A 57,671-nucleotide genomic window follows, 5' to 3' on the forward strand; every position below is an offset into this window, starting at 1 on the left:
GATGAGACATTCGCCACCGGCGTCCAAAGAACTGATAAAAAGGGGCGGGGTTTCTCCGCCTCTTCTGAAGCTTGTTTTTGTTTTACAATTCCTCCCCGTTCGTGCGAATGACGCGTTGGAACCAGTAAAAGCTTTTTTTCTTATAGCGCTTTAAATCACGCAAGTTTTGGTCATCGCGATTGACGAAAATGACGCCGTACCGTTTGCGCATCTCTCCTTGCGAGCTCAACAAATCGGTTGCCCCCCACATTAAATAGCCGATCACCTCGACTCCTTCTTCCATCGCCATCTTCATTTGCTCGATATGGCGGCGCAAGTAGTCGATTCGCTCGTCATCTTCAACCGTGCCGTTCTCATTCAGCTCCTCTTCCAACCCGATCCCGTTTTCGGTGATGAAAATCGGCATCTGGTAGCGAGCGTACACATCTTTCAACGCAAGGCGCAAGCCGATCGGATCGATCGACCATCCCCATTTCGTCTTCGGCAAGTGAGGGTTCGGCTCAAGCCCTCTGATGATTCGCTCGTCATATTCTTGATGGCGGACGATTTGGCTTTGGTAATAGCTGAACGACAAAAAGTCAACTGTCTGCGTGCGCAGCAGTTCCTCATCGTCCGCTTCGAGCGGCAAGCGAATCCCCTTTTTCTCGAGCCGGTTGGTCACATAGCGCGGATAGGCACCACGGGCGAACATATCAAAAAAGAAATCGCTGAGCAGCTCTTTTGCCTGTACATTGGCCAAGGCATCTTCCGGCTGGCATGTAGCCGGATATGTCGTCAAATACGTCACCATCCCACCAATTTTTGCCTCTGGTGCGATCTCGCGCAGCGCCTTCACCGCCTTGGCGTGGGCGATAAAAACATGATGGCAGACGCGGTAGGCAAACGCTTCCGGGTCTTCATCATCTGGACAGATCGCCCCCCATAAATGCGGGTTTTCCAGCACTAGGTTTTGTTCATTGAACGTCAGCCAATAGTTCACTTTCCCGCGGTAACGCTCGAATACGGTGCGTGCGTATCGTTCAAACAAATCGACGACCTTCCGTGAGGCAAAGCCGTTATACTTTTTCGCCAACGCCAGCGGCAAATCAAAATGGTACAGCGTAATGACCGGTTCGATGCCGTTTGCTCTCAATTCGTCAAACACGGCGTCATAAAACGCCAAGCCCGCTTCATTCGGCTCCCCTTCCCCGTCCGGAAAAATGCGCGTCCAAGCAATGCTCGTTCGATAGGCGGTGAAGCCCAACTCTTTAAACAAGGCAATATCTTCTTTATAGCGATGGTAAAAGTCGACTGCCACTTTCCAATCGGAATGGCCTTCTGGAATTGGGCGCGCATCGACGATCGATAGCCCTTTTCCATCTTCATTCCATGCCCCTTCCGTTTGGAACGACGTCACTGCCCCGCCCCATAAAAAGTTGTCGGGGATGATCGATTGGCGTTGTGATGGCACTTAATCTCCCTCCTGCTATGTAAGTTTTCATGCTTGCTTCCCAACTCATAACCATTCGCCTGACCGCCCACCCACTATGATTTCATCTAAAAATTCTGTTATTTTTCTCCTAAACAGTGCTGTGGGTACTGATACTATTAACAAAAATATATCCCATAGTTGATGACGCAGCAAGGCTTCATCACTATGGGAAGAAAAAAGAATGCATTCACCTTTTAGTTGCACAATTTGAAGCAAACGACTTTTGGTTCCGTCATTTCTTGGATCGCAAATTTAATTCCTTCACGCCCTAGCCCCGATTTTTTGACTCCCCCAAATGGCATCGCGTCAATTCGGTAATCACTGCTATCATTAATCATGATACCACCGACATCCATTTTCTCAATCGCCTTATACGCTTTTTGCAAATTGTTTGTGAAAATGCCGGCTTGTAATCCATAGTTGACAGCATTGGATTTCTCTATGGCTGTATCCAGATCTTTCACCGGATAAAGAAGAACAATAGGGCCAAATACTTCCTCTTTTGCGATTCGACACTCCTCGGGGACGTTTGTTAATACCGTGGGCCAATAGAAAGCTCCGCTGCGTTTTCCGCCAGTTAGCAGTATGGCTCCGGCTTCAACGGCTTCATTGACTAGATGTTCAACACGAATCGCCTCTTTTTCTGTGATCAGCGGTCCCATGTCCGTGAGTTCTGACTGTTTATCCCCAACACAATACTGATTGGTACGTTCCACAAATTTCTTTTGGAACGCATCCATAATACTCTCTTGAACATAGACACGCTGAACACCGATGCAATTTTGCCCAGCCGCCCAAAAAGCCCCTGAAACCGTCGATTCTACAGCCTCATCTAAATCAGCGTCCTCTAATACAATCACTGGAGAGTTCGAGCCGAGCTCCATGCTGATTTTTTTCAACCCGGCTTTCCGGATAATTTCCTCACCTGCTTCAACCCCGCCTGTAAACGAAATCATTCGAATATCAGGATGCGTAACGAGAACATCGCCAATCTCGCTTCCGTAACCAGTGACAACAGACAATATTTTAGGCGGAAGACCGGCTTCATCAAATGCTTCTGCAAGCAAAAGCGCGCTTAACGGAGTCAGTGTTGATGGTTTTACAATAATGGCATTCCCAGCAGCGATTGCTGGTCCTACCTTATGAGCAACAAGATTTAACGGATCGTTAAACGGGGTAATAGCCCCTACAATCCCTATAGGAAAGCGGTAATAATACCCAACTCGATTTTCGCTGCCTTCCATCTGATCGAAAGGGATGGTTTCTCCATTAATTCTTCTTGCTTCCTCCGCACTAATACGAAGGGTTTGAATGCATCTTTTTACTTCTTTTCTTGCTTCACGGATCGTCTTACTTCCTTCACGAGCGATCGTTCTCGCGAATTTCTCATCATTTGCTTCAATATAATCAGCTGCTTTATGAATGATTTCCATACGTTTATAAACAGGCATCGAAGCAGCAACCCGTGCCCCTTCTTTTGCCTCCTCAATGCATTGAATCATATCTTCTACAGAAGCAGCGGGGACAGTATCAATCAGACTATTATCTTGAGGATCGCGCACCTCTATAATCCGATCTCTTTTTACCCACTTTCCTGCCAAATACATTTTTCGACCAATCACTTGAGTTGTCATCAACATACCACCTTTCCCCAATTAAATTTTCACTAACTTTTGCTGATGAGCGGCGCGTTGGATATTGATGAGATCGATAAGAAGCGAAAAACCCGTTTCCATTTTTCCTGCTCCCGCGCCTACTAATGTGACTGGGCCGAGAAGATCACATTCGTACGTAACGGCATTCGTGGTACCGCTAATTGATGCGAGGGGATCTGTTAAATCCACTTTTTCCGGAGCGACAGAGGCGATTACTTTATCCTGCTCTTTACGAACTTTCGCTATCAGTTTCCATCTTTTTCCTTGCTGTTTTGCTTCCTCAATATCGTCTAAGGTAATATCTGTAATTCCTTTGCATATGACTTCCTCTGCTGACAAAGGGACATTCATCACATAATTAGCTAGAATAACAATTTTAAATTTTGCATCATACCCTTCGACGTCACTAGTAGGGTCAGCTTCAGCGTAACCAAGCCTTTGCGCTTCTCTTAACGCTTCTTCATATGTCCATCCTTCTTCTTCCATTTTGGTAAGGATATAATTGGTAGTTCCATTTAAAATTCCTTTGATCTCTGTAATATCATTGCCTGCCAGAGATGTAATCGGCATTCTTAACGCTGGGGTTCCGCTCATTACCGTTCCCTCAAATCCCCAGTACACTCCATACTTCTTAGCCATTTGCGACAATTCTTTATACGCTAATGCGACCGGTCCTTTGTTTGTCATAATGACATTTTTCCCGCTTTCAAAAGCAGCCTTGCAATGATCGATGGCGGGCTGTCCTGTTTTCACATCGGTATAGGAAACTTCCACAATCGTATCAGCGTTCGTTTCACGAATGGTTTTAAAGCTGTCCCACCCTTTTATAATCCCTGGCACATCAGGATAGTTCTCAATATTCCCTGTTTCCTTTAGCACTTTCAAGACTGTCTCAAGATGTAAACCATCTGGATGATAAATCGATCCTTTCATTAAATCCGAAATGGCTACAACAACCGCTTCAAAGCCTTCTTCTTTTTGTAATTTTTCTTGTTTATTTAATAAAATTTCCACTAACCCTTGACCGACAACGCCAAATCCAATGAGTGCTAGTTTATGAACCATATGATTATACCTCCAACATCTCATTTGCTGACAAGGAAACTTTACCATTCAAAAAATGAACAACTGTTTGTGCTAAAATCGCTGTACCGATTGGCAAACACGCTTCGTCAATATCAAAAATGGGGGTGTGTAACTCTCTTTTCACTCCATCTTGAATGGCACATCCTAAAAAGAATAACGAAGAAGGAATTTTTTGACTCACATAACCAAAGTCTTCTCCACCCAGCCCGAATGGCTTTTTAACAATTTGAAAGTCAGGGTATATCTCTGAAACGGTTTTTGTAATCCAGCGATTGACGACAGAATGATTATTCAAAGCGGGCTCTCCGCGCTCAACATGCAGTGAATAACTCCCACCCAAATTTCCCACTATAGAAAACGCTTTCTTTAGTTCCAACTCCAATAAATCGCGCACCTCAGGAGTATAGCTCCGCATCGTGCCTTCGATAAATATTTCAGTCGGGATAATATTGCTAGCGGATCCGGCTTGTATTCTACCTATACTGATCACAGCAGCGTCCAATGAAGAGACTTTGCGTGAAGTGATTCCATACAAAGCTTGCATCACTGGCCCAAGCATCCAAATCGGATCTGTTCCAAGCTCAGGGTAAGCTCCATGGCCGCCTGTACCATAAATTTTCCCTCGAAACACATCCACATTTGCCATACTGTAGCCATCATTGATTTGAACAGCTCCGACCGGAAGCCATGGGCACATATGCAAGGCGATGGCGGCATCTACATGGTCATATACGCCTGCCCGAATCATATATGGTGATCCTGACAATCCATATTCATCAGTGCTTTCTTCCGCAGGTTGAAAAACAAACTTTACCCGTGGTGCTAGATAAAATGAGATAAGTATAAAAATAGCCCTTGCATGAAGGATCTCCTTTAAAATGAAAGTGCGAACAAACATTCAAAAGGAGAGTTCACATGCAAGAGCACTTTCATTTTACAACAGACGAAGCGAAAATTCAAAAACAATATGCAGCGATTTTATTCTTTGTATCTGGACAATTGTCTTTAATTCAGATGTATTTACAACGTCGAAATCGCCATTTGTTGAAGCAAGAAGATGAGGTCATCATCGCCGTCCATGTTCTTGGAAAGTTGTTAGGTTTTACATCCGAACGAGCTTGGCACCGATTTGTGATCGGAAACTTATTTTCGAAAGATTTATTTCCTGAACGCTCTCGATATAACCGTCGTTGTCGAAATCTTGGCTTTGCCGTCAAATGGATCCGATATCAACTAGCCAAACGTGGGCAACATCATGCTTATGCGGTAGTGGATAGCTTACCCATTGAACTCTGCCACCACGCACGAATATATCGCGTCAAACGGTTTCAAGGAATCGCAGATATTGGGTATTGTGCATCCAAAAAGATGGCTTACTATGGATTGAAGCTTCATCTCCAGATCACTGACCAAGCGCTTCCGATGGGATATGTCGTCACCGAAGCATCCTGTCACGACCGGACAGCTGCGGAAACCGTGATGGTCCAACTTCCTCATCCGTATACACTTGGTGACAAAGGATATGTGAGCCAAGACTTGCAAAAGAAGCTGTATGATGAATACAAGATCACTTTTTGGACGCCCGTTCGGAAAAACCAGAAAATCCATCAATCGAAAGCATGGAAACGATGGATGAAACGAAAGCGCAAAGTCATTGAAACCGTGTTTTCCGTTCTCATTGATCAGTACCGGATCACAGAGATTCGATCCAACTCTGTTTCTGGATTTGAATCATCTTTGGATGGCATTTTACTCGCTTATTCACTCGTCATTCTTGGGCTAGTTGAGCGTTAAAGTTCAACTAGCACCACGGGTATACTTTCTATTTAATGAATAATTCCCTTGGAAATTTTGTGATTGTTTCACAACCGTTTTCAGTCACTCTTATGGTTTCGGTTATTGCGACTCCATAACCGTCAAGCCACATTCCGGGCATGATATGAAAAGTCATGTTCGGTTTTAGTACCGTCTTCTCTCCGGGTTTAAAATACGCTGTGTTTTCTGTCCATACAGGCGGATAGCTTAGACCAACTGTATATCCCATTCTAGACTCTTTTTCCAGCCCATATTGATTGATCGTTGTTTGCCATGCTTGCTCGACTTCTTCACATGTCACTCCTGGTTTTATCGTGGATAATGCCACATTTAGGCCTTCTATTACTATTTTTGCCGTTTCGCGTACTTTCTCAGGCGGTTTCCCAATAAAGACCGTTCTTGTTAAAGGAGCGTGGTAGCGCTTATAGCTTCCCGACAATTCCATATATACTAACTGATCTTTTTGATATTTGCCTTCTGTTGTCCATGAAAAATGCGCCCCTGCGGTTCTTTCTCCTGCAGGCATTATCGGTGAAAGTGATGGATATTCGCCGCCATATACCCCTGTCCCATTCAATAAGTCACTATAAATTCCTGCCGCAACGCGGCATTCCCTTACGCCAACATCGATGTTTTCTATGGCGTTGTACATTGCTTTTTCTACAATTCTTGCAGCTATTTGCATGTATTCTAATTCTTTTGTTGATTTTTGCCCCCTTATCCAGTTTACAAGTGATGTCGCATCTACCAATTCTGCATCTGGCAAACTTTTTTCTAGTCTGTGATACCAATGAGCATTAAAGTAATAACTATCGAGCTCGACCCCGATTCTTTTATTATGGAGTCCCTTTTCCCTCAACACATCTCCTACAAAATCCATGACATGAAGCACTTTCGGTTCCCACAAATATTTATCAGGATACGGTATGATGCTTTCTTTTGACATCCAAGTGGTGTGGAGCGCACAGTATACATCTTGCTGCCGTATGATGCATATAGGTTCTTTCAAATAAGATGAGACGATTACCCCTTGAGGCACATAATAAGACAGAGCATCGTATCCTGTTATATAGTTCATATTCGCTGGATCTGTAACGAATAATACTTCGATTCCTTGCGCTTCCATGCTCTTTTTTATCCTTTTTTCACGATGTTGATACTCCGTTTTCTCAAACGGTAACATGATTCAACCACCTCGCTATTTTTACTGAGTCCGTTAGGCAGCTCAGCCATCCTAGACGTTGAAAAGCTAGGAAAGAGCAGGGACTGTTTATAAAAATCATACGATACGAAAACAAAACGATCATTCTACATGCTGTTAGATTTTTATCTGAACTTTTTGTACATTTTAGACATATTTAAAAACGAAACAAACATTCGATGACCTCAACCTTTTCGATCGCCTCGGCTAGAAAGCACTTCAAGAGGGCTTTTTTATGAATGGCCAGAAAACAAAAAAACAACCCCAACCAGTTTACCCGGTTGGGGCTGCCATGGATCTTGCTTATTTCGCAAGCCATTCCGTATGGAAAATGCCTTCCTTGTCAACGCGTTCATATGTGTGAGCGCCGAAGTAATCGCGCTGTGCTTGGATTAAGTTGGCCGGCAATACTTCGTTGCGGTAGCTGTCATAGTACGCGAGAGCACTTGCGAACGCCGGCACTGGGATGCCGCGCATTGCGGCAGTAGCGACGATTTCACGGAGCGAATCTTGGTAGCTTTCGACGATGTTTTTGAAGTATGGATCCAACAACAAGTTCGGAAGCGCTGGATCGCGGTCGTACGCCTCTTTAATTTTTTGCAAAAATTGCGCGCGGATGATGCAGCCGCCTCGGAAAATCATGGCGATATCGCCGTAACGCAAGTTCCAATTATACTCATCGGATGCAGCTTTCATTTGCGCGAATCCTTGGGCGTACGAGCAAATTTTGCTCATGTACAAAGCGCGGCGCACCGCTTCAATGAAGTGATCTCGATCGCCTTCAAACGGCTTCACCGCCGGGCCAGACAACAGTTTGCTAGCTTTGACGCGCTCGTCTTTCATCGCCGAGATGAAGCGGGCGAATACCGACTCGGTGATAATTGGCAGCGGCACACCTAAATCAAGGGCGTTTTGGCTTGTCCATTTGCCCGTCCCTTTTTGTCCGGCTTTATCCAAAATGACGTCGACCAACGGCTTGCCGGTTTCATCGTCGATTTTCGTGAAAATATCGGCCGTAATTTCGATTAAGTAGCTGTTCAGTTCCCCTTTGTTCCAGTCGGCAAACACTTCGTGCAGCTCAGCGGCATCCATGCCAAGCACATGTTTCAGCAAGAAATACGCTTCAGCAATCAATTGCATGTCGCCGTATTCAATGCCGTTATGCACCATTTTCACATAATGACCGGCACCGTCTGGACCGATATATGTCGTACATGGCTCGCCGTCGACTTTGGCAGCGATCGCTTCGAAAATCGGACGCACCAGTTCATGCGCTTCTTTTTGGCCCCCTGGCATGATCGATGGACCTTTCAGCGCCCCTTCCTCACCGCCGGAGACGCCAGTGCCGATAAAGTGGATGCCGAGTTTCGCCAGCTCTTCGTTGCGGCGCTGAGTATCTTTAAAATACGTGTTGCCGCCATCGATCAAAATATCGCCTTTTTCCAAATACGGCTTCAGCTGTTCAATCGTTGCATCCGTCGGCGCGCCCGCTTTCACCATCAACAAAATTTTCCGCGGTTTTTCTAAGGCGTTGACGAATTCTTCGATGCTGTATGTACCGACAATGTTTTTTCCTTTCGCTTCTTCCAAAAATTCATCCGTTTTTTCGCGTGAACGGTTGTACACCGCCACCGAATAGCCTCTGCTTTCAATGTTCAGCGCCAAATTTTTCCCCATGACCGCCAGTCCGATGACACCAATTTGCTGTTTCGCCATTGCCAACGTTCCTTTCTGTTTTTGTTCATTCACCAAACAACATATCATAATTTGACGCTTGCCTGCAAGTTTTTCTAAACCGATTTATGAACGCCTTATAAACAGTCCTTACGGTATGCAAAAGGAGGGGAATGACGCCCCTCCTCCGTGCTTAATAACCTCCGTGATGCGGGAAACCGTAAGGTGAAAATGGATAATGGCCGTAATGCATGCCATACGGGAAGTGATGGTAACCGCCATATCCTCCGTACCCATAAGGATAATGGTGGTAGCCATAGCCGCCGAAGTACGGCGGGTAATAGCCGCCCATATACGGGCCGAACGGTCGAACCATGGAGCACCCTCCTTTTTTGTGTATCAACTTGCTTCCATGGTTAGGATATGCGCGGAAAACAAAACGGTATAGGCAAACACCTATACCGGTTCATCGGATTGAACAGCAGCCACTTGCTCTCTAATCTCTTCCGCTTCCTCCAAATGGTTGAACAAAACGCGTGGATCGAGCACGGTCAACAGTCGGTCTGGCAACGTTGCCATCCCAACTAAATACGGCGTCCGCTCCGCAGACATCAGCTGGAGCGGCTGAATGGCGTCCTGTCCAATATCAGCGATCTCCTTCGCCTCATCAACGATAAAGGCGACTGACAAATCGTCCACCGCGGCGACGATGAGGCGTGTTTGATCCGTTTCCTCGATGGCGCGGCCATACAGCAGCTTCCGCATGTCCAATACTGGAACGAGCTCGCCGCGAATGCGCACGACACCGGCCATGTAATCCGGCATGTGCGGAACGGCAGTTGGCGCGGTCATTTTTTCAATCGAGACGACATAAGCAATCGAAATGACGTAGTGTTCCCGCTCGACGCGAAAAACAACATATTTGTCCATTCCCCCGCCACCTCTCCTGTGATTCACAAATCTTGCCTACTTTTTTTATCGGCCGATGTTCGCCGAATTTTCAGCGTCCGAAGAAAAAAGAGCATCCGTTTGCAGGATGCTCGTTAACCTTTGGCCACTTCTTCGATAATGGCGACAACCATTTCCGTCAGTTTCACCAACTCTTCAATTGGCATCCGTTCATTTGTTGTATGAATTTCTTCATAGCCGACAGCGAGATTGACAGTCGGGATGCCGAACCCGGCGATGATGTTAGCATCGCTGCCGCCACCGCTTTGCTGCAGCTCGCACGGCCGGCCGATGCTCGCCGCTGCTCGTTTGGCGACCTCAACGACATGATCGCCGTCGCTGAATTTGAAACCTGGGTACATCACTTCGACCTCAACTTCAGCGCGGCCGCCCATTTCCGCAGCAACCGTTTCAAACGCCTCTTTCATCTTCGCCACTTGCGCTTCCATTTTTTCCGGGACGAGCGAACGGGCTTCGGCCAAAATATCGACGCGGTCGCAGACGATGTTCGTTTGCATACCGCCTTCAAAGCGGCCGATGTTCGCCGTCGTCTCCTCATCAATACGGCCGAGCGGCATTTTTGCGATCGCTTTGGCGGCCAGCGTAATCGCCGAAACCCCTTTTTCCGGAGCGACACCGGCATGGGCCGTTTTGCCGTGCACAACGATTTTCAGCTTCGCCTGCGTTGGTGCGGCGACGACAATGTTACCGACTTTGCCGTCACTGTCTAACGCATAGCCGTATTTCGCTTGAATGAGCGACGGATCGAGCGCCTTCGCTCCAACGAGCCCCGATTCTTCCCCGACGGTGATGATAAACTGAATCGTACCATGGGCGATGTTTTGTTCTTTCAACACCCGAATCGCTTCCAACATTGCCGCCAAGCCGGCTTTGTCGTCCGCACCTAAAATCGTCGTCCCATCGGTGACGACATAGCCATCACGGATCGATGGCTTCACCCCTTTACCAGGCACGACCGTATCCATGTGAGAAGTAAAGTAAATCGGATCCACCCCGTCTTTTGTCGCTGCGAGCGTGCAAATTAAGTTGCCGGCCCCGTGCCCTGTTTTTGCGGCGGCATCGTCTTCGATGACCTCAAGGCCGAGCGCCTCAAACTTTTGTTTCAGCACCTTGGCGATGTCGCCTTCATGCTTCGTTTCCGAATCGATTTGTACGAGCTCTAAAAACTCGTCAACGAGACGCTTTTCATTGACCATCTGTTTCTTCCTCCTATGTATGGATTCCAATTTAAGTATACCGGAAGTTTCCACTCAACGCCAAACTAGACGCTGAAACAGTGTGAGTAAACGATTGGTGGCTGTCGATTGAGCAAATATCTTCCAAATAAAAACGTTTAACATAGCTTTGACCAAACGTTACTTGTCTGTTTATTCAACTGTCAGAGACAAAACCTCGGTTTGTCCACGTTCTCACACCTTGGCGTGATGAAAGGCCGAGCAACACGACTCCCGTCTCAATGATTATTTGCTGCGAAAAAGGCGCCCATTGCTTGTTAGGCGCCTTCTATCGCTTACAACGGAATGTTGCCATGTTTTTTCTTCGGCCGCTCTTCGTGTTTACAGCGGAGCATTTCGAGCGCTTGAATAAGTTTTATTCGAGTGTCACGCGGGTCGATGACGTCATCGATCATGCCGTATTTGGCAGCGACGTACGGGTTGGCGAATTTTTCACGATATTCTTCAATTTTTTGCGCCCGCGTTTCTTCCGGATTTGGGCTGTTTGCAATTTCGCTTGCAAAAATGATGTTCGCCGCCCCTTGCGGCCCCATGACCGCCACTTCAGCGTTCGGCCATGCATAAACGACATCGGCTCCAATCGACTTGCTGTTTAAGGCGACGTACGCACCACCGTAAGCTTTACGCAAAATGACAGTAATTTTGGGCACTGTCGCCTCCGAGTAGGCGTACAAAATTTTCGCCCCATGGCGGATGATGCCGCCGTGCTCTTGCTTGACGCCCGGGAAAAATCCGGTGACGTCCTCAAATGTAATGATCGGGATGTTGAACGAATCGCAAAAGCGAATAAAGCGCGCGGCTTTATCTGACGAATCGATGTCAAGTCCACCCGCCATAAATTTCGGTTGGTTGCACACAAGCCCAACGACTTCCCCTTTAATGCGGGCAAAGCCGATGACAATGTTTTTAGCGAAATCTTTTTGCACTTCCATAAACGATCCGTCATCGACGACTTGAGCAATGACGTGGCGCACATCGTACGGACGGACGGCGTCAATCGGCACGACGTCAGCCAAATCAGGACGGTAGTCATCCCCGTCGGGAACAGGGCCAAGCGGCGGTTTTTCGTTATTATTTGACGGCAAATAACTCAGCAACAGCCGCACGTTAGCGAGCGCTTCTTCTTCACTCGCCGCCGCAAAATGAGCGTTGCCGCTAATCGTATTATGAACGCGTGCACCCCCTAAATCTTCAGCGCTGATTTTCTCCCCGGTCACTGCCTCAATCACCTTCGGCCCGGTGATGAACATTTGGCTCGTTTTTTCGACCATGAACACAAAATCGGTGATGGCCGGCGAATAGACAGCCCCCCCTGCGCACGGCCCCATAATAACGGAGATTTGCGGGATCACCCCAGAATAGATGGCGTTGCGATAAAAAATATGCCCGTATCCATCAAGCGACAACACCCCTTCTTGAATGCGGGCGCCGCCCGAATCGTTCAAGCCGATGACCGGGGCTCCGGTTTTCGCCGCCAAATCCATAATGTTCGTAATTTTTTTCGCGTGCATTTCTCCGAGTGCGCCGCCAAAGACCGTGAAATCTTGTGAGAATACAAAGACGGTGCGTCCGTTGATCTTCCCGTAGCCGGTAACGACCCCATCCCCCGGCCCCTTTTTTTCGCCAAGACCAAAATCAGTGCAACGATGCTCGATGAACGGATTGAGTTCGACAAACGTCTCCTCGTCTAAAAGCAAGTCAATCCGCTCACGCGCCGTCAGCTTCCCTTTCGCGTGCTGCTGTTCAATTTTCTTATCGCCGCCGCCCAGCTCGATTTCACGGCGGCGGTCGTACAACTCATTAATTTTGTCATACATGTCGCTCATTGTTGTCCCTCCATGTTCGACCGTTCGCAAAGTTCGTATAAAACGCCGCCAGTCGACTTCGGATGCATAAACGCCACCCATGCCCCGCCGGCGCCGCGTTTTGGCATTTCTTGAATCATACGGATGCCATGCTCCTTCAGCTCACGGATGCGCTCAGTGATGTCATCGACACCAAGCGCCACGTGATGGATGCCTTCTCCTCTCTTTTCGATAAATTTCGCTATCGCGCTCTCTGGCGACAGCGGCTCAAGCAGTTCAATTTTCGCTTCCCCAGCCTGCAAAAACGCTACTTTCACCTGCTCCGATTCGACTTCTTCAATGCCGAGAAACGGCAGCCTGAGCACATCCGTATAAAACGGAAGCGCTTTCTCGATTGAGCGGACGGCAATGCCAATATGATCGACTTTTTTTACATGCATGATTTCGTCCCCTTTGCTGCGAAATAATTCTGAATCGTAATGTATATTCGCCATTTCGACAAAAAATCCTTCTTTTTGTTTTTCCTTGTCCGCTCCGCCGCGTGCGGTTACAATAAAAACAGAACAGCGGACGGGGAGGAGGAAAAACCGTTGTCGCGCAAAACGCAAAAATTCGTTGTTTACTTGATGCTCATTTGCATGCTGCTGACGACGCTCCTTGCCGGCATCAGCATGTGGTTTTAGCCGCACTCAGCAAAAAACGCAAGCTCCAAAATAGGGAAGCTTGCGTTTTTCATTGGACAGCGCCGTATCGTTTGGCAATGGCGTAAAATGACTCGTTGCTGCGAAGAATGAGCACACGGGCGCCGATCGGTACCCGTTCGTACAAATGCTCAACATCGCGGTTATGCATGCGCACACAGCCTTGCGAAACATAACCTCCAATCGATGCGGGGTTGTTTGTCCCGTGGACGCCATAGATGCGCCCATCCGTCCCCCGCGCATTAAAACCGATCCATCTCGTGCCGAGCGGGTTGTTCGGTGCTCCGCCTGGAATGCCCTTTTTCCGATAGTACGGATTTTCCGCCTTCACCGTCACCGTAAACATTCCTTCCGGTGTCAGTCCAGCATTCATCCCCGTCGCCACCGGATAAACTGCTTCAATGCGCCCATCACGAATGAGTGCAAGCTTATTGATCGCTTTGTTCACAATCACCAGCGGCTTCATCTCCGCCGCCGTCTGAAACGGCACGACCAACAGCGCACTAAGCAGCAGGCAGAGCGCTAACGATTTACGCATATCAAGCCCCCACCCTTTGCTGACGTTTAGCTTTAGTGTGCGCTAACCAAGATGGGGGTATGCACATCACTTCGTTCAGCCAAACGGCAACAAACGACGCCTCTTTTCTGCTTCATTTCCGGGATGGAATTGGCTTTTAATAATCAAATATTGCTCCAATTCGCGCACTAAATGAAACAACGCCGCCCGCTCTTCAAACTGTTCGCGCGTTTTCGGAAGCGGCATCTCTTTAAATTCCTCGCGCATTGCCGCCAGACGCCGCAAAAAGCGGTCGGCTGTATTACCTGGATGAATAGCGTCGCTCAGTTCATCGATAAAATCGGCAACCATGATCCGCTGTTCGACCGTATAAGTAAGCGATGTCACTAGCGGCAACATCCGCTCAATAATCTCGAGCTGACGTTCACGCATCCGGAAATAGCGGACATACTCATCTTCGTTGCGCCATAGTTGATTGTCGGCGTGGCGGATGGCAAGTTTTTTTGCTTGTTCAAGCATATCAGCCGTCAACGGCAGCTCTTTGCCATCCCAGTCGAGTTCATTTGTGCGCAAGTAGCGGACGACTTCTTTTAAAATAATGCGGAACAAATCTTCCACGATGCGCCGATACTCCTTCAGCTGTTTTTCGGCGCTCGGCATGTACATGTTGACAAGCAGGGCGACGCCGATGCCGACGATGACCAACAGCAGCTCGTTGACGATGAGCGCCCATGTCAGTTCTTTAGCCGCATACAAATGCAAAATAATAACCGAGCTCGTCGCGATCCCCTCATTCACTTTCAGCCGAACGGTCACTGGAATGAACAAAAGCAATAGCAACCCAATCGTCCACGGATGGTAGCCGAAAACGGTAAAAAACAGCGCGGCAAACCCAATCGCGACAACGCATGCGGTAAAACGGGCCCGCGCGGCCTCGAGCGAGCGTTTTTTCGTCACTTGGACGCACAAAATGACGATAATGCCGGCGGAAGCAAAATTATGGAGGCCAATCAGCTGAGCGATGGCGATCGCCAGCGCTGCCCCCACCGCCGTTTTTAACGTCCGATAGCCGATTTTCATCGTGCTGTCTCCTTTACCCATGTTTGCCGACTTCATTGTACCGATGACGGCGCTTTCGATGCAAGAAAAAATAGGCAGCCCTTGTCCCGCACATCCGTCACCAAAAACCTACTCGACCCGGCCGCGGACAAGTAAAAAAAGCGGCCGCCTACTAAACACGCAGGACAGGCCTCCTAAACTTACCATGAGTGTTTTATCAATCGTTTTCCCATCGCGATCAATTTCGTGCTTAATGGCTTCGTTCAGCGAATCAAAGAGAAGACCTTGTCAAACAAGTAGAGGCTGATGATGTCGTCCATACCCTCTTGGATTTTCTGCTTTTGCTTGCCGGTGTCATCGATGCACAGAGGTGGCAATAATATTTTTTTCAAATGGGGGAACAGCCGAAACACATGACTGGTGCGATAAAAGGCTGGGGAAGTGGTTGTTTATTTCCTTCAATCACCTAAAACACATCTCTTTCAATAGGGATGGATGATGCCCGGAAGCCAATCCCAGCCTACGGAGAATAGGTAGCAACGACACAAAAAACCCGGAGGTTGAATTTTTCTCACTCCGGGTTTCTCCTGTTCACACTTCCTCACAATATTCATCAAATAGCGCCTGCAGCTTTTGCACGACAGCGACCGGCTCATGCCCTTCGATGTCGTGGCGATGAATCATGGCGCACAGTTTGCCGTCTTTAAGCAGGGCGAATGACGGCGAGGACGGCGGCTCACCGACAAAGTATTCACGAGCCCGGGCGGTCGCCTCTTTATCTTGGCCGGCAAAGACGGTCACCAAATGGTCGGGCCGCTTGTCATAATGAACCGCATGGGCCGCAGCGGGACGAGCGATGCCGCCGGCGCATCCACACACGGAGTTAATGAGTACGAGCGTCGTGCCTGGACGACGAAATGCAGCGTCGACGTCTTCTGGCGTGCGCAGCTCTTCAAATCCGGCTTCGACCGCTTCGCGGCGGGATTGTTCTACAAAATCATTGTAGAGCGGAAATTGAAATTGGAACATCATGACACCTCCTTACGTTTTATCATATCATATTTGACCGCCAATCCCCCGTTCATACGCTTCGATCAGCTCCCTGACAGCGGCAGTGACCGGTTTCGAGCCGGAAATAACGCTGTTCTCAAGCGCCGGGAGCTTTTCTTTCACGATCGGATCGGCGAAAAAGCGCGTTTCTACATATTCTTTGATCATCGCATGCATCCAGTCTTTTTGTTGCTGGCGGCGGCGGTCATCAAACACGCCGGATTGCTTTGTCGTTTTGACAAACGTTTCAATGACTTGCCAAATGTCGGCGATTCCTTCTCCCAACAAGGCGGAGCATGTGTACGCTTTTGTCTGCCAGCCGGGCGTGGCCGGGCGCAAGTAGTGAAGAAACTGATTGTACTCTTTTTGCGCGGCCCGCGCTTTTTCTTTATTGTCACCGTCCGCCTTATTGATGACGATGGCATCGACCAGCTCCATAATGCCGCGCTTCATCCCTTGCAGTTCGTCGCCGGCGCCAGTTAACGCCAAAAGAAGGAAAAAGTCAACCATCCCACGGACGACAAACTCGCTTTGCCCGACGCCGACCGTCTCAACGAGGATAATGTCATAACCGGCCGCCTCGCAAAGCATCATCGTCTCCCGCGTTTTCCGGTGCACGCCACCAAGCGCCCCGCCTGATGGAGACGGACGGATGAAAGCGCGCGGATTCCGGGCGAGCGTCTCCATCCGTGTTTTATCGCCGAGGATGCTGCCGCCGGTCAACGAGCTCGTCGGATCGACGGCTAGGACGGCGACGCGATGCCCCTGTTCGCATAAAAACGTACCGAACGCTTCAATGAACGTGCTTTTCCCCGCTCCCGGCACGCCAGTAACGCCGATGCGAATCGAACGGCCGACATGCGGCAACAATTCATTCAACACTTGTTGGGCAAGCTCTAAATGCCTCGCCGCATTGCTTTCAACAAGCGTAATCGCCTGGGCTAAAAGGGTGCGGTCGCCGGCCAGCACTCCTTGGACGTAATCAGCGACCGACCGTTCTTTTCGTTTCACAAGCCGCTTGGGCGCCGACGGGCGCTTAGCTTGCACGTACGATGACGCGCTCTCGCCGTCCGCCCATTCGGGACGCTTCCCTTGACCGTCTACCGCACCTTCGCCGCCTGCTCGTTCTTGTTGTTTCTCTTCACCGTTCATTCGCTCACTTCCTCATAGCCGAGTCGAGCATAAATTTCGTCTAATACGGTTTCTGCCGCTTCCGGAATCACCGTGCCCGGCCCGAAGACGGCAGCGGCTCCGTGCTCATATAAAAACGCGTAATCTTGCGGCGGAATGACGCCGCCGACGATAACTAAAATATCGTCGCGGCCAAGTTTTTCGAGCTCCGCAACGAGCTGGGGCACGAGCGTCTTATGTCCACCGGCGAGCGAACTGATGCCGACGGCGTGTACATCGTTTTCGACCGCTTGGCGCGCTGTTTCTTCCGGTGTTTGAAACAGCGGTCCGATATCAACGTCAAACCCTAAATCAGCAAACGCGGTGGCGATCACTTTCGCCCCACGGTCATGGCCATCCTGTCCCATTTTTGCGACCAACAGGCGCGGACGCCGCCCTTCTAGTTCCGCGAACTGCGCCACTTTCGCTTTCACCCGTTCAAGCTGCGCTTCATTTTTATACTCCGAGCTGTAAACGCCGCTGATCGAACGAATCGTAGCGCGATGACGCTTCGCCACTTTTTCAATGGCGTACGAAATTTCCCCGAGTGTTGCACGAACGCGCGCTGCTTGGACGGCGAGCTCAAGCAAATTTCCTTCGCCCGTTTCCGCCGCTTTCGTAATCGCAGCAAGTGCTGCTTCGACTTGCTCGTTATCGCGCGTCGCCTTTAGCTCGTTCAGTCGTTCGATTTGCCGCTCGCGCACAGCAGTGTTGTCAACTTCCAAAATGTCGATTGGCTCTTCTTTTTCCGGACGGTATTGATTGACACCAATAATCGTTTCTGCTCCTGAATCGATGCGCGCTTGACGCCGAGCTGCCGCTTCTTCGATACGCATTTTCGGAATGCCAGTTTCGATCGCTTTCGCCATTCCACCTAAGCTTTCGATTTCTTCAATATGCGCCCACGCCCGCTTCATCAATTCGTTTGTCAACGTCTCGACGTAATACGAGCCGGCCCACGGGTCGATCGTCCGACAAATGCCCGTCTCTTCCTGCAAGTACAGCTGCGTATTACGGGCGATGCGTGCCGAGAAGTCGGTCGGCAAGGCAATCGCTTCGTCAAGGGCGTTCGTATGAAGCGACTGCGTATGCCCCATCGCTGCCGCATGCGCTTCAATGAGCGTACGCACAACATTGTTGAACGGATCTTGCTCGGTCAAACTCCATCCCGATGTTTGCGAATGCGTCCTTAATGCGAGCGATTTCGGATTTTTCGGATTGAACGTTTTCATCATTTTCGCCCACATGAGACGCGCCGCCCGCATTTTCGCCACTTCCATAAAATAGTTCATGCCGATCGCCCAGAAAAACGACAGCCTTGGAGCGAATGAATCGATGTCAATCCCCGCTTTCAGACCGGTGCGCACATATTCGAGCCCATCGGCAAGCGTGTATGCCAGCTCCAAGTCGGCCGGCGCCCCAGCTTCCTGCATATGATAGCCAGAAATGCTGATGCTGTTGAATTTCGGCATGTATTTGGCCGTATAGGCGAAAATATCAGCAATGATGCGCATGGACATTTCCGGCGGATAAATGTACGTGTTACGCACCATGTATTCTTTCAAAATATCGTTTTGAATCGTTCCCGACAGCTTGTCTTGCGTCACTCCTTGTTCTTCAGCAGTGACGATGTAAAACGCCATGATCGGGAGCACCGCTCCGTTCATCGTCATCGACACCGACATTTGATCGAGCGGAATGCCGTCAAACAAAATTTTCATATCGAGCACCGAATCAATGGCGACCCCTGCTTTGCCGACATCGCCGACGACGCGTGGATGGTCGGAGTCATAGCCACGATGGGTGGCAAGGTCAAAAGCGACCGACAGCCCTTTTTGCCCCATCGCCAAATTGCGCCGATAAAATGCATTGCTTTCCTCAGCCGTCGAAAAGCCGGCGTATTGGCGGATCGTCCACGGCCGTGCGACATACATCGTCGGATACGGCCCGCGCAAATACGGCGGCAAGCCGGGCATATAATCAAGGAAATCGAGCCCATCGATGTCTTTCTTTGTATAAAGCGGCTTCACCGCAATGTGCTCATTCGTCTGGAACAACAGTTCATCGATCGACGCTTGCACGCGCCGCTCCACCGCGTCTCTCCACTGTTTCTCATCCACATCGGCCGCTGCCGTGGAGAGCGTCATATTTGTAAAGTCAACGTACTTCGCCATCAAACGCCACCCCTCTTTCCGTGAGAAACGCCACAATGACATCGTAAGCGTTCGAACCGAGATGAATCGACCCATCTACGCCAGCAGCAGCATACGTTTTTTCGAGCTCTTCCGGCGGTTTTCCAGCAAGATACAGCTTCGCATTCGGCTTTGCCTGCTTAAACGCCTCGGCCAACGCGGGAACGAACGATGGATAATCAGCGTCGGCGCCGCAGATGACGTAATGCGTCCCGTTCGTGTTCCGCACCCATTCGACCACTTCCTCAACCGATGCGAAGCCGTTGCTCCGCTCGGCCGTCACCCCGCCGGCTGCAAACAGCCCGGCAATGAAATCGGTACGCGCCTGATGGCGAACAAGCGGTCCGAGCGCAATCAAATGAACGGTGAGCTTCTCTCCGGTGCGTTCCGCATGCTTTTCCGCCGCCTGTCGCAACTGCTCAAACGGCTCGGCTAAACGCCATGGAGAAATAGGCGTAATGCGTACAGGTGCCTTTCCATCTGCGAGCGCTGCCACCATTTCCCGAGCGGTTGCTCGACAACGAGCCGCACGAATCATCGCTTCCATCCATTTTCCATTCGCAAGCGTAGCGCGAAGATCCGACACCCGCGTTTCCTCTACCGGGAGCACCTCATTCACTTCAGCTTGTTCCGGCTTTTGAATCGGCGTTTCCGCCAAGTTCGCATACACATTCGTGCCGACGATTTTTTCTTTCCGCTGTTTGACGCGCTCAAGCCGCTGCTCGGCCACTGTCGCTACTTCTGCCTGCACGAAGCCGTCTTGAAGCGCTTGTTTCATACCGCCTTTTTCTTCAACTTGTTGGAACAGCTTCCATGCTTCTTCAGCGAGTTTAGCCGTCAATGTCTCAACATAATACGAGCCGCCCGCCGGATCGATGACATGGGCGAGATGTGCCTCTTCAAGCAAAATAAGCTGCGTGTTGCGAGCGATGCGCCGTGAAAACTCATCAGCGAGTCCGATCGCTTCGTCAAACGGTGACACATGCACGCCATCAGCACCGCCAACAACGGCCGCAAACGCTTCTGCTCCCGCGCGAAGCATGTTCACATACGGGTCGTACACGGTTTTGGTAAAGCGCGATGTGCGCACATGCAGTTCGATCCACCTTGCTGATTCACCGCCGCCAAACGCTCCGATCACTTGCGCAAACAACCGCCGCGCTGCCCGCAACTTGGCAATTTCCATGAAAAAGTCAGCTCCGACCGACAACGACACTTGCATCCGCGTAGCGATGTCATCGATAGTCAGACCACGATCCAGCCCTGCACGGATGTACTCGACCGCCGTCGCCAACGAAAACGCGAGCTCCTGCACAGCGTTCGCTCCGCCGTTATGATACGGCTCTCCACGCACGAAAATCGTGCGAACGGAAGGCATTTGTTCCTTCGCCCACTTCACCGCTTCCGCCATTTCATCATACAACCCATCGAGCGACCTCGGCAGCGCCCCGTCTTCTGCCCACACTCCAAGCGGATCCATACCGATCGCGCCGCGCACGACTGAGAGTGATATTCCTTGTTCTTGCAAATACGCAGCCAGCAACGCTAAAAACGGAAGCGACTGCGCCCCCGCGTCCACACGGAGCGAATAGCGATCGAGCGGCACGCCAGCAAACATTGCAGCCACATCATCGACCGACTGAACAGCAAACGGCAGCCGTTCAAGGGAAAGATGGATTTCCGTCTGTCCCTTTTGCAAGTCGTGCTTGACCGCCTCGTTCCATTCAGAGGGGCTCATTGCCGAAATTTCCTGGCTCACCTTCCATGGCTTGCTTCGATATCCTTCCGGCCGCGTCCCGCGCACGTACTGGCCAAAGCCCGGGTACTGCTCAAGCGAGCCGAGCGCCTCTACATCTCGGCGTGTATAAAGCGGCTTGACCGCTATGTTTTCGTACGTCATCGAATGAAGCCGCTCGAGCGGCTTTCCTTTCAGCGATCTTTCCGCTTCCCGCTCCCACTCCTCAACCGTCGGAGCTGAAAACGCCGCTTCCTTCATCTTCGCGACATCACTCATTTCCCCATCCCCTTTCGCGTCTTTCTCCAAAAAAAGAAACCGCTTTCGTTTTTCGCCGCCTTTTACCCACCTGAAGCCGTCAACGTCCGGAGATGTCTCATACCAAACGAGCAGATGCACTTCCGTGGGAAAAAACGGGTTCTATGTTTATTGTAGTACATAGGCTGATTTTGGGCAATGAACAAAAAGACGAAGAGTGAGACAAGACTTTGTGGGAACTTTTTTGCTTCACTAAGAACGTATGTGAACCAAAAAAGGTTAGTGAACCATTTTTGAATTGATATAGTCAGCGATTTCATAACCTCATCCCTGTTGCCGAATGAGGAATCGCTTTTTTTATTTCTCAATTCGAGAAACTTGGTTGGTTCTGTTCCATTGGTATGGTCAAAAAGTTGAGTTTTACCAGTCTTCCATGTAAAAAAGGTGTCTCATTGCTTTCGAGACACCCTAGGAAACTGGTTACTTAACGGAAAATGAGGATAAGTTCATTTAGTTTTTCAATTTAAGAAACTACATGCCCTCATGTTTCTTTTCCCCAAGATTGCTGGAAGGCAAACGGCTGATTTTCACCTACCTTCTATTCCGGAAAACGTTTCGTCAATCGATCACAAAGTCCTTCAACAAATGGAAAAGATATCGTCCCGATTTGTAAATTCCACAAAACTCCAACGCCCTCTATTTTCTCACATAAATCAACTTCCACTACTTGATCCACCAGGTCATGGATGAGACACATTGAAACTTCCACGTTTAGAACCCTTATTCCTCTTCTTGAACGAGCGGCAGGCGGACAGATACGGTCGTTCCTTGGCCGAGGTCGCTGTCGAACTGAATCGCACCGCCATGAAGGGCGACAATTTGTTTGACGATGGCAAGCCCTAAGCCAGTGCCTCCTTCTTTGCGGGTGCGGGCGCGGTCGACGCGGAAAAAGCGCTGGCCGAGAAGCGGAAGCTGGTCTTTCGGGATGCCTTTGCCCGTATCTCGGATCACGAGTTCGCCTTCTGTGTCTGAAAAACGGGAAAGCCGCACCGTCACCGCGCCGCCTTCCGGGGTGTAGCGGATGGCGTTGTCGAGTAAATTGCGCACGACTTGTTCGAGCCGATCGGCATCGCCGTCAACGATAAGCTCATAGTCGAGGTCGCACGTGAGTGTCAGCCGTTTTTGGGTTATGATTGGGCGATACATGTCCATGACATCCTCGATCACTTGGGCGAACGCCACTGGAGCGCGCTCGAGCGGCACGCTTTGCCCTTCAAGTTGAGCCAAATCGAGCAAGTCGCGGACGAGCCGCTCCATCCGTTCCGTTTCACGGTGGATGAGGCGAAGGTGCGACTGTTCTTCTTCCTTCGTTCTCGCCAGGCCGGAGAGGAGCGCTTCACTGTAGCCTTTTATATAGCTTAACGGCGTGCGTAATTCGTGCGAGACGTTCGCTAAAAATTCACGCTTTCGCTCGTCTTCTTTGGCGATGGCGTCCGCCATTTGGTTAAACGCTTGAGCGAGACGGCCGATCTCATCGTCCGTGCGCACTGAAATGGCTGCGCCATAATCCCCTTTCGCCATACGTCCAGCCGCTTTTTCCATCGCTTGGAGCGGCTCGGTCATTTGGCGCACCATTCGCTTGCCAACGAACAACAACGCGGCAGCGAACAAGGCAGCAAACGGCCAAAACGCGGCGGCTGCCCGTTTGGTTGCTTCTTGAACGTCGGCGAGGGGCATATACAAATAAATCGCTCCCTCAAGTCGCTTCTCATCAAGAAGCGGGACGACAACCGCCATCACACGGCGGTCGAAGCGCTTTTCATACCCCGTTTTGATCACCGGCTTGCCGTGCAGCAGCGTTTCCCGATCGCGACCGCTGACTAACGCGTCATAATGGACCGGAAACGGCCAACAAGCGCTCAATTCGCGCGGATTGTCAATCAACAAGATCGTTGCCGTTGATTTTTCGTCATACCATTCGATTTGACGCCGATAGGCCTCGGTGACCGTCCCTCCTCGATAATCATGAGCTAGGCTTGTCCCTTCAGCAATCAACATTCGTTCGACTTCTTTCACGTACACCGTTCGGTAAAAGTAATTTAACAGCAAAAATGAAAACGCCAGCGTCACGAAGATCGCCGCTCCGATCGACAGCCATACTTTTTGCCCTAAACGAAGCCGTTTCATCACTCATCCCTCAAATTTGTAGCCGATGCCCCATACCGTTTGAATATAGCGGCCAGCGTCTTTCAGTTTCATGCGCAGCGTCTTCACGTGCGTATCGACCGTGCGGGCATTTCCTGTGTAATCATATCCCCACACGTTGACGAGCAAATCGTCGCGGCTGAACACTTGACCGTGGTGCTTGGCCAAAAACAGCAACAGTTCAAACTCTTTTAACGTCAACCTCACCGGCTCGCTCCCAACGGTCACCTTCCGCCCTTTTTCATCGATCGCAAGGTTGCCAAATTGTAGCTGTCCATCGCGCTCGCGACCGCGCCACGTCCGGCGCAGCACCGCCTCAAGGCGGGCAATGAGCTCACCCGGGCTGAACGGCTTGACGATATAATCATCGCCGCCGAGCTTGAATCCTTTCACTTTATCCCACTCTTCGCCGAGGGCGGTCAAAAACAAAATCGGCACATCCGACTGCTCGCGAATGCGGGCACAGACGGAAAAGCCGTCTTGGTTTGGCATCATCACATCAAGCAAAATCGCATCAACCGAACGACGCGCCAACACCGTCAACGCTTCGTCACCGTCTCCGGCTTCCAAACAGCAAAAGCCGGCGTTTTCCAAATACATGCTGACTAACAGCCGCATCTCCTCTTCGTCATCCACGATTAAAACGGTCCGTTCACTCACGTTCGTCCCTCCCGAATCAGCAGTTGCAGCGGTCCATCCCCTGTTTTCCAACGAGCGAGCGGCCGCAACGTCGCCTCGTCGACCACGACGATTTCATCGCTGTCATAACTCGCAATATACAAACGGCCTCCTGCCGCTTCCATGGCAAACGGGTTGGCGCCGACGGACATGGAAGCAAGCCGGTTTCCGTCCGGCGCAAATCGGTGCATGGTGTTGGAGCCGTGGCTTAATACAAACACACCGCGGTCTGTTTCAATAAAATCAATCGGCATGACCGGGGCGGCGATCATCTGCCGCAACCGGCCGTCTGGCAGCGAATAGACATGGATGTTCGTTTCCACACGACTTCCGCTGCCGTGCCCGCCAACCCAAAGCTCCCCTTGCTGCTCGCGCACGAGTCCGCCCAGCGCCATCTTCGGCACGGCGAACGAACGAATGAGGCGATGGTGGACTGCATCAATGACAAAGGTGCGGCCAGCTTGAAAATCGATGGCGTACAGCTCCGTTCCAGCGTCATTAATAAGAAGGGTGAGTGGAGAATGGCCGACGCGCAGGCGGGTGAGTTCCTTGCCATTCTCGCTCCATACACGAACCGCATGGTGTTGGTTGTCGCCAAAAAACCATGTGCTGCCATCCGGCGTAGCGGTGGCACTGATGATGCCGCTCCCCGTTTTCCACTCGTCAAGCTGCTTCCCGGTGGCAAGATTGTAGCGATAGACCCGATCCAAATCAGGGCCGTACAACAGAAGCGTCCGCCTGTCCGGGCTTAGCGCGCCGCCGCGGAACGGTTTGTTGATTTTCCAACGAGCGATGACTCTCCCGTTTTTCGCATTCAAAAAGGTGACCGTTTCCCCTTTCACATCAAGGCTGATAACGACAGAAAGCGAGTTGTCTATCGGTGGAAACGATGGTTTGGCACAACCACTGATGACCCATAAGCATATACAAAGCACCCACACGCTCGCTCGTTTCATCTATGGCTTCCCCTTCGTACATGGACTTCTGTTTCCATTATACATGACATTTGTGAAAGAAGTTTGAAATCGTACCATGCAAAAACCCCCATCGCCACCGATGGCGATGGGGGGGGGGACCGTTAATAAACCGGTGTATTGTCTTTGTTCATGTTTTCCAAAATCGCTTTGACACGGGCGAGGAAGCGGCCGCAAACGAGACCGTCTAGGACGCGGTGGTCAAGCGACAGGCACAAGTTGACCATGTCGCGGATGGCAATCATGCCGTCTTTCACGACCGGGCGTTTGACGATTGTTTCCACTTGCAAAATGGCAGCTTGCGGGTAGTTGATAATACCCATTGACTGCACTGAGCCAAACGCGCCAGTGTTGTTGACGGTGAACGTGCCGCCTTGCATATCTTCCGGACGGAGTTTGCCGGCGCGCGTTTTCGCTGCCAGTTCGGCGATTTCGCGGGCAATCCCCTTGATCGTTTTCTCATCGGCGTGCTTGATGACCGGAACGAACAACGCATCATCGGTCGCGACGGCAATCGAGATGTTGATGTCCTTGCGCTGGATGATTTTATCGCCGGCCCACACCGAATTCAGCTGCGGGAATTCTTTCAACGCTTGAGCGACCGCTTTGACGAAAAAGGCAAAGTACGTCAAGTTGAAGCCTTCACGCCGCTTGAATTCGTCTTTGATGGCATCGCGATAAGCGACAAGGTTCGTCACGTCGACTTCGACCATCGTCCATGCGTGCGGCGCTTCGTGCTTGCTTCGGAGCATGTTCGCGGCGATCGCTTTGCGCACCGGGGTGACCGGAATTTCGATATCGCCCGCTCCTACTTCGATCGTTGGCACCGCTGGCTTCGTCGACGTCGTCACCGGCGCGGTTTGTGCGGCAGCAGCCGGCTGAGATGGAGCGACGTCCGGAGCTGTCGTCTCGACCTTTGGTGCCGCCTGTTCTGCCGCTTCCGCTTTCGGAATTTGGCCGGACTCGATCAACTTAAGCAAATCTTTGCGCGTCACTCGCCCGCCAAGACCAGTGCCTTTGACTTGTTCAAGGTCAATTCCATGTTCTTGGGCCAAACGGAGCACAGCCGGGGAGTAACGGCCGTTGTTGGCCTTGCCAGCCTGTTTGGCCGCGGGAGCTTTGTTTTCATTTTCCGTTTTCGTTCCTGCTGTCTCTTCCGTCGGCTTCGCTTCCGGAGCTGGTGCAGCGCCTTCGACTTCGATTGTGCAAATCGGGGCGCCGACCGGCAACGTTTCTCCTTCTTTGGCGATCAACTCGCGGATGACGCCGGCAAATGACGACGGAATTTCCGCGCTCACTTTATCAGTCATCACTTCGGCAACCGGATCGTATTTGTTCACTTTGTCGCCCGGGGAAACGAGCCATTTACTGATTGTGCCTTCCGTAACACTTTCCCCGAGCTGAGGCATCGTCAATTGTTCGATGGCCACATCGATACCCTCCTATCTCTGTTGCAATGTCTTTGCCGTGACATCCCCCGCCACATCCGCTTTGGGCAGGGGGGGAACCTCTTCACGGGATGGGACTCCTCCATGGATTTCCTTCTGTTCCACAATGTCAGGCGGCACCGAACCAACATTCCCCACTTTGCGATTTCTTCGAAGCGGGAGACGTCTTTTATTCACGCATTAAAATGCCGCTAATTCGCGCATCGCTTTTTCCACTTTTTCCGGGTTGACCATAAAGAATTTTTCCATCGTCGGCGCATACGGCATCGCCGGAACATCTGGACCGGCAAGGCGCATAATCGGCGCATCGAGATCAAACAAGCAATGTTCAGCGATGATGGCGGCGACTTCACTCATGACGCTGCCTTCTTTATTGTCTTCCGTAATGAGCAGCACTTTCCCGGTTTTACTTGCTGCTTCGATAATCGCTTCTTTATCTAACGGGTAAACGGTGCGCAAATCCAACAGATGGACCGAAATGCCGTCTTGGGCGACGCGTTCAGCTGCCTGCAAGGCGAAGTGAACACAAAGCCCATATGTGATCACCGTGATGTCATCGCCTTCGCGTTTGACATCGGCTTTGCCGATCGGCAATACATAGTCGTCTTCCGGCACTTCCCCTTTAATGAGACGATAAGCGCGCTTATGCTCAAAAAAGATCACTGGATCTTCATCGCGAATTGCTGCTTTCAGCAACCCTTTCACATCGTATGGCGTTGACGGCATGACGATTTTCAGCCCTGGCTGGTTGGCGAACACCGCTTCTACCGACTGTGAATGGTACAAAGCGCCATGTACCCCACCGCCGTACGGGGCACGGATGACAATCGGGCAGTTCCAGTCATTGTTGGAACGATAACGGATGCGCGCCGCTTCAGAAATAATTTGGTTAACTGCAGGCATGATGAAATCCGCAAACTGAATTTCGGCAATCGGGCGCAAGCCATACATCGCCGCACCGATGCCGACACCGACAATCGCCGATTCGGCAAGCGGCGTGTCGATGACGCGCTCTTCGCCAAATTGCTCATACAATCCTTGCGTCGCTTTAAACACCCCGCCTTTTCGCCCGACGTCTTCCCCTAATACAAACACGCGCGAATCGCGTTCCATCTCTTCGCGAATAGCCATCGTGACCGCATCAATATATGAAATAACAGGCATCGTCTAATTCCCCCTTACTCCTCGGCATACACGTAGCGAAGCGCATGTTCCGGCTCGGCGTACGGTGCTTTTTCCGCATAGTCAGTCGCTTCGTTCACTTGTTTCATGACACGTGCTTGAATGTCTTCATCAAGCGCATCAGTTAAGACACCGACTTCTTTTAAGTAATTGGCAAACGAGACGATCGGATCTTTGGCGCGTGCTTCAGCCAATTCTTCCTCAGTCCGGTAGACGCGGTGATCGTCATCGGACGAGTGCGACGTCAATCGGTATGTCACCGCCTCAATGAGCGTCGGCCCTTCACCGCGGCGAGCGCGGTCAGCCGCTTCCTTGACGACGCGGTACACTTCAAGCGGGTCCGTGCCATCGACCGTATAGCCCGGCATGCCATAGCCAATGGCGCGGTCGGATACTTTTTCGCACGCCAATTGTTTCGAAATCGGCACGGAAATGGCGTACTTGTTGTTTTCGCACATAAAGATGACAGGGAGTTTATGAACGCCGGCAAAGTTTGCTCCTTCATGGAAGTCGCCTTGGTTCGACGATCCTTCCCCGAACGTGACGAAGGCGACAAAATCTTTCTTTTCCATTTTCGCCGCCAAAGCAAAACCAACTGCATGTGGCACTTGTGTCGTCACAGGCGAGGAACCGGTGACGATTCGGTTTTTCTTTTGCCCGAAATGGCCCGGCATTTGTCGGCCACCGGAGTTCGGGTCTTCCGCTTTAGCAAACGCGGCAAGCATCAATTCCGTCGGCGTCATACCGAACGTCAAGACAACGCCCATATCGCGATAATATGGCAAGATGTAGTCTTTCGTCCGGTCAAGAGCAAACGCCGCGCCGACTTGCGCTGCTTCTTGCCCTTGGCACGAGATGACAAACGGAATTTTCCCAGCGCGGTTTAACAGCCACATCCGCTCATCGAGCTTGCGGGCGAGAAGCATCGTTTCGTACATTTGCAACACAGTGTCATCGCTTAATCCGAGCGCTTGGTGACGGTTTTGCGCCATCGGAACAACCTCCCTTAATTAAAAATCCATTGCAGCTCATTATGTAAGCTGCCTGTTGCCAATCTTTCGTCCTCATGCGGCAAAATTAAAAGTGAATGGCTCGGCCATCGACGGCAAGCGCAGCTTCTGCCAATGCTTCGGAGAGTGTCGGGTGCGGATGGATCGCATGCGCCACTTCCCACGGAGCAGCATCAAGCACACGGGCGAGTCCCGCTTCGGAAATCAAGTCGGTCACATGTGGCCCAACCATATGAACGCCAAGCAAGTCGTCCGTATTCCGGTCGGCGATGAATTTGACGAATCCCTCTGCTTCCCCGAACACAAGCGCCTTGCCAATCGCTTTAAACGGAAACTTGCCGACTTTGACGTCATAGCCTTTCGCTTTCGCTTCTTGTTCCGTCAAACCAACTGCCGCGGCTTCCGGCCGAGTGTAAATGCAGCGTGGCACCATCGCGTAATCGATCGGCACCGGATTGTGCCCTGCCAAATGTTCGATAGCAACGATGCCTTCATGAGCGGCGACATGGGCGAGCTGCAAGCCACCGATAACATCGCCAATCGCGTAAATATGCGCCTCTTTCGTTTGACCAAACTCATTCGTTTGAATATAGCCATTTTCAATGACGATGTCGGTGTTTTCGAGACCGATTCCTTCAATGTTTGCTTGCCGTCCGACGGAAACAAGCATCTTGTCGGCCGTGAATGTTTTCCGTTCGCCGTTATGTTCCGCCTGGATGGTCACGCCGTTTCCTTTTTCCAATGTTTCCGGCAGCACTTTCGCCCCGGTGACAATCGTAACGCCACGGCGGCGGAGCAGTTTTTCCATTTCTTTTGACACATCTTCATCTTCCGTCGGCAAAATGCGGTCTGCATACTCTAACACCGTGACGTCAACCCCAAAGTCATTCAACATCGACGCCCATTCCATGCCGATCACCCCGCCGCCAACGATTAAAATGGACGACGGGAGCGTCTCCATTTGCAGCGCCTCGTCGGACGTTATGACAAGTTCGCCGTCCACCTCCAACCCCGGCAGCGTGCGCGGCCGCGAGCCGGTGGCGATAACGACGAATTTCGGGACGAGCATTTCGTTTTCGCTGCCGTCGTTCATTTCCACCGACACCGTTCCCGGCAGCGGCGAAAAGATCGATGGACCTAGCAGACGGCCCGTCCCAGCATACACATCGATCTTTCCTTTTTTCATTAAGTGCTGAACGCCTTTATGGAGTTGGTCAACAATGGCCGCTTTGCGCGCCTGCACTTTGGCAAAATCGAGGCGCACATCACCAGCGATGACGCCGAACGTCTCACCTTGTTTCGTTTGTGCGTACACTTCGGCGCTTCGGAGCAGCGCTTTCGATGGAATGCAACCGGCGTGCAGACACGTGCCACCGAGCTTTCCTTTTTCGACGACTGCCGTTTTCAAACCGAGCTGCGATGCGCGAATGGCCGCCACATAGCCGCCCGTGCCTCCGCCGAGAATGACAACATCGTATTCTTTTGCCATCTTGCCTTCCCCTTTCTGTCCGTTGCCGCATCAACGCCGGGCTAAAACCGGCGAAGCCGCTTCACCTAGATACGTTTTTTCCTCCTCCTCGCCACACAAGACGCGTAATGCGCCTTCAGCGAGCGCCTGCAGTTCATTTTCACCCGGGTGGACGATAACATCAGCGATCCATTGGACACGGCGGATAATTTGTTCGACGAACGATTTGCCGTATGCTAGTCCACCGGTCAAAACAATGGCGTCAACTTTGCCAGCTAGCACCGCGCTTGCCGCGCCGATTTCTTTTGCCACTTGGTACGCCATCGCCTCATACACCAGTTTCGCCTGCTCGTCCCCGGCTTCAATCATTTTTTCGACTTTCACCGCATCGTTCGTGCCAAGATGGCCGACAAGACCGCCGCGGCCGACAAGCATGCTCATGATCTCATCGCGGTAATATTCACCTGAAAAACATAGAGCGACCAAATCACCAGCCGGCACCGTTCCAGCCCGTTCCGGACTGAACGGCCCTTCCCCGTCGAGACCGTTATTGACGTCGACAACCCGTCCCTGCTTATGAGCGCCTACCGTAATGCCGCCGCCCATATGGGCGACGATCAAGTTCAACTCATCATACCGCTTACCAAGCTGCCGGGCAACACGGCGCGCGACGGCCTTTTGGTTTAAAGCATGGAAAATGCTGCGCCGCTCAATGAGTGGAAAGCCGCTGACCCGGGCGATCGGCTCAAGCTCATCGACGACAACCGGGTCAACGATAAACGCCGGAATGTTTAACGCCGAGGCAATCTCATGCGCCAAAATGCCGCCAAGGTTGGACGCATGCTGTCCGGAGTAACCGCGGCGCAAATCTTCAAGCATAGCCTCATTGACACGGTACGTTCCGCCTTCAATCGGACGGAGAAGCCCTCCACGACCGCAGACGGCGCTTAATTTCGATAAGTTGATCCCTTCTTCATCTAAAGCGGCTAAAATCGTTTGCTTACGAAACTCATACTGATCGATGATGGTCTTATATTGCCGAAGCGTCTCCGCATCGTGGCGGATCGTTTTTTCCAATAGCGGCCGTTCATTTTCAAATACCCCTATTTTCGTTGAGGTCGAACCTGGATTGATTGTTAAAATACGGAACTTCTGCTCTTGCATCGTTGTTTGTCCCTCCGTTTGCCGCCAGCGGGGCGGAGAACCGCCCCTTGCCGCTGTTAACGGCTGCGGCGGCTTAAAATATGATGGCCGTTTTGTAAAAATTGGCTGCGCGACTTGCGCATCGTTTCGATCCGTTCTTCAGCCATCCGATCGGCCGCAACATAAGTCGGAATGTTATCACGCTTAGCGATCGCAAACACTTTTTCAATGTTATCGTAAATTTGTTCCACTTTTTTCATCGCCCGTTCGCGATTGTAGCCGTAAAGCTCATCAGCGACATTAATGACGCCGCCGGCGTTGATCACATAGTCCGGAGCATAAACGATGCCCATTTCATGGATGATATCGCCATGCCGCGCCTCGCGCAGTTGGTTGTTCGCCGATCCAGCAATCACTTTCGCTTTCAGTTGCGGAATCGTTTGATCATTGATGATACCGCCAAGTGCGCACGGAGCAAAAATGTCGCACTCCACACCATAAATGTCATTCGGGTCGACCGCTTTCGCACCAAATTCCTCAACGGCACGGGCCACCGCTTCTTTGTTAATGTCGGTAACGATAAGTTGAGCGCCTTCTTCATGCAAATGACGGCACAAGTGGTAGGCGACATTGCCAACCCCTTGGACGGCAACAACTTTTCCTTCGAGCGAATCACTGCCGAACGCTTCTTTTACCGCCGCCTTCATTCCACGATAAACACCGTAAGCCGTCATTGGCGATGGGTTGCCAGATGAACCGAACTCCGGTGAAATGCCAGTGACGTAATCTGTCTCTTGATAGATGATATCCATATCGGCAACCGTCGTACCGACGTCTTCAGCCGTGATATAGCGACCATTCAATCCTTGAATGAAACGGCCGAACGCACGGAACATCGCTTCATTTTTATCTTTACGTGGATCGCCGATGATGACCGTTTTGCCGCCGCCTAAGTTAAGACCGGCTGCCGCGTTTTTGTACGTCATGCCGCGGGCGAGGCGCAACGCATCTTCGAGCGCTTCCTCTTCCGAATTGTACATCCACATGCGCGTACCACCCAATGCCGGGCCAAGTGTCGTATCGTGAATAGCGATGATCGCTTTCAACCCCGATTCTTTATCTTGACAAAACAGCACTTGTTCGTAATCATACGTTTCCATATATTTAAACAATTCCATCTTTGATGGCCTCCTCCATTCATTTTGTTGCCGAACAGATCGCAAGAGCGAGCGAATATAATTTGCTTTCCGCCGAGTCGGCACGCGACGTCAAAACGATTGGCGCCTTCGCTCCAGCGATGACCGCTCCAACCTGTGCGTTTGCAAAATAGATCAGCGACTTATACAACATATTGCCGGATTCAATGTCAGGAACAAGCAAAATGTCAGCCTGTCCAGCCACATCGCTCTCAATCCGCTTATGCTTTGCTGCCGTCATGGACACAGCATTGTCTAATGCAAGCGGTCCATCAATCAAGCAATCGCTGATTTGTCCTCGCTTTTGCATCATAGCAAGCGCAGCGGCATCAAGCGTTGCCGGCATGGCCGGATTGACTGTTTCCACCGCCGCCAAGGCCGCCACTTTCGGCTTCTCAATGCCGATCGATCGTGCCACGCTGACAGCGTTATTCACAATTTGCACTTTTTGCTCCAAATCGGGCGCGATGTTCATGGCCGCATCCGTCACGATGATGGGCCGATCTGCCGCCGGTACGTCAAAGACAGCGACATGAGAAAGAACTCTCCCAGTGCGTAGCCCGTACTCTTTATTGAGCACCGCCTTCAGGAGCGTCGCTGTCGGCACGTGCCCTTTCATCAATGCGTCGGCCTCGTTCAAATGAACGGCGCGCACGGCAAGCTCCGCCGCTTGACCGATTGAATTCGCGTGGACAATCTCGACATCGGAAGAGCGCGTGCACCCCTTTTCTTTCAGCAAGCGGCCGATCCGCTCACGGTCACCGTACAACACGAACCGACCGAGGCGATGTTCAAGCGCCATCGCCACCGCTTCGATGACTTCTTCATCTTCCGCCGCTGCCACCGCCACCGTCTGGCCTTGGCATTGGCTTGCCTCTTCGATTAATGATCTCAACTTCATCGTCTGCACCAACCTTTTCTGCAAATCGTGCGGCACTTTTTTATATGCAAAAACCGTGCCAATTACAAAAGTGTGAAAGCGCTTAAAAATAACAATTGCATGAGAATGAAATTATGCAACTTTTTTCATTGTATGAAAATTACTGCATGCTTTTTTTGTCAAGTCCGTATTTTTCTAATTTATAGTACAAGTTGCGCACTGAAATGCCGAGTGCCCGGGCAGTCGCTGTTTTATTGCCATGATAACGTCGGAGCGCCCGCTCTAACAAACGCGCCTCGTACTCACCGACCATCTCATCAAGCGGCCGAAGCGGTTCTTCCGCTTCGACGCGGGACACTGTCGTCGGCGATGGTGTGGCAAGGGGCGGCAAATGCTCAACATCGATCATCACCTCGTGAAACTTCATGAAAATCATCGCCCGTCCGAGCACATTTTCAAGTTCGCGGACGTTCCCTGGCCAATCATAGGCCAAAAGCCGTGCCATCGCTTCGTTCGTCACCCCTTCGACGTTGCGGCCGTAATCTTGGTTCAGCTTTTGGATCAAGTGTCGGCAAAGAGCCGGAATGTCTTCTTTGCGGGCACGCAGCGGCGGGATATAAATGGGCATCCGATTGAGCCGGTAATATAAGTCTTCGCGAAATGTGCCGTCGGCAATCGCTTTTTCTAAATTGACATTCGTCGCGGCAATGACGCGAACATTGATCGGAATCGGCTTCGTTCCGCCAACGCGAACAATTTCTCTCTCTTGCAAGACGCGAAGTAGCTTCGCTTGCGTGCTCGCTGACAATTCACCAATTTCATCGAGAAAAATACTTCCGTTGTTTGCTTCTTCAAACAACCCGCGTTTTCCGCCGCGCCTCGCGCCGGAAAACGCCCCTTCTTCATAGCCAAATAGTTCGCTCTCTAATAATGTTTCCGGAATGGCTGCACAATTGACACGGATAAACTTGTTATACTTCCGATCGCTGGCATTATGAATGGCATGGGCAAACAGCTCTTTACCTGTCCCTGATTCGCCGCGCAGCAAAATCGTCACAGGCGTTTTCGCTGCCAGTTTCGCCTGCTCAATCGCCACTTTCATCTCGTCGGCTTCACCGATAATATCGGCAAACGAATATTTCGCCTCGAGCGTGCGAATAATTTGCCGCGCCCGGTTCAGTTCAGCCGTTAGCCGCTGGATTTCCGACACGTCATGAATGACGCCGACACTCCCTTTTAATACGCCATCAACAATGATCGGGGCAACATTGACGACAACGTCGCGGTTTTTAGGGCCGACTTTCATGCGCACTCCGCGCACTGGCCGGCGCGTTTTCAACACTTGCATATGCATGCTTTCTCCTTCGGCGATGTCGGCGGTCGCTGGCTTTCCGATCACTTCCTCTTTCGTCAAGCCGGTGAGACGAGTATACGCTGGGTTGATCAAAATGCCATTCCCGTTTTCATCAACGACTGAGATCGCTTCTTCCGACGAATGAATAATCGCTTCAAGCATCATGCGCATTTCTTTTAAGTCCGTGATTTCTTCGGCTAAAGCGACCAGTTCAGTAATATCTTTGAATACGGCAAGCGCTCCAAACAACTTCCCGCTCTCGTCGATAATCGGGATGCGGGTGGTAATCAATTTTTTTCCATTAGCCAACTCCACTTCTTGGTGAAACTCCGTCTGCCTCGTTTTCAGCACACGCGGTAAACCGCTTGATGGCAAGACCGATAAAATGTGCTCGCCAATGACTTTGTCTTTATCCACCTCAAGCAGCTCAGCAGCGCTTTCATTCATATCGGTAATGTAAGCATATTCATCAACGACTATCATGCCATCGTGGGACGAGTGAAAAATGAGTGCACGCCGAGTCGCCTCGCTTTTCAGTTCAGCAATCAGTGCTTCCTTTTCTTCGACGAGCTCGGCCATCATTCTCGCAACCGCACTTGGAACGATGTTCGCCCCTTTGGGCGCCAACTGGCGGATCTCTTCAAGGACGTCCGCCCTGCCGGTTGTTTCAATAATCAAGTCAAGTGGTTTATCCATCCACGGACGCCAGTCATTGGCGGCAACGATGCCCCACTTCCGCGCCAGCTGCAGCCCTGGGGCATTGTCATCGACATCAATCACCGCCATGACGGCAAATCCCGAGGCTTCATGAAGCAGTTTCAGCAATGACGTCCCCCGCGCATCGGCACCAATAATGATCACTTTTTTCATCACGGTTCACCACTCTTTATTTCATGCCAAATTTTGCAGGCATTTTTATCATACTTGTTTTTTCTTTCCTTGACAAACAGTCGATAACCGCTATGATAGTCGATGAAGCGACTTCTTTTTGGAAAGGAACACGATTGCGATGGAGCGAATGATTGCGCTGTTGATTTTAGTTGTCCCCGGCTTGGCGGCAGCGCTCGGCATTAAATGGATGCGCGATGCGCTATTTGGCGTGATACAGCCGCCGTTTGCCGCCTTATGGCTGCAATTTCTCGCCGGGCTTGCGCTGTTTGCTGCCGGTTTGGCATTTATCGGCGGTTTTTTGTTGCACCGTGACCGGAAACGAAACAAAGTGCAAGCTCGTTTTCAACGCAAACGAAAAACGCCTTAACGGTCATTCGTTAAGGCGTTTTTCCTTCCATTCTTTCGCACGGCGAGGATGGTCGGTAAAAATAGCATCAACCCCGTAGGCAAACATTGTTTTCATCGCTTCCGGCTTATTGATCGTAAACGGCCGAACAGCCAGCCCGCGACGTTGCGCATTCGCAACAAATGTAGCCGTCACTGTCCGATAGTACGGATGCAACCCGTCTGCTTTCATCACCTTGACATACGTCCACGGGTCGTAGAGCGGCTCCATATAAAGAAGCGCTGTTTCGATCTCCGGCGCAACCATTCGGCAAAAACGCATGCTGTTATGGTTGAACGATGAAAAAATTGTCCGTTTCTCAAGCCCATAGCGGCGAACAAGGGCGATCGTTTTTTGTTCGAGCATTTCATAGGGAATGCGGTTATTTTTCAACTCAATGTTAATGAAAAGCTTTGTCGGTTCGAGCCAAGCGAGCACTTCTTCCAAATGAGGAATTGGGCAATGTCCGTATCGGCCTCCCCATTTCGCCGCTGCGTTCAACTTGCGCAAATCGCGGTACGTCATGTCATGCACCCAGCCACTTCCGTCGGTCGTCCGATCGACTGTCTCGTCATGAATAACGACGATTTCACCGTCTTTGGTGAGCTGTACATCCAATTCAATGCCGTCAGCCCCTACTCTTTCCGCTTCGCGAAACGCCACCATCGTGTTTTCCGGGTGAGTTCCGGCCGCGCCACGATGGGCAAAAATCAGTGTCATTCGTCTTCTCCCTTTCGTGTATAATGACCGTTCGGCCAACAGGACTAGCCGACGCCGACGATCATTCGTTATACTAAAACTAATGTATGATGAAATGAGGTGAACATGATGCAACCGCTGAAAATTTCATTGGAAACGGCGCAAAAACTAGCTAAAGCGCTCGGAATCCCGATTGAACGGGTGATGCATATGCCCCCGCACATTTTAATGCAAAAACTGCTCGAGCTCGAGAAAAAGGAAAACGAACATGACCCATCCTAACCATTTGGCATCCCAATGCGAAAAACTCGAGTGCCATCACCGTTGTGTTTAAACTTTTCCACCCTTTTCCGATGAACAGCGTGATGGAACAGTTATGCTCTTTACATATTTGGGGAATATAAACCATGGGGTGATGATAGATGAAAAAACATCTTCTCATGGTTTATTTTTTGATATTGTCGTTTGTTTCAATTTTGTTCTATGCCTATCCGACGCACTCCTATGCAGGCGAACAGTGTCCCAATGCTTCGGAACTCGCGCCCGTTTCTTCGGCAGACAAACCGGAACTTCTTCACGCATTAAAAACGATAATCCCTTCGCTTTATCCGGGGAAAGAGTACAGTGAATGGGAAGTGGAAGAAGCGCTGATGCTCGCTGAATCAAAAACCCCTTATGTTCAAATGGCCGAATCGTTATGCGGCAAACCAATCGCCCAACATTCATGGGTCGTCAAACTCCGTTTCCCTAAATTGCTGCCTAGTGCAAGTTTGTCGGAAGGAGTCATATTTGTAGCCAAACATCAAGAAAAGGGCTGGATCGCTTGGTATAAATACAAATAAGAGAAGGCAAAACGAAACGCCTTTGGCACACTAGGCGAATCACCGGCCTTGAACCGCATTGTGCATCATCAACAGGAAAAGGTGTCCCATCCATGGGACACCTGACGTCATGCCATGATTTTCTCTCATCGTTACGACGCCTTATGTTCCAATCTTAGCTTGTCGGCTACCATCGCGATAAATTCGGAATTCGTCGGCTTCGCTTTCGAGACGCTGACAGTGTAGCCGAACAGCGAGGAAATCGATTCGAGGTTGCCTCGGCTCCATGCAACTTCAATCGCATGACGGATGGCTCGCTCGACGCGGCTGGCGGTCGTGTTGTATTTTTTAGCGATATCAGGATACAGCACTTTAGTGATCGAACCGAGCAATTCGATGTCGTGATACACCATGGCGATCGCCTCGCGCAAATACAAATACCCTTTAATATGGGCAGGGACGCCGATTTCATGGATGATGCTCGTAATGCTCGCATCCAAGTTTTTCGGCTTATTGTCGCGCGCTTGATACGCCGGGGCTACTTTTTTAGCAGCCGGTGCGGTTTTTCCGTAAATTTGTCGGATATGATGAACTAAATTTTCCATATCAAACGGTTTTAAAATAAAATAGGAAGCGCCGAGTTCGACCGCTTTTTTCGTCACATCTTCCTGACCAAACGCCGTCAACATGATAACGTTCGGCTGGTGCTCAAAGCTAGTACGAACTTTCTCAAGCACGGCCAACCCGTCCAAATGTGGCATAATGATATCCAAAATCAAAATGTCCGGCTGCTTCTCTTCAAGCATATGCAAGCAGTCTTGGCCGTTATATGCTGTACCAATCACTTCCATGTCCGACTGATTCGAAATATATTCATCAAGCAACGTCACCAATTCACGGTTATCGTCGGCAATGCACACTTTAATGCTCAAACCAATCGTCCTCCCCCATTTTTTCTTGCTATGTAATATTCCGTTAACGTACATTCGACAACAGTGGCAAAAAATCCTTTTATTTTTCATCAATTAGCAAAAAATAAAAATTATAACAAAAAGCGAGCCTATTAGACAACATTCGCTTCCAAAAAATGCTTATTTGTCGAAAAATCTTTACACGTTTCATTTTAACGGATGTTTCACCAAATATCTATGCCAAATCAGCAAAAATTTTGCCGCCTTTTTTGAAAAAAATTTTGCAACGACCAAAAAAGCGAGCCGACTCGGTCAGCTCGCTTTTCTTTGTTTGCCATATAAATCGATTCCTGCTTCCTGCAACATCCATTCGATATGGACACCATAGCCCGATGTCGGATCGTTGACAAAAACATGCGTCACTGCACCAACGAGCTTTCCATCTTGAATAATTGGACTGCCGCTCATCCCTTGGACGATACCGCCCGTTTTCTTCAACAGCCGCGGGTCGGTGACGCGAATGACAAGCCCTTTTGTCGCCGGGAATTTTTGCGGAATGGTGTTAACAATTTCCACATCAAATTGTTCGACTTTGTCATTCTCCACCACCGTCAACATTTTCGCCGGCCCTTCTTTCACCTGACTCGCCAATGCGACCGGAATCGGATTCGTAATCGGGCCATCTGGCAACGATTTTGTCAGTTTGCCAAAAATGCCAAACGGACTGTTATTCGTAATGGTACCAATGACTTCCCCGCCATCGGAGAAGCGAGCTAATTTTTCCCCTGGATTGCCGCTCGTCCCCTTTTCAATAGACGTAACGGTCGAGCTCATAATTTGTCCGTCTTGGACAACAATCGGTTTTTTCGTATCCATATCGGAAATGACATGGCCGAGTGCGCCATATTTTTTCGATTTCGGGTCATAAAATGTCATCGTCCCGATGCCAGCGGCAGAATCGCGGATGTATAAACCGATGCGGTACACGTCGTCATGCTTATCTTTCAGTGGAACGAGCTTCGTTGTCATGGAATGCTGGTCGCGCAGAATTTGCAGATGAAGCGGTTTTCCTGTTTTGCCAGCTTCCTCAATGAAAGGGGAGAGGTCACTCATGTTTTCAATTTTTTTACCATTAATGCCGGTAATGATATCGCCAACTTGAATACCAGCCGCTTCCCCCGGCGATTTTTTTCCGTTTTCGGTTTCCACGAGATGGTAACCAACGACAAGAACACCGACCGTATTGAGTTTCACACCGATCGATTGCCCGCCGGGAACGACTTTCAGCGTTGGCAACACGTTGACATCCACTTGCTTAACCGGCATCCCTGCAACTTGCAAAACCATTGTTTCCTGTCCGCTTTGTTTCGCTTTTACAGACAACGAACCGTTTTTTCGCTCAACTTCGAGCGTTTCGGGAGCGTTTCGGTCATTGGCGGTTGCTTGCACCGGAAGAGAGGCGGCTTCAAACTTGACCGCGTCTCCTTCAAACAGCACAAGCTGTTTCGGAATTTGCCAATATTCTTTCATTGGCTTGGAAAAACCGATGACCATCAATATCCCAAGGAGAAGCACTCCTATCATTTTTCGCGCCGTTTCTCTATTCAATGTCGCTCACTCTCCTCGCTCCCGCCTACACCATACAAAAACGGTTACAGTTTTAATTTTGCCTGAACAGGGGAAAATATAATCGCGGCACGAATAAAAAAAGCTGCCTAGGATGGATAGCATTACATCCCAGCAGCACATCAAACGCCTGCCGTCAAATCAGACGGTTTGGTGAGGGAAAGACTCAGCACAAATCAAGCAACCGCACACGGTCTGGAAGTAAATGTTATTGTTTCATTTTGGCCGCCAGTTCTAACAGTTCTTTGGCATGCTGTTTTGTCAACTCCGTCATTTCGACGCCGGAAATCATTCGCCCGATTTCTTTCACCTTCTCCTCCTCATCCAACTTTTTCACCACTGTTTTCGTCCGCGTTCCGTCCGTTTCTTTGGCGATGAATAAATGCGTGTCCGCCATGGCAGCCACTTGCGGCAGGTGAGAAATGCAAAGCACTTGTGAACCGCTGGCAATGCGGTAAATTTTTTCGGCGATCGCTTGGGCGACACGACCGCTGACGCCTGTATCCACCTCGTCGAAAATAATCGACGTCACCCCTTGATGTTTGGAAAAAATCGTTTTCAACGCTAACATAATCCGTGACAATTCACCGCCCGAAGCAACTTTAGCGAGCGGTTTCAACGGCTCGCCGACGTTCGTCGAAATGTAAAACTCAACGACGTCGATGCCATCTTCGTGAAACTTAACCGGCACGCCATCAACCAATGGAGCATCGAGTGGTCCTTCACGTTTCGCAAAGATGATGTCAAACTGCGTCTTCTCCATGTACAAATCTTTTAACTCTTGGTGAATGCGTTCAATCAGCTCCCGGGCGTAAGTGCGGCGAACGTTGGTCACGTTTTCCGCCTCCATCAGCAAATCGCTTGTCACTGCTGCAAGCTGCCGCTCAAGTTCATGCACATGCGTCTCACGGTTTTCAATCGTCTCGATTTCCTCAGCAATCGCCTCAGCATATTGCAAAATATCAGCGATCGTTGCGCCGTATTTTCGTTTTAACTGTTGGATTTCAGCGAGGCGGCTTTCGATGGCGTCAAGCCGCGCCGGGTCATACTCAAGCTCCTCGAGCTGGTCGCGCAGCTTGTACATCACTTCTTCAAGCAAGTAGTAGCTGTTGGCAACTGTTTCGTACGCCTCCTTCAGCGCAGCATCCATCGGGGCGACATCATCGAGGTGGCCCATCGCTTCCCCGATCGAATCAAGGCCGCGTCCTTCACCGGAGAGCGCTTCATAGCTTTTTTGGATGGCACTGTATATCTTTTGAAAGTTGACAATGCGCACTTTTTCTTCCATCAGCCGTTCGTCTTCTCCGAGCTCGAGTGAGGCCTGTTCGATTTCGCGCAGCTGAAATGTCAATAAATCAAGCCGATGCGCCATTTGCTGTTCATTTTCACTCAGTTTTTTTAATTTTTTCACCAACGCTTCATGCTGTTCATAGACAGCGCGGTAGCGTGCGAGCGCCTCCGCCATCTCCGCACCGCCGAATTCATCAAGAAGCGGTAAATGACGCGACGGATCCATCAGCTCTTGATGCTCATGCTGACCGTGAATATCGACAAGCGTCGCTCCAACTTCCCGCAATATGGCGGTCGTCACCAGCTTGCCGTTAATGCGGCAGACGCTTTTGCCGTTAGCCAAAATGTCGCGGCGCAAAACGACCATTCCTTCGCTCACATCGATGCCGACCTCAGCGCACTTTTGGCAACATGGGTGGCGGTCATCATCAAGCAAAAACAGCCCTTCGATTTCTGCCTTTTCCGCGCCGAAACGGACAAATTCGGCGGAACCGCGCCCGCCGATCAATAGATGAATCGCATCAATGATGATCGATTTACCAGCCCCTGTTTCGCCGGTTAACACTGTCAGTCCTTTGTCAAAGGACAAAGATAGCGATTCAATGATCGCGAAATTTTTAATCGACAGCTCGGCGAGCATCCCATCACCCCTTGAACGTTCGAATGGCGCGTATGTTGTCCATCTTCATTCTTGTTATCGAACATGCGTTCACGTTCATAATTGAGGACCGTTCCCGTTTTCCTTCTCCCTAGCACGGGGGGAACGTCGGGCCGGTCCTCGGTCAGAGCATTGACAGCAGCTGGTTGGACACTTTTTTTGCATCTTTCGGCGTCCGGCAAATAATGAGGCACGTATCGTCACCGCAAATCGTGCCGACGATTTCACCCCAATCCAAATTGTCGAGCAAGACACCGATGGCGTGAGCGTTGCCCGGCAACGTCCGCAGCACGAGCAAGTTGCCGGTTCCATCTAGCTTAATGAACACGTCGACAAGCGCCCGTTTCAGCTTCTGCAACGGATTGAAGCGCTGATCGGACGGAAGGCTGTATTTATAGCGGCCGTTAGCCATCGGCACTTTGACGAGCTGCATCTCTTTAATATCGCGCGATACGGTCGCTTGAGTAACGTTAAAGCCCGCTTCTTTCAGCCGGTCGACGAGCTCGTCTTGCGTTTCGATGTCGCTGTTCATAATAATTTCGCGAATTTTTATATGCCGTTGCCCTTTGTTCAAATCGAGCCACCTCCTTATGTTCAAAGATGCAGGTTTTCTGCCCGTTCCGCCCTGCAGGGGCCCACCTTTTTCACAGAAGACGCTTATTTAGCATCTGATTCTCGTTGTCCGGTCCGCAAGCGATCGTGCGCCTCGTTCACGATATGGGCGATCGGCGCCGAAAGACGATTTTCGCCTTTCTCTCCACCAGAATAGACGACATGAAGCAAAAACTCAATGTTGCCGTCGCCGCCGGTGATTGGCGAATAAGACAAATGGAGGATATCGAACCCTTCGGCACAGGCAAATTGAACGATCGACTCAAGCACTTCCCGATGAACATCCGGATCGCGGACGATCCCTTTTTTACCGACGTTTTCCTTGCCGGCTTCAAACTGCGGCTTGACGAGGGCGATCACATCACCGCCCGGCACAATAACCGTCTTAACGACAGGCAAAATGAGTCGAAGCGAAATGAATGATACGTCAATAACCGCTACTTCCGGCATCCCTTTTGTAAACAAATCTGGCGTCACGTAACGGAAGTTCGTTCGCTCCATGACAACGACGCGCTCGTCCTGACGAAGCTTCCACGCGAGCTGGTTATAGCCGACGTCAACGGCGTACGATAACTTCGCTCCGTGTTGTAAAGCACAATCAGTAAATCCGCCAGTCGACGCGCCGATATCAAGCACAATTTTATTTTCAACGCTGATCTGAAACTCACGCAACGCTTTTTCCAATTTTAAGCCGCCGCGGCTGACATATGGAAGCGGATTGCCTTTCACCTCAAGCGGGATGTCAGCCGGCACTTTTTCTCCGGGTTTCTCGAGCCGGACATCGTTTGAATAGACAAGCCCGGCCATGATGGCCCGCTTCGCCTTTTCCCGCGTTTCTACCAACCCGCGTTCAACAAGCAACACATCGAGCCGTTCTTTCTTTCCTTTCATCTTTCTCAAGCCCTTTTCTGTTTTCTTGGCATAATCGTTTTGATGCGATCAGCGACATGGGCTGCCGTCAGCCCGATTTCGTCCAGCAGCTCGCTGACACTTCCATGCTCGATAAAGCGATCAGGAATGCCCATCCGTTCAATGACCGCCTGGTGGTAGCCATGGTCATGGGCAAATTCAAGCACGGAACTGCCAAAACCGCCTTGCAAGACCGCCTCTTCAATCGTTAATATCGGCAGACGGCTCTCGAGCAATTCGTGAAGCATCGCTTCATCCATCGGCTTCAGAAAGCGGGCATTGACGACTTTCACCGACACGCCGTCTCTCGCCAACTGTTCAGCCGCCTCAAGCGCCATCGAAATCGTCGTCCCAAACGTTAAAATCACCGCATCGCTGCCGTCGCGCAGCACCTCCCATGTGCCGATCGGAATTTCTTTCAGTTCCTCATCAAGCGGAACGCCAAGTCCGTTACCGCGCGGAAAACGCATGGCGATCGGCCCGTCATCATAGCGGAGGGCAGTGTACACCATATGCTGGCCTTCGTTTTCATCCTTTGGCATCATCAAAACAAGGTTCGGCACATGGCGCAAAAAGGCGATGTCAAACACCCCTTGATGTGTTTCGCCGTCAGCACCGACAAGTCCGGCGCGGTCAATGGCGAAAAAGACGTTTAAATTTTGCCGGCATACGTCATGAACCACTTGATCATATGCCCGCTGCAAAAACGTCGAGTAAATGGCCAAAAACGGTTTCATCCCTTGCGTTGCCAGTCCGGCCGCAAGCGTCGTCGCATGCTGTTCGGCGATGCCAACATCAAACATCCGATCCGGAAATTCGCTCGCAAACCCTTCAAGCTTCGAACCAACCGGCATCGCCGGTGTAATGGCGACAATGCGCGGGTCAGTGCGGGCAATCCGGCGTACTGTTTCACTGACCAGCCCGCTCCATGACGGTCCCCCTTCTTTTGTCTTGACAAAGGTGCCAGTTTCGATTTTGTATGGCCCTGTGCCGTGCCACGTGCCGACTTTGTCATTTTCTGCCGGGCTGTAGCCTTTCCCTTTTTTCGTGATCACGTGCACAAGAACCGGGCCTTTCACCTTCTTCGCATAGCGCAAGTTTTCAAGCAAATCCTCAAAATCGTGGCCGTCAACCGGACCTAAATACGTAAACCCAAGCTCCTCAAAAAACACGCCGGAAACGAGCAAGTACTTTAAACTGTCCTTCAACCGCTCAGCGGTCGCCGCCAACTTGCCGCCGACCGCCGGAATGCGTTTGAGCAACAGTTCGAGCTCGTCCTTGACCCATTGGTATTTGCCGGCGGTGCGCAGTCGGCCAAGAATGTTGTGCAACGCTCCGACGTTCGGGGCGATGGACATTTCATTATCGTTTAAGATCACGATCATATCCGTTTTTTCATGACCGATATGGTTGAGCGCCTCAAGCGCCATCCCACCGGTCAACGCTCCATCGCCGATAATCGGCACAATGTATTCATCCGTCCCTTTCAAATCGCGGGCGATCGCCATTCCCATCGCTGCCGACAGCGATGTCGAGCTATGACCGGTTTCCCAGACATCATGCTCGCTTTCACTCCGCTTCGGAAACCCCGACAGCCCTTTATATTGCCGAAGCGTATCAAACTCGGCGGCGCGCCCGGTCAAAATTTTATGCACGTACGACTGATGGCCGACGTCCCAAATGAGCTTATCTTTCGGGCTGTCAAACTCCCGATGAAGGGCGATCGTCAGCTCGACGACCCCTAAATTTGGACCGATATGTCCGCCTGTTTTCGACAGCTTTTCAATTAAAAATCGCCGGATATCGGCGCTTAACTGTTTCAGCTGGGGAATCGACATGGTTTTTACCACGCGCGGATGTTCAATTTTCGTTAAGTCCAACAAGATCACTCGCTTTCATTTGGTCGTTCTCCGAGCCGGTTCTCCCATGATACAGGTAGTATTATTATACATGATTCGGCACGAAAAATCGACTTTTGCCGATGAAGCAAGGCCATGCCGTCCGTTCTGTGAGTATAGCACAAAAGAAATGCAGAAAGAATCGGGCGGGGAGTTGTGGCACCTACTTGTCGAACGGAGAACAAAAAACAGCCGCCTTCGGTTCCGAATCAAAACAAACGCGGAGCGAAGGCGGCTGTCTCATGATTAGTGGTCGCGGACAGCGACAAGTTCGCAAATATAGGCGAGCGTGGCACCATCAACATCAGCTTGCTGTAAATGACGCTTCGCCGCATCAATATGAAACGCCAGTTTTTCTTTTGCACCGGCAAGCGACAGCAGCGCCGGGTAGGTGGCCTTATGATTTTCACGGTCGCTGCCGACCCGTTTTCCAATTTTCTCTTCCGTTCCTTCAATGTCAAGAATATCGTCACGAATTTGAAAGGCGAGACCTAAATGAGCGGCAAATTCGTTAAGCTCGCGCATTTGCCGGGCATCGGCGCCACCGAGTAGCGCCCCGGCATGCACACTATATTGCAGCATTTTTCCGGTTTTGTGACGGTGGATGTATTCCAGTTCGGCGAGCGCCAGTGTTTTTCCTTCTCCTTCCATATCAGCGACTTGCCCGGCCACCATCCCTTCCGGGCCAGCCGCTTTCGCCAGCTCTGCGATCAACTGCAGTCGGACATCAACAGGCACACGTTCATCATGGATCTCGGCGATCAATTGAAACGCGTACGTCAACAGCCCATCTCCCGCCAAAATGGCCATCGCCTCACCAAACACTTTATGGTTTGTCGGCTTGCCGCGCCGTAAATCATCATTGTCCATGCTCGGCAAATCGTCATGGATAAGCGAATACGTATGGATCATTTCAATCGCGCAAGCCACCGGCAGGCCGAGCGACGGATTTTGGCCGAGCGCTTGAATCGTTGACAACAACAAGAGCGGGCGAATGCGCTTGCCGCCGGCTTCAAGCGAGTAAGCCATCGCTTTTTTCAGCGTCTCCGGACCATGAAGCTGAGCAATGTAGCGAGACAATGCCGCCTCAACAGCCTGTTTTTGCTCGTTTAAAAATTGTTCAATCTCAAGCGACGCCACCTGTCATGCCTCCTCTGGCGAAAAAGGAACGAGCTCGCCGTCTTCGCGCAACATATACTCGAGCTGTTTTTCAACGTGCTGCAATTTATCATGGCAAAGTTTCGACAGTTTCATGCCTTCTTGAAAAAAGGCAATGGCATCTTCAAGCGGCACGTTTCCCTCTTCCAATTTTTCAACGATCGATTCCAGCTGTTTCATTGCTTCTTCAAACGTCATTTCTTTTTCTTCGCTCATGTCGTTTTTTCCTCCACTCCCATCACTTGGCAATCGACTTGTCCGTCTTGAACCCGGATGGACAGGCGCTCACCGACCTGGAGTTGACCGATCCGTTTCACAAGCTCGTGCCGCTCATTGTACACCAAACTATAGCCGCGTTCCATGATGCGGAGCGGGCTGAGCGCTTCCAGCCGAGCGACATGGGAACGAAAGCGGAACGCATGGCGCTCCAAGGCGGTGCGCATCGCTTTTTCAAGCGCGACGGCGGTCGCTTTTTGCCGCTCTTTCATCCGCTCAAGCTCCGCCTCCGGGTGATGGCGCCACAGTCTCAGGTGCAATTCTCGCAGCCGCTGGCGTTTTTTATCCACCAGCCGTTCGCGTTGGCGGGCGAGTCGTTCGAGCAACGCGTCGAGCTGCTGCTCTTTTTGTTCATAAAGACGCTTCGGATAGCGGAATGCGTACGACGCCTGTAGTCGAGCGAGCCGCTCCTGGTTGGCCGCCAGCCGCTCTTTCATGGCACGGATGAGCCGCCATTTCCGCTCGGCGATCCGCTCAGCCAACTCCCCGATGTGCGGCACTGCCAGCTCAGCCGCCGCCGTCGGCGTTGGCGCCCGCAAATCCGCGACAAAATCGGCGATGGTAAAATCCGTCTCGTGGCCGACGGCGGAAATGACCGGCACGCGGGAAGCGAAAATGGCGCGGGCGACGATTTCTTCGTTAAACGCCCACAGCTCTTCAATCGAGCCGCCCCCGCGACCGACGATAAGCACGTCAACCTCGCTAAAATCATTCGCCCGCTCGATAGCGCGCACGATCGACGGCGCTGCCCCTTCCCCTTGCACGAGCGCTGGAAATAAAATGACTTTCGCGAGCGGATAGCGACGACGAATCGTCGTCATAATATCCCGCACCGCCGCCCCGGTCGGTGACGTGACGACGCCGACACAGCGCGGAAACGCTGGCAGCGGCTTTTTATGAGCCGACGAAAACAGCCCTTCCGCTTCAAGCCGCTGTTTCAGCTGTTCGTACGCTAAATATAGGCGGCCGATGCCTTCCGGCTGCATTTCTTTCACATATAGTTGATAGTTGCCGTTCGGTTCATAGACGGAAATTTCCCCACGTACGAGCACGTTCATTCCGTCTTCGGGGCGGAACGGCAAATGCTGATTGTAGCCGGCGAACATGACCGCAGCGATGCGCGCCTCGCTATCTTTTAATGTAAAGTACATATGGCCGCGCGAATGCTGTTTAAAGTTTGAAATCTCACCTTTTATCCATAAATCGCGCAAATGGGGATCAACGTCGAATTTGCGCTTGATGTATTTTGTCAGCGCTCCGACGGTCACGTATTTTACTTCCACAAAAAACGCCCTCACTTCGCAGCGAGCTGCCGTGCTGCTTCCATCGTATTGTGCAACAGCATCGTAATCGTCATCGGCCCGACCCCTCCCGGCACCGGCGTCACATAGCTGGCCACTTCTTTGACGGCGTCGAAATCGACATCACCGCACAATTTGCCGCTCTCCAGTCGGTTGACGCCGACGTCAATGACGACCGCTCCCGGCTTCACATGTTCCGGGCCGATAAGGCGTGCCTTGCCGACAGCAACGATTAAAATGTCAGCCTGGCGGGTGATGGCGGCCAAATCCGGTGTTTTCGAGTGAGCGTAGGTGACGGTCGCATGTTCACGCAAAAACAGCTGGCCGACCGGCTTGCCGACGATATTGCTGCGTCCGACGACGACAACATGCTTTCCGGCGATGTCGATGCCCGCCGATTTGACCATCACCAGTACGCCGTGCGGGGTGCACGGAAGAAACGCCGGCTGGCCGATCATCATTTTTCCAACATTAATCGGATGAAACCCGTCGACATCTTTTTCCGGAGCGATTGTTTCAATCACCGACCACTCGCGAATATGAGCAGGTAGCGGCAGCTGCACTAAAATGCCGTGCACTGTCGGATCAGCGTTCAGCTCTTGAATTTTGGCGAGCAACTCTTCTTCGCTGATCGTGGCCGGAAATGTGTAAAGGAGTGAACGAATGCCGACTTCGGCACACGCTTTTTGTTTTCCTTTCACATAGGAATGCGATGCGGGGTCGTCGCCAACAAGAATGACGGCCAGTCCCGGTTCGATGCCGTTTGCCTTTAACTTTGCTACTTCATCCGCCAATTCGGCGCGAATCGTTTTTGCCAATTCCGTTCCGCTAATGATTTGTGCTGTCATTGTGTCTCGCTTCCCCTCTCCTCATTCATTGGTCAATATGAGTCCGCCTACACCTAGGTAAATCGAAACTTCGTTTGCTGCTTGCGGTTGTTACTTTTGCAACGCCGCTTTCACTTTTGAAAGCACGCCGTTGACAAAGCTTCCGGATTTCCAATCGCCAAATTTTTTCGCTAGTTCAACCGCCTCATCGAGGCTGACACTCACTGGCACGTCATCGACATATTTCATTTCATACGTCGCCATTCGTAAAATAACCCGGTCAACATTGGCGACCCGCTCGAGCTTCCATTTTTCCAAATTCGAGCGCAACAGCTCGTCAATTTCCGCCCGGTGCTCAATAACACCGAATACGAGCTGGCGCAAAAACGGATCCACTTCGCCGCTTCCTGTCACATTGCCGATCGCCTCATCAGGAGGAATGTGACCAACATCGATTTGGAATAGCGCCTGTAACGCCTTTTCGCGTGCTTCATGCCGCTTCATTACCTTCCTCCTCCCTAAACACGAACATTTATATTGAAATCATATCATATTTTTCGGAAAAAGCCAGCCCTTTCCCACAAATCATTAGCGATACCGGTTTGCTACCGCTAGCCGTGCTAACGGCCCCGTTCATTACAATAACAAACTTTGGCGAAAAAAACAAAAGGCGGCTGCTTCGAAAGCAGCTGCCTTTTGTTGCGTTACCGTTGTTCGACCGCATCTTGCTCCGGCTTTCCGGTCTCAAACTGGATGCCGACAATGTGGACGTTTACTTCGCTCGTTTCCAAGCCAGTCATGTTCCAAAGCGCTTGGCGCACATTTTCTTGCACTTTTTTCGCCACGTTTGGAATCGATGCGCCGAATTGAACAAGACAGTACAGATCGATCACGACGCCGTCGTCGCGCAAGTCGACTTTCACACCTTTGCCATGATATTTTTTGCCGAACCGTTCCGCGACGCCGGCGGCGAAATTGCCGCGCATTTGCGCGATGCCGTCAACTTCGCTCGCCGCGATGCCGGCGATCACTTCAATGACCTCCGGTGCGATTTCCACTTTGCCAAGCCCAGCATACTCCTGACTGGGTTCAAACACATGTTCAGACATAAGGCACCTCCTATTCCGCCTTCATAATATCATATAACTCCAAAAACTTTGTATTAAACTCGCCGCTTTGAAATTTCTCATGCTCCATTAATTTTATGTGGAACGGAATCGTCGTATGAATGCCTTCGATGATAAACTCGCCAAGCGCTCGTCTCATGCGGGCGATCGCTTCCTCGCGCGTCGGTGCATGGACGATCAATTTAGCGATCATCGAGTCGTAATACGGCGGAATCGCATAACCTGGATAAGCAGCGGAATCGACGCGCACACCCGGCCCACCTGGCGGCAAGTACATGGCGATTTTCCCCGGCGACGGCATGAAGTTTTTCGCCGGATTTTCCGCGTTGATGCGGCATTCAATCGCCCAACCGTTAAAGACGACGTCCTCTTGGGTGAGGGACAGCTTTTCACCGGATGCGATGCGGATTTGCTCTTTCACTAAATCGACGCCAGTGATCAACTCGGTGACTGGATGCTCGACTTGAATGCGCGTATTCATCTCCATGAAATAAAACTCGTTGTTCCGGTGGTCGAAAATAAATTCAACCGTGCCGGCGCCGGTGTAATTGACCGCTTTTGCCGCCTTGACCGCCGCTTCGCCCATTTTTTGGCGAATCTCATCATCGAGCGCTGGCGATGGAGCTTCTTCAACAAGCTTTTGCAGCCGGCGCTGAATCGTGCAGTCGCGCTCGCCGAGATGGATCGTATTGCCGTACGAATCGGCCAGCACTTGAATCTCAACATGGCGAAAATCTTCAATATACTTTTCAATATACACGCCTGGATTGCCGAATGCAGTTGCCGCTTCTTGCTGAGTGATGTTAATCCCTTTGATGAGCTCCTCTTCGTTGCGGGCGACGCGAATCCCTTTTCCGCCGCCGCCGGCCGTCGCTTTAATGATGACCGGGTAGCCGATCTCTGCGGCGATGGCCCGCGCTTCATCAATGCTTTCAATCACTCCGCGCGATCCGGGCACGATCGGCACGCCGGCTTCACGCATCGTCTCGCGAGCGATATCTTTAATGCCCATTTTTGTAATCGCTTCCGGACTCGGACCGATAAACGTAACATTGCACTCACGGCACAGCTCGGCAAATGCCTCATTCTCCGCCAAAAATCCGTAACCCGGGTGAATGGCGTCACAACCGGTTAGCGTGGCGACGCTCATGATGTTCGTGAAATTTAAATAACTGTCTTTTGAAGCGGTCGGTCCGATGCAGTACGCCTCATCCGCGAGCTGCACATGCAGGGCGTCGCGATCAGCTTCCGAAAACACGGCGACCGTCTCAATGCCGAGCTCGCGGCAAGCGCGGATGATGCGGACAGCGATTTCCCCGCGGTTTGCCACTAACACTTTTTTGATCATTCTCCGTTCTCTCCCTTATTCAGGCTTGACCAAAAATAACGGCTGGCCGTATTCGACGAGCTGGCCGTTTTGCACGAGCACCTCGACAATTTCGCCGTCGACTTCCGCTTCAATTTCATTAAACAGCTTCATCGCTTCAATAATGCAAACAACCGTATCTTTTTTCACTTTATCGCCCGGCTTCACATAAGGCGGCTTATCTGGCGCCGGAGCAGCGTAAAACGTGCCGACCATCGGCGACGTAATTTGGTGGAAGTTGCCCTCTGGCGCTTGCTTGACTTCCGGAGCAGCTGGTTTTTCCGCTTCTGGAGCCGGCGCTTCCGGAGCGGCTGTTTGAACCGGAGGAGCTGTCGGAGCCGGTTCAACAACGACCGGAGCAGCAGGCGTCGCCTGTACGGCTACCGTCGGCTCGGCTGCAACAGCCGTCGCGGCTTTTTTCATATGTACTTTCGTTTCACCTTGTTCGTATACAAATTCGTCGATCGAAGATTGGTCAACCAACCGAATCAATTCACGGATTTCTTGAATTTTCATCGACCTCACACCTTTCTTCCATTGTCAAGAAGTCCATTCTTAGCAGAAGGTAATAAAACGCGCTCATAACGATTATACACACAACCATAGGACAAACAAAAGGTTTTTGTGCAAAAAAGAAGCTGCTCCTATATCGAGCAGCACGTTCATCCCGCCGGCTGGAACTCAACGGTCACATATTCGGCGTCCGGAATTTCCTTTTTCACCATATGGATCACTTCGTTGGCCGATTTGGCTGAGCTTTCTTTCGCTTTAATCGTCACGCGCACTTGGTCGTCATCAGCGCGCACGAACACATCTTCATAACCGCCTTTTGATTTAATAAGTGTCTCCAATGTCGCTTCTTTTTCAGACAGAGCTTGCAGCTGTTCAATTTTATCCAACGCCTCATTTTTCTCTTCCGCCGTCGCGTTCGCCGAAGCGACGATGGCGTTCAGCTCATCGCGCAGCCGGCTTCGTTCATCTTCAATTTTCATGCGCAGCGCCATAAACAAATCATCGTCTGTTTTGTCAGCTTTTGATGGATTGTCTTTCGCCCCCGTTTCTTCAATGGAGACACTTGGCTGTTCTTTTGTTTTATCTGCTTTACCATTGGTGGTAAACGCTGTGCTGTCCCCCATCTCTTTTGGCGCCGTCACGTAATAGACCGATAGCACAACCACTAAGCTTAACATCGTCAACAGCCACACGGTTTGTTTTTTCAACATGCCGATCTCCTCCCCTTACCCGGTCATTTTTTCGGCAAGACAGCGACGCGATAGCTTGGAACGTTTAACACTCGCGTCACAGCCTCGACAATCCATTTTTTAATTTGCAAGTTGTCCGCTCCTTTAGCGACGACAAGCACGCCACGAATGTCAGGCTTTTTCGTGGCGACAACAAGCGGCGTTTCTTCTTCGCCGTTGCGGATAATGATCACTTCTTCATTGGTTGACTCGTTTTCAATCGTCCGTTTTCCGCCTTCCTTGTCGCCTTCCTTCGTTGTTTGCTTCTGGGTCGATCGTTTTTTCTCAAATAATTTCAACTCTGTCGAATCAAGGTTGACAACTACGGTGACATCCTCCACTCCTTCAATGGCTTCGAGTGCGGCTTTTAATTCTTTTTCATACCTTTCCTCATAGGCGGCAATCACTTTCTCTTTCGTCTCTTTGCTTGACAAAAACGCCGGCTCGGATGGAGCATCTGATTGCTCAGCGGAAGGCGTTGCCGGAACATCTTCCCCACTTTTCGTAAAGTGGCTCACTACCATAAGCGCAACGCCGGCCAACAACAGGGCCACAACATAGGAAAACGGCATTTTTTTTCGGACTCCATCCCCGTCCCCTTCTTTCGGCGGCGAGGAGAAGAGCCGTTTTATAAACTGGAGCATCCCCCCTATTCCCTCCCCCTAATTTGTACGGCAATTTTATTTTTATCGACTTCCCACTTGCCGGCGAGAAAGGTGCGCACCTCTTCGGCCAGCGATGCATCGCCCTCAAGCGAAGCCGGTGGTTTCGTCGTATCGATGATGACCGGCTCCACCGTCCCGGCAGGTTGTTGTTTAGAAAGTACGACTTCGATCCTCTCGATGTCATCCGGCATGCGCCAACTTTCTTTGTCATCAGCGTAAATGTTGACATCAGCCTTCAATCCATACTTTTCCATCAACTCCTCATTTACGTCGTTTTCCAACTGGACAGCCATTTGTTCTAAAATATATGCGCGTTGTGAAGCTTGTATTTCTTTTTTCTTTTGCTCGATTTGATTTTTTATCGTTTCATCGCTCGTTTGGCCGTCGGAAAAACGGGCGATTGCCGAAGCGACTAGCTGTTCCGGATCAATCGAGGTGAGCTGGAGCACGGGCCTGAGCATCACGAGCAACAGCATGAGTCCGATGGCCATTTTGACATATTTTTGCATCGTTCCGGACGGCAGCAAAAAGTCGATGACGATGGCAAACAGCAAAAACAAAATGATGTTCGTAACCCATTCAATGACAAACTGCATACCGTTCCTCCTAGCGGACCATCATCGTAATGTTCCCTGCCATGACCATAACCGTAAGACTGAGGAAAAACATCAGCGATACGATGAGCAGCGCCGCTAACACATAGCCGATGCTTTTGCTGATGATGTTGAGGCATGAAAGCACCGGCCCGCCGCCGAGCGGCTGCAATAAGGCGGCTGATAGTTTGTAGACGATGACAATCGCGAAAATTTTCACCGCTGGAAAGAGAGCGATCATTAATAAAATCGCTACCCCAACTAACCCAACAGCGTTTTTCAGCAGCATGGAAGCAGCGACAACTGTATCGGCGGCATCAGTAAACAGTTTGCCGACGACTGGAATGAAGTTGCCGGTGACAAACTTCGCCGCCCTTAAAGCGACGCCATCCGCCACCGCCGTTGTTGCCCCACGCACTGACATCACCCCAAGAAAAACCGTTAAAATGATGCCGAGCAAACCGAGGGCGACTTTGTTCAACAAATCGGCAAGCTGGGTCGCCTTATACCGGTCGCTGAGCGTGCTGACAATAGCAAGTAGCGCCGCCAGCAACAAAAGGGGCAATGTGACATATTCAACGACCGTCCCTGTTGTGTTCATCAAAAACAAAATGATCGGGTGAAAAAACGCTGCCGATACAACCCCGCCAGAAGAAGCAAGCAGCGCGAGCAGCAGCGGGATGAGAGCGATGATGAAATGGCTCATCGTCTGCACTGCCCCAAGTGCATAGTCAGCAGCGAGGCGAAAGCTATTTAGAGCAATCAACAACAGCACCATATAGATGACCGCTTGGGCAATTTTGCTCACCTCCTGCTGAGCGAACGCGTTTTGCAACGATTGCAGCACCGTGCTGAATACAGCGAGCAAAATGAGCGTGCCGAGCAACTTCCCGTTTACTTGCAATTCGTAAAATAAGTAACGGGTGAGCGCTTTCAGCCATTCAGCAGGCGACCATTGCCGCTCACCGCTTAAAAAATCGGCAAGTGATCCTTTTTCGCTTTCCGGCAAAAAGCCGCCGTATTCGTTGACGATCGTTTCCCAATAGCGGCGAATATCGCTCACATCAAGCCGGGCGAGCTGCTCACTGATAGACGGCTCGTTGCTTTCAGCTTGTACAACTAGCGGACAAAAAAAGAGAAAAAGCAGTCCGGCCATAAGGAACGCTGTCCGTTTCAATTCGTTCCCTCCTTATCGTGCCGTCGGAATGAGGCTAACGACCGCTTCAATAATGGCGGTCAAAATCGGAACAGCAAGCGCCAAAATGACAATTTTGCCGCCGAGCTCAATTTTGGCGGCAATCGCCCCTTGACCAGCGTCCTTGGAAATTTGTGCGGCAAATTCGGCAATGTAGGCAATGCCGATAATCTTCAACATCGTTTCTAAGTACACCATTTGGATATGGGCGCCCTCCGCCATTTCCCGCAGCATCAGCAAAATTTCACTAATTTGGTCAACAAGCAGCAAGAAAATCGTGCAGCCAACAAAAACCGTTAATAAAAAGGCGAGGTTTGATTTTTGTTCCTTTAACAATGCAACTAAAAACGTCGCAATCAACCCGAGGCTGACAATTTGCAAAATATCAATGGCCAATCCCCCCTACCCGTGAAACAAAAAGACGTCTTTAATTTTTTGGAACAAATCGCTCACAATCGAGGCGACCATAAACAAAATATAAATAAAGCCGAGCAGCGTCACCCATTGGGCGTATTCTTTCCGTCCCATCTGATCGAGCACCGTATGCAAAAACGCGATGACGATGCCGACGCCGGCGATTTTTAAAATGATATCGACATCGATGCCCATTCATTCCTGCCTCCTGTCTACATGAGTAAAATAACGAGCAGCAGCCCGGCCAACACACCTAAACTTTTCGCCATTTTGGCATAGCGAGCTTGATTGTCGATCGCTTCCTCTTCCTCCCGCTCTAAATGGGCGAGCGCCAACGCGATTTGCTTTTGCTGCGTCAGCCGGTCATACTGGCCGAGCGTGGCACCAAATTGCTTCATCACTTCCAATTCCCCTTGTTTCAGCGCTGTTTTCCCCCATGAGGCTTGTAAACTTTTCTCCCATGCCTCCACCACGCTCGTCTCTTCGTTGCGCAACGTCTCGGCAAACCGAAAAAACAACTCGCATACTGGGGTAGCCGTTTGCCGAGCGATATGGGCAGACGCTTCAGCGAGCGGCGTATGCCCGTACATCACTTCAGCCTCAAGCGCCCTGAGCGCTGCTTTCAGTTGGCGGAGCTGGCGCGGTCTCTCATACAAAGCATGGGCGGCCGCGAATCCTAGCCATGTCGATGCGGCAATGATGAGCAATGCACCAAACCATTTCATCGGCTTACCACCGTCCGTTGTTCATACAACACCGTCCCACTGGCATCGAGAATGCGCCGGATCGCGCCAGGATGGGGGATGTTCGTCAGTTCAATAAACCGTTCAAATACCTTTTGCTCCATCACCGAACCTAGCGTCGGCCGCTGTTGAACGTCTTTGATGCTGCGACCATGCACGGTCGTCCATACAGAGACGCCGGCGTTCGCTGCCTCGAGCACCGCTTCACTATCTTCCTCACGCCCAATTTCATCGACGATAATGACATCCGGGCTCATCGAGCGGATCATCATCATCATTCCTTCCGCTTTCGGACAGGCATCCAACACATCGAGACGCGGGCCGAAAGAAAATTGCGGAATCCCTTTCACACAGCCGGCGATTTCCGAGCGCTCATCAACGATCGCCACCTTTTGCGCTGGGATGCGCTCTGTTCCGCTGCTGATAAGGCGCGCTACGTCGCGCAGCAACGTCGTTTTTCCAGTTTGCGGTGAACCGATGATCATCGTGTGGCACCAACGTCCATCATACACATACGGAATCAGTGGATCGGCGATGCCGACTTGTTCTTTGGCGATGCGGATATTAAAAGAGGCAACGTCACGAATGGCCTTCACCTTGCCGCCTTCTGTGATGACCTTGCCGGCGAGCCCGACGCGATGCCCCCCTTCGATCGTCATAAACCCGCGCTTTAGCTCTTCTTCGACAGCATAAATTGAATAACGGCTCAATTTGTTCAGTAACTGCACGCCATCCTCTTTCGTTACCTCATATGGCAATAAGCGGGCCGTTCCGTTGGCAATCACCTCAAGCGGCCGGGAGACGCGGATACGGATTTCTTCAATTCCGTCACGCCATGAAGGGAGCTGCTGCACCGCCATAGCGATCGTTTTCGGCAAAATTCCCCATACCGCTTCCATGGCCCTCCTCCTTTTCTCGTGGACTAGTTCATATG

At 51.0% G+C, this 57,671-nt stretch carries 55 protein-coding genes and 1 pseudogene; 5 read left to right on the plus strand and 51 right to left on the minus strand.

The window, feature by feature from the left end:
* Positions 1–82: 82 nt before the first annotated feature.
* The 4 genes and pseudogenes from NSQ22_RS12305 to NSQ22_RS12320 all read right to left on the minus strand — a co-directional run.
* Positions 83–1,450: a glycoside hydrolase family 1 protein gene (locus NSQ22_RS12305; protein WP_029761032.1), complete on the minus strand. Its 1,368-nt coding sequence runs from the start codon at positions 1,448–1,450 to the stop codon at positions 83–85.
* A 215-nt stretch (positions 1,451–1,665) separates the two neighbouring features.
* Entirely contained in the window at positions 1,666–3,105 is a 1,440-nt protein-coding gene (locus tag NSQ22_RS12310) for an aldehyde dehydrogenase family protein (protein WP_008879747.1), read from the minus strand.
* A 21-nt stretch (positions 3,106–3,126) separates the two neighbouring features.
* A complete protein-coding gene (locus NSQ22_RS12315) occupies positions 3,127–4,191 on the minus strand; it encodes a homoserine dehydrogenase (protein WP_008879748.1) in 1,065 nt (354 codons plus the stop codon).
* Between the two features lie 4 nt (positions 4,192–4,195).
* Positions 4,196–5,026, minus strand: a pseudogene (locus tag NSQ22_RS12320) (M20 family metallopeptidase); the annotation flags it as partial.
* Positions 5,027–5,127: 101 nt separating this feature from the next.
* Here NSQ22_RS12320 and NSQ22_RS12325 point away from each other — a divergent pair.
* Complete coding sequence (locus NSQ22_RS12325; RefSeq protein WP_087959983.1) at positions 5,128–6,006, plus strand: IS982 family transposase; 879 nt, start codon at positions 5,128–5,130, stop codon at positions 6,004–6,006.
* A gap of 28 nt (positions 6,007–6,034) precedes the next feature.
* On the opposite strand, the gene NSQ22_RS12330 is transcribed toward NSQ22_RS12325, so the two are convergent.
* The 7 genes from NSQ22_RS12330 to mce form a co-directional block, all read right to left on the minus strand.
* Positions 6,035–7,210 carry a Xaa-Pro peptidase family protein gene (locus NSQ22_RS12330; protein WP_008879768.1) on the minus strand — a complete coding sequence of 392 codons (1,176 nt, stop codon included), beginning with the start codon at positions 7,208–7,210 and terminating at the stop codon, positions 6,035–6,037.
* 321 nt (positions 7,211–7,531) lie between these two features.
* Entirely contained in the window at positions 7,532–8,944 is a 1,413-nt protein-coding gene (gene gndA / locus NSQ22_RS12335) for an NADP-dependent phosphogluconate dehydrogenase (RefSeq protein ID WP_008879769.1), read from the minus strand.
* A gap of 151 nt (positions 8,945–9,095) precedes the next feature.
* Positions 9,096–9,278, minus strand: a complete 183-nt coding sequence (locus NSQ22_RS12340; RefSeq protein WP_008879770.1) for a hypothetical protein — start codon at positions 9,276–9,278, stop codon at positions 9,096–9,098.
* An 80-nt stretch (positions 9,279–9,358) separates the two neighbouring features.
* Positions 9,359–9,832 (minus strand): chemotaxis protein CheW, encoded by a 474-nt coding sequence (locus NSQ22_RS12345; RefSeq protein WP_087960145.1) that lies wholly within the window; start codon positions 9,830–9,832, stop codon positions 9,359–9,361.
* A 113-nt stretch (positions 9,833–9,945) separates the two neighbouring features.
* Positions 9,946–11,067 carry a tripeptidase T gene (locus tag NSQ22_RS12350; RefSeq protein WP_008879772.1) on the minus strand — a complete coding sequence of 374 codons (1,122 nt, stop codon included), beginning with the start codon at positions 11,065–11,067 and terminating at the stop codon, positions 9,946–9,948.
* Positions 11,068–11,381: 314 nt separating this feature from the next.
* Positions 11,382–12,932 (minus strand): acyl-CoA carboxylase subunit beta, encoded by a 1,551-nt coding sequence (locus NSQ22_RS12355; RefSeq protein ID WP_008879773.1) that lies wholly within the window; start codon positions 12,930–12,932, stop codon positions 11,382–11,384.
* On the minus strand, positions 12,929–13,351 hold the full coding sequence (gene mce / locus NSQ22_RS12360; protein WP_029761051.1) for a methylmalonyl-CoA epimerase: 423 nt from the start codon (positions 13,349–13,351) through the stop codon (positions 12,929–12,931). The genes NSQ22_RS12355 and mce overlap by 4 nt, the downstream gene beginning before the upstream one ends.
* A gap of 150 nt (positions 13,352–13,501) precedes the next feature.
* On the opposite strand from mce, the gene prli42 reads away from it, so the two are divergent.
* The gene (gene prli42 / locus NSQ22_RS12365) at positions 13,502–13,594 is read left to right on the plus strand and encodes a stressosome-associated protein Prli42 (RefSeq protein ID WP_012820630.1); all 93 of its coding nucleotides are present in this window, start codon (positions 13,502–13,504) and stop codon (positions 13,592–13,594) included.
* A gap of 49 nt (positions 13,595–13,643) precedes the next feature.
* On the opposite strand, the gene NSQ22_RS12370 is transcribed toward prli42, so the two are convergent.
* The 17 genes from NSQ22_RS12370 to NSQ22_RS12450 all read right to left on the minus strand — a co-directional run bounded on the left by NSQ22_RS12370 (position 13,644) and on the right by NSQ22_RS12450 (position 36,001).
* Positions 13,644–14,150 (minus strand): L,D-transpeptidase, encoded by a 507-nt coding sequence (locus tag NSQ22_RS12370; RefSeq protein ID WP_008879775.1) that lies wholly within the window; start codon positions 14,148–14,150, stop codon positions 13,644–13,646.
* Positions 14,151–14,225: 75 nt separating this feature from the next.
* On the minus strand, positions 14,226–15,209 hold the full coding sequence (locus tag NSQ22_RS12375; RefSeq protein WP_008879776.1) for an aromatic acid exporter family protein: 984 nt from the start codon (positions 15,207–15,209) through the stop codon (positions 14,226–14,228).
* Between the two features lie 570 nt (positions 15,210–15,779).
* Complete coding sequence (locus tag NSQ22_RS12380) at positions 15,780–16,217, minus strand: BrxA/BrxB family bacilliredoxin (RefSeq protein ID WP_008879777.1); 438 nt, start codon at positions 16,215–16,217, stop codon at positions 15,780–15,782.
* Positions 16,218–16,244: 27 nt separating this feature from the next.
* Positions 16,245–17,390 (minus strand): methylmalonyl Co-A mutase-associated GTPase MeaB, encoded by a 1,146-nt coding sequence (gene meaB, locus NSQ22_RS12385; RefSeq protein ID WP_029761052.1) that lies wholly within the window; start codon positions 17,388–17,390, stop codon positions 16,245–16,247.
* Positions 17,387–19,582 carry a methylmalonyl-CoA mutase gene (scpA, locus tag NSQ22_RS12390; protein WP_008879779.1) on the minus strand — a complete coding sequence of 732 codons (2,196 nt, stop codon included), beginning with the start codon at positions 19,580–19,582 and terminating at the stop codon, positions 17,387–17,389. The genes meaB and scpA overlap by 4 nt, the downstream gene beginning before the upstream one ends.
* Positions 19,566–21,614 carry a methylmalonyl-CoA mutase family protein gene (locus NSQ22_RS12395; protein WP_081157288.1) on the minus strand — a complete coding sequence of 683 codons (2,049 nt, stop codon included), beginning with the start codon at positions 21,612–21,614 and terminating at the stop codon, positions 19,566–19,568. The genes scpA and NSQ22_RS12395 overlap by 17 nt, the downstream gene beginning before the upstream one ends.
* 759 nt (positions 21,615–22,373) lie before the next feature.
* Positions 22,374–23,780, minus strand: coding sequence for a HAMP domain-containing sensor histidine kinase (locus NSQ22_RS12400; RefSeq protein ID WP_008879782.1), 1,407 nt, complete (start codon positions 23,778–23,780; stop codon positions 22,374–22,376).
* Positions 23,781–23,783: 3 nt separating this feature from the next.
* Positions 23,784–24,458, minus strand: a complete 675-nt coding sequence (locus NSQ22_RS12405; protein ID WP_008879783.1) for a response regulator transcription factor — start codon at positions 24,456–24,458, stop codon at positions 23,784–23,786.
* A complete protein-coding gene (locus tag NSQ22_RS12410) occupies positions 24,455–25,432 on the minus strand; it encodes a hypothetical protein (RefSeq protein WP_081157286.1) in 978 nt (325 codons plus the stop codon). Before NSQ22_RS12410 ends, NSQ22_RS12405 begins: the two co-directional genes overlap by 4 nt.
* Positions 25,433–25,554: 122 nt before the next feature.
* Entirely contained in the window at positions 25,555–26,880 is a 1,326-nt protein-coding gene (locus tag NSQ22_RS12415) for a dihydrolipoamide acetyltransferase family protein (protein ID WP_008879785.1), read from the minus strand.
* Between the two features lie 198 nt (positions 26,881–27,078).
* Positions 27,079–28,062: an alpha-ketoacid dehydrogenase subunit beta gene (locus NSQ22_RS12420; RefSeq protein WP_008879786.1), complete on the minus strand. Its 984-nt coding sequence runs from the start codon at positions 28,060–28,062 to the stop codon at positions 27,079–27,081.
* Positions 28,063–28,076: 14 nt separating this feature from the next.
* Positions 28,077–29,072 (minus strand): thiamine pyrophosphate-dependent dehydrogenase E1 component subunit alpha, encoded by a 996-nt coding sequence (locus NSQ22_RS12425; protein WP_008879787.1) that lies wholly within the window; start codon positions 29,070–29,072, stop codon positions 28,077–28,079.
* Between the two features lie 85 nt (positions 29,073–29,157).
* Positions 29,158–30,579 carry a dihydrolipoyl dehydrogenase gene (gene lpdA / locus NSQ22_RS12430; protein ID WP_008879788.1) on the minus strand — a complete coding sequence of 474 codons (1,422 nt, stop codon included), beginning with the start codon at positions 30,577–30,579 and terminating at the stop codon, positions 29,158–29,160.
* 30 nt (positions 30,580–30,609) lie between these two features.
* Positions 30,610–31,722, minus strand: coding sequence for a butyrate kinase (gene buk / locus NSQ22_RS12435; RefSeq protein WP_008879789.1), 1,113 nt, complete (start codon positions 31,720–31,722; stop codon positions 30,610–30,612).
* A gap of 56 nt (positions 31,723–31,778) precedes the next feature.
* Positions 31,779–32,879: a leucine dehydrogenase gene (locus NSQ22_RS12440; protein ID WP_008879790.1), complete on the minus strand. Its 1,101-nt coding sequence runs from the start codon at positions 32,877–32,879 to the stop codon at positions 31,779–31,781.
* A 19-nt stretch (positions 32,880–32,898) separates the two neighbouring features.
* Positions 32,899–33,810, minus strand: a complete 912-nt coding sequence (gene yqiS, locus NSQ22_RS12445; RefSeq protein ID WP_255350176.1) for a phosphate butyryltransferase — start codon at positions 33,808–33,810, stop codon at positions 32,899–32,901.
* Between the two features lie 127 nt (positions 33,811–33,937).
* Positions 33,938–36,001, minus strand: coding sequence for a sigma-54-dependent Fis family transcriptional regulator (locus tag NSQ22_RS12450; protein ID WP_008879792.1), 2,064 nt, complete (start codon positions 35,999–36,001; stop codon positions 33,938–33,940).
* Between the two features lie 139 nt (positions 36,002–36,140).
* On the opposite strand from NSQ22_RS12450, the gene NSQ22_RS12455 reads away from it, so the two are divergent.
* Positions 36,141–36,389, plus strand: a complete 249-nt coding sequence (locus NSQ22_RS12455) for a DUF2627 domain-containing protein (protein ID WP_008879793.1) — start codon at positions 36,141–36,143, stop codon at positions 36,387–36,389.
* Positions 36,390–36,392: 3 nt separating this feature from the next.
* On the opposite strand, the gene NSQ22_RS12460 is transcribed toward NSQ22_RS12455, so the two are convergent.
* Positions 36,393–37,127, minus strand: coding sequence for a glycerophosphodiester phosphodiesterase (locus NSQ22_RS12460; RefSeq protein ID WP_011887777.1), 735 nt, complete (start codon positions 37,125–37,127; stop codon positions 36,393–36,395).
* Between the two features lie 108 nt (positions 37,128–37,235).
* Between NSQ22_RS12460 and NSQ22_RS12465 the strand changes: the two genes are divergently transcribed.
* Entirely contained in the window at positions 37,236–37,388 is a 153-nt protein-coding gene (locus NSQ22_RS12465; protein WP_078172643.1) for a YycC family protein, read from the plus strand.
* A gap of 140 nt (positions 37,389–37,528) precedes the next feature.
* Entirely contained in the window at positions 37,529–37,948 is a 420-nt protein-coding gene (locus tag NSQ22_RS12470) for a hypothetical protein (protein WP_029761059.1), read from the plus strand.
* Positions 37,949–38,079: 131 nt separating this feature from the next.
* Here the strand turns inward: NSQ22_RS12470 and spo0A are convergent, their stop codons facing one another.
* The 22 genes from spo0A to spoIIIAA all read right to left on the minus strand — a co-directional run bounded on the left by spo0A (position 38,080) and on the right by spoIIIAA (position 57,636).
* The gene (spo0A, locus tag NSQ22_RS12475; protein ID WP_087960146.1) at positions 38,080–38,913 is read right to left on the minus strand and encodes a sporulation transcription factor Spo0A; all 834 of its coding nucleotides are present in this window, start codon (positions 38,911–38,913) and stop codon (positions 38,080–38,082) included.
* Between the two features lie 237 nt (positions 38,914–39,150).
* Positions 39,151–40,446: a SpoIVB peptidase gene (gene spoIVB / locus NSQ22_RS12480; RefSeq protein ID WP_081157287.1), complete on the minus strand. Its 1,296-nt coding sequence runs from the start codon at positions 40,444–40,446 to the stop codon at positions 39,151–39,153.
* A 226-nt stretch (positions 40,447–40,672) separates the two neighbouring features.
* Entirely contained in the window at positions 40,673–42,394 is a 1,722-nt protein-coding gene (gene recN / locus NSQ22_RS12485; protein WP_171355466.1) for a DNA repair protein RecN, read from the minus strand.
* Positions 42,395–42,536: 142 nt separating this feature from the next.
* Positions 42,537–42,986, minus strand: a complete 450-nt coding sequence (gene argR, locus NSQ22_RS12490) for a transcriptional regulator ArgR (protein WP_008879800.1) — start codon at positions 42,984–42,986, stop codon at positions 42,537–42,539.
* A gap of 83 nt (positions 42,987–43,069) precedes the next feature.
* Positions 43,070–43,915 carry a TlyA family RNA methyltransferase gene (locus NSQ22_RS12495; protein WP_171355465.1) on the minus strand — a complete coding sequence of 282 codons (846 nt, stop codon included), beginning with the start codon at positions 43,913–43,915 and terminating at the stop codon, positions 43,070–43,072.
* A gap of 5 nt (positions 43,916–43,920) precedes the next feature.
* Complete coding sequence (dxs, locus tag NSQ22_RS12500) at positions 43,921–45,813, minus strand: 1-deoxy-D-xylulose-5-phosphate synthase (protein WP_011887782.1); 1,893 nt, start codon at positions 45,811–45,813, stop codon at positions 43,921–43,923.
* 264 nt (positions 45,814–46,077) lie between these two features.
* Positions 46,078–46,971, minus strand: a complete 894-nt coding sequence (locus NSQ22_RS12505; protein ID WP_008879803.1) for a polyprenyl synthetase family protein — start codon at positions 46,969–46,971, stop codon at positions 46,078–46,080.
* 3 nt (positions 46,972–46,974) lie between these two features.
* A complete protein-coding gene (locus tag NSQ22_RS12510) occupies positions 46,975–47,205 on the minus strand; it encodes an exodeoxyribonuclease VII small subunit (RefSeq protein WP_008879804.1) in 231 nt (76 codons plus the stop codon).
* Entirely contained in the window at positions 47,202–48,548 is a 1,347-nt protein-coding gene (xseA, locus tag NSQ22_RS12515; RefSeq protein ID WP_008879805.1) for an exodeoxyribonuclease VII large subunit, read from the minus strand. Before xseA ends, NSQ22_RS12510 begins: the two co-directional genes overlap by 4 nt.
* Positions 48,549–48,559: 11 nt before the next feature.
* Positions 48,560–49,414: a bifunctional methylenetetrahydrofolate dehydrogenase/methenyltetrahydrofolate cyclohydrolase FolD gene (folD, locus tag NSQ22_RS12520; protein WP_011887783.1), complete on the minus strand. Its 855-nt coding sequence runs from the start codon at positions 49,412–49,414 to the stop codon at positions 48,560–48,562.
* A gap of 90 nt (positions 49,415–49,504) precedes the next feature.
* A complete protein-coding gene (nusB, locus tag NSQ22_RS12525) occupies positions 49,505–49,897 on the minus strand; it encodes a transcription antitermination factor NusB (RefSeq protein WP_008879807.1) in 393 nt (130 codons plus the stop codon).
* Positions 49,898–50,097: 200 nt separating this feature from the next.
* The gene (locus tag NSQ22_RS12530) at positions 50,098–50,502 is read right to left on the minus strand and encodes an Asp23/Gls24 family envelope stress response protein (RefSeq protein ID WP_008879808.1); all 405 of its coding nucleotides are present in this window, start codon (positions 50,500–50,502) and stop codon (positions 50,098–50,100) included.
* Positions 50,503–50,512: 10 nt separating this feature from the next.
* Positions 50,513–51,868 (minus strand): acetyl-CoA carboxylase biotin carboxylase subunit, encoded by a 1,356-nt coding sequence (gene accC, locus NSQ22_RS12535; RefSeq protein ID WP_008879809.1) that lies wholly within the window; start codon positions 51,866–51,868, stop codon positions 50,513–50,515.
* A gap of 15 nt (positions 51,869–51,883) precedes the next feature.
* Complete coding sequence (gene accB / locus NSQ22_RS12540) at positions 51,884–52,402, minus strand: acetyl-CoA carboxylase biotin carboxyl carrier protein (RefSeq protein ID WP_008879810.1); 519 nt, start codon at positions 52,400–52,402, stop codon at positions 51,884–51,886.
* 146 nt (positions 52,403–52,548) lie between these two features.
* On the minus strand, positions 52,549–53,109 hold the full coding sequence (locus tag NSQ22_RS12545; RefSeq protein WP_008879811.1) for a SpoIIIAH-like family protein: 561 nt from the start codon (positions 53,107–53,109) through the stop codon (positions 52,549–52,551).
* A gap of 23 nt (positions 53,110–53,132) precedes the next feature.
* Positions 53,133–53,771, minus strand: a complete 639-nt coding sequence (spoIIIAG, locus tag NSQ22_RS12550) for a stage III sporulation protein AG (protein ID WP_008879812.1) — start codon at positions 53,769–53,771, stop codon at positions 53,133–53,135.
* 5 nt (positions 53,772–53,776) lie between these two features.
* Entirely contained in the window at positions 53,777–54,388 is a 612-nt protein-coding gene (gene spoIIIAF, locus NSQ22_RS12555; RefSeq protein WP_008879813.1) for a stage III sporulation protein AF, read from the minus strand.
* A gap of 10 nt (positions 54,389–54,398) precedes the next feature.
* Positions 54,399–55,562, minus strand: coding sequence for a stage III sporulation protein AE (gene spoIIIAE / locus NSQ22_RS12560; RefSeq protein ID WP_008879814.1), 1,164 nt, complete (start codon positions 55,560–55,562; stop codon positions 54,399–54,401).
* A 12-nt stretch (positions 55,563–55,574) separates the two neighbouring features.
* Entirely contained in the window at positions 55,575–55,976 is a 402-nt protein-coding gene (gene spoIIIAD / locus NSQ22_RS12565) for a stage III sporulation protein AD (protein ID WP_008879815.1), read from the minus strand.
* A gap of 6 nt (positions 55,977–55,982) precedes the next feature.
* Positions 55,983–56,189 carry a stage III sporulation protein AC gene (spoIIIAC, locus tag NSQ22_RS12570; protein WP_008879816.1) on the minus strand — a complete coding sequence of 69 codons (207 nt, stop codon included), beginning with the start codon at positions 56,187–56,189 and terminating at the stop codon, positions 55,983–55,985.
* A 17-nt stretch (positions 56,190–56,206) separates the two neighbouring features.
* The gene (gene spoIIIAB / locus NSQ22_RS12575) at positions 56,207–56,719 is read right to left on the minus strand and encodes a stage III sporulation protein SpoIIIAB (RefSeq protein ID WP_008879817.1); all 513 of its coding nucleotides are present in this window, start codon (positions 56,717–56,719) and stop codon (positions 56,207–56,209) included.
* Positions 56,716–57,636 (minus strand): stage III sporulation protein AA, encoded by a 921-nt coding sequence (spoIIIAA, locus tag NSQ22_RS12580; protein WP_008879818.1) that lies wholly within the window; start codon positions 57,634–57,636, stop codon positions 56,716–56,718. The genes spoIIIAB and spoIIIAA overlap by 4 nt, the downstream gene beginning before the upstream one ends.
* Positions 57,637–57,671: the final 35 nt, after the last annotated feature.

Origin of the sequence: Geobacillus sp. FSL K6-3411, from assembly GCF_037965715.1 — a bacterium.
Classification (GTDB): domain Bacteria; phylum Bacillota; class Bacilli; order Bacillales; family Anoxybacillaceae; genus Geobacillus; species Geobacillus thermodenitrificans.

Coding starts and splice junctions, on each gene's coding strand:
- NSQ22_RS12310 (WP_008879747.1), bottom strand. CDS start 3,105: ATGACAACTCAAGTGATTGGTCGAAAAATGTATTTGGCAGGAAAGTGG.
- NSQ22_RS12315 (WP_008879748.1), bottom strand. CDS start 4,191: ATGGTTCATAAACTAGCACTCATTGGATTTGGCGTTGTCGGTCAAGGG.
- NSQ22_RS12325 (WP_087959983.1), top strand. CDS start 5,128: ATGCAAGAGCACTTTCATTTTACAACAGACGAAGCGAAAATTCAAAAA.
- NSQ22_RS12330 (WP_008879768.1), bottom strand. CDS start 7,210: ATGTTACCGTTTGAGAAAACGGAGTATCAACATCGTGAAAAAAGGATA.
- gndA (WP_008879769.1), bottom strand. CDS start 8,944: ATGGCGAAACAGCAAATTGGTGTCATCGGACTGGCGGTCATGGGGAAA.
- NSQ22_RS12340 (WP_008879770.1), bottom strand. CDS start 9,278: ATGGTTCGACCGTTCGGCCCGTATATGGGCGGCTATTACCCGCCGTAC.
- NSQ22_RS12345 (WP_087960145.1), bottom strand. CDS start 9,832: ATGGACAAATATGTTGTTTTTCGCGTCGAGCGGGAACACTACGTCATT.
- NSQ22_RS12350 (WP_008879772.1), bottom strand. CDS start 11,067: ATGGTCAATGAAAAGCGTCTCGTTGACGAGTTTTTAGAGCTCGTACAA.
- NSQ22_RS12355 (WP_008879773.1), bottom strand. CDS start 12,932: ATGAGCGACATGTATGACAAAATTAATGAGTTGTACGACCGCCGCCGT.
- mce (WP_029761051.1), bottom strand. CDS start 13,351: ATGCATGTAAAAAAAGTCGATCATATTGGCATTGCCGTCCGCTCAATC.
- NSQ22_RS12370 (WP_008879775.1), bottom strand. CDS start 14,150: ATGCGTAAATCGTTAGCGCTCTGCCTGCTGCTTAGTGCGCTGTTGGTC.
- NSQ22_RS12375 (WP_008879776.1), bottom strand. CDS start 15,209: ATGAAAATCGGCTATCGGACGTTAAAAACGGCGGTGGGGGCAGCGCTG.
- NSQ22_RS12380 (WP_008879777.1), bottom strand. CDS start 16,217: ATGTTCCAATTTCAATTTCCGCTCTACAATGATTTTGTAGAACAATCC.
- meaB (WP_029761052.1), bottom strand. CDS start 17,390: ATGAACGGTGAAGAGAAACAACAAGAACGAGCAGGCGGCGAAGGTGCG.
- scpA (WP_008879779.1), bottom strand. CDS start 19,582: ATGGCGAAGTACGTTGACTTTACAAATATGACGCTCTCCACGGCAGCG.
- NSQ22_RS12395 (WP_081157288.1), bottom strand. CDS start 21,614: ATGAGTGATGTCGCGAAGATGAAGGAAGCGGCGTTTTCAGCTCCGACG.
- NSQ22_RS12400 (WP_008879782.1), bottom strand. CDS start 23,780: ATGAAACGGCTTCGTTTAGGGCAAAAAGTATGGCTGTCGATCGGAGCG.
- NSQ22_RS12410 (WP_081157286.1), bottom strand. CDS start 25,432: ATGAAACGAGCGAGCGTGTGGGTGCTTTGTATATGCTTATGGGTCATC.
- NSQ22_RS12420 (WP_008879786.1), bottom strand. CDS start 28,062: ATGCCTGTTATTTCATATATTGATGCGGTCACGATGGCTATTCGCGAA.
- NSQ22_RS12425 (WP_008879787.1), bottom strand. CDS start 29,072: ATGGCGCAAAACCGTCACCAAGCGCTCGGATTAAGCGATGACACTGTG.
- lpdA (WP_008879788.1), bottom strand. CDS start 30,579: ATGGCAAAAGAATACGATGTTGTCATTCTCGGCGGAGGCACGGGCGGC.
- buk (WP_008879789.1), bottom strand. CDS start 31,722: ATGCAAGAGCAGAAGTTCCGTATTTTAACAATCAATCCAGGTTCGACC.
- NSQ22_RS12440 (WP_008879790.1), bottom strand. CDS start 32,879: ATGGAATTGTTTAAATATATGGAAACGTATGATTACGAACAAGTGCTG.
- NSQ22_RS12450 (WP_008879792.1), bottom strand. CDS start 36,001: ATGAAAAAAGTGATCATTATTGGTGCCGATGCGCGGGGGACGTCATTG.
- NSQ22_RS12455 (WP_008879793.1), top strand. CDS start 36,141: ATGGAGCGAATGATTGCGCTGTTGATTTTAGTTGTCCCCGGCTTGGCG.
- NSQ22_RS12460 (WP_011887777.1), bottom strand. CDS start 37,127: ATGACACTGATTTTTGCCCATCGTGGCGCGGCCGGAACTCACCCGGAA.
- NSQ22_RS12465 (WP_078172643.1), top strand. CDS start 37,236: ATGCAACCGCTGAAAATTTCATTGGAAACGGCGCAAAAACTAGCTAAA.
- NSQ22_RS12470 (WP_029761059.1), top strand. CDS start 37,529: ATGAAAAAACATCTTCTCATGGTTTATTTTTTGATATTGTCGTTTGTT.
- spo0A (WP_087960146.1), bottom strand. CDS start 38,913: ATGTACGTTAACGGAATATTACATAGCAAGAAAAAATGGGGGAGGACG.
- recN (WP_171355466.1), bottom strand. CDS start 42,394: ATGCTCGCCGAGCTGTCGATTAAAAATTTCGCGATCATTGAATCGCTA.
- NSQ22_RS12495 (WP_171355465.1), bottom strand. CDS start 43,915: ATGAAAGGAAAGAAAGAACGGCTCGATGTGTTGCTTGTTGAACGCGGG.
- NSQ22_RS12510 (WP_008879804.1), bottom strand. CDS start 47,205: ATGAGCGAAGAAAAAGAAATGACGTTTGAAGAAGCAATGAAACAGCTG.
- folD (WP_011887783.1), bottom strand. CDS start 49,414: ATGACAGCACAAATCATTAGCGGAACGGAATTGGCAAAAACGATTCGC.
- nusB (WP_008879807.1), bottom strand. CDS start 49,897: ATGAAGCGGCATGAAGCACGCGAAAAGGCGTTACAGGCGCTATTCCAA.
- NSQ22_RS12530 (WP_008879808.1), bottom strand. CDS start 50,502: ATGTCTGAACATGTGTTTGAACCCAGTCAGGAGTATGCTGGGCTTGGC.
- accC (WP_008879809.1), bottom strand. CDS start 51,868: ATGATCAAAAAAGTGTTAGTGGCAAACCGCGGGGAAATCGCTGTCCGC.
- accB (WP_008879810.1), bottom strand. CDS start 52,402: ATGAAAATTCAAGAAATCCGTGAATTGATTCGGTTGGTTGACCAATCT.
- NSQ22_RS12545 (WP_008879811.1), bottom strand. CDS start 53,109: ATGTTGAAAAAACAAACCGTGTGGCTGTTGACGATGTTAAGCTTAGTG.
- spoIIIAG (WP_008879812.1), bottom strand. CDS start 53,771: ATGCTCCAGTTTATAAAACGGCTCTTCTCCTCGCCGCCGAAAGAAGGG.
- spoIIIAF (WP_008879813.1), bottom strand. CDS start 54,388: ATGCAGTTTGTCATTGAATGGGTTACGAACATCATTTTGTTTTTGCTG.
- spoIIIAC (WP_008879816.1), bottom strand. CDS start 56,189: ATGGGCATCGATGTCGATATCATTTTAAAAATCGCCGGCGTCGGCATC.
- spoIIIAB (WP_008879817.1), bottom strand. CDS start 56,719: ATGAAATGGTTTGGTGCATTGCTCATCATTGCCGCATCGACATGGCTA.
- spoIIIAA (WP_008879818.1), bottom strand. CDS start 57,636: ATGGAAGCGGTATGGGGAATTTTGCCGAAAACGATCGCTATGGCGGTG.